Here is a 42,147-nt window from a genome sequence, read left to right as displayed (position 1 = left end):
GCCCCGACGGCACCATCGCCCACGCCGAGAACCCGCCCAAGAAGTACCAGGACATCTACCCCATCGCCTTCGACGCCGACCTGGAGGGCCTGGTCGCCGAGACCGTCCGCGTCCTGCGGCACTGGATGGACCACGGCGTGCGGATCTTCCGCGTCGACAACCCCCACACCAAACCCGTCGTGTTCTGGGAGCGGGTCATCGGCGAGATCAACGCCGCCGACCCCGACGTCATCTTCCTCGCGGAGGCCTTCACCCGCCCCGCGATGATGCACACCCTGGCCCAGATCGGCTTCCAGCAGTCCTACACCTACTTCACCTGGCGCAACACCAAACAGGAACTGACGGAGTACCTCACCGAACTGACGGGGGAGGCCGCCTCCTACATGCGGCCCAACTTCTTCGCCAACACCCCCGACATCCTGCACGCCTACCTCCAGCACGGCGGCCGCCCCGCCTTCGAGGTCCGCGCCGTCCTGGCCGCCACCCTCTCCCCCACCTGGGGCATCTACAGCGGCTACGAACTCTGCGAGAACACCCCCCTGCGCGAAGGCTCCGAGGAATACCTCGACAGCGAGAAGTACCAGCTCACCCCCCGCGACTGGGCCGCCGCCGAACGCGAGGGCCGCACCATCGCCCCCCTCGTCACCAAGCTCAACACCATCCGACGGGCCCATCCCGCGCTGCACCGGCTCAGGAACCTCCGCTTCCACCGGACCGACAACGACGCGCTCATCGCGTACAGCAAGCGCGAGGGGTCCGACGTCGTGCTGGTGGTCGCCAACCTCGACCCCCGCCATCCGCAGGAGGCCACGATCACGCTCGACATGCCGCAGCTCGGCCTCGACTGGCACGAGTCGGTGCCGGTCCACGACGAACTCACCGGCGAGACCTACCACTGGGGCCGGACGAACTACGTGCGCCTGGAGCCCGGCCGGGCCCCCGCTCACGTCTTCCACGTCCGGCGGCCGTCCGCCGCCGTTCCCCCGAAGGGAAGGTCAGCAGCCTCATGAGCGTGAACGAGCCCGTACCGGACAAGTTCGAGGACACACCCGCCAGGGACCGGGACCCGGACTGGTTCAAACGAGCCGTCTTCTACGAGGTCCTCGTCCGCTCCTTCCAGGACAGCAACGGCGACGGCGTCGGCGACCTCAAGGGCCTCACCGCCAAGCTGGACTACCTCCAGTGGCTCGGGGTGGACTGCCTCTGGCTGCCGCCCTTCTTCAAGTCACCGCTCCGCGACGGCGGTTACGACGTCTCCGACTACACCGCCGTCCTGCCCGAGTTCGGCGACCTGGCCGACTTCGTCGAGTTCGTGGACGCCGCCCACCAGCGCGGTATCCGCGTGATCATCGACTTCGTCATGAACCACACCAGCGACCAGCACCCGTGGTTCCAGGAGTCCCGCAAGAACCCCGACGGCCCCTACGGCGACTACTACGTCTGGGCCGACGACGACACCCGCTACTCCGACGCCCGCATCATCTTCGTCGACACCGAGGCGTCCAACTGGACCTTCGACCCGGTCCGCGGCCAGTACTACTGGCACCGCTTCTTCTCCCACCAGCCGGACCTCAACTACGAGAACCCGGCCGTCCAGGAGGAGATCCTGGCCGCCCTGAAGTTCTGGCTGGACCTCGGCATCGACGGCTACCGGCTCGACGCCGTCCCCTACCTGTACGCCGAAGAGGGCACCAACTGCGAGAACCTGCCCGCCAGCCACGCCTTCCTGAAGCGCGTCCGCAGCGAGATCGACGCCCACTACCCCGACACCGTGCTGCTGGCGGAGGCCAACCAGTGGCCGGAGGACGTGGTCGACTACTTCGGCGACTACGCGGCCGGCGGCGACGAGTGCCACATGGCCTTCCACTTCCCGGTCATGCCCCGCATCTTCATGGCCGTGCGCCGCGAGTCGCGCTACCCGGTCTCCGAGATCCTCGCCAAGACCCCGGCCATCCCGTCCAACTGCCAGTGGGGCATCTTCCTGCGCAACCACGACGAGCTGACCCTGGAGATGGTCACCGACGAGGAGCGCGACTACATGTACGCGGAGTACGCCAAGGACCCGCGCATGCGTGCCAACATCGGCATCCGCCGGCGGCTCGCCACCCTGCTGGACAACGACCGCGACCAGATCGAGCTGTTCACCGCGCTGCTGCTCGCCCTCCCGGGATCACCGATCCTCTACTACGGCGACGAGATCGGCATGGGCGACAACATCTGGCTCGGCGACCGCGACGCGGTCCGCACCCCGATGCAGTGGACCCCCGACCGCAACGCCGGCTTCTCGACCTGCGATCCGGGACGCCTGTACCTCCCCACCATCATGGACCCGGTCTACGGCTACCAGGTGACGAACGTCGAGGCCTCCATGGCCTCGCCGTCCTCCCTGCTGCACTGGACCCGCCGCATGATCGAGATCCGCAAGCAGAACCCGGCCTTCGGCCTCGGCACCTACACCGAGCTGCCCTCCTCCAACCCCGCGGTGCTGGCCTTCCTGCGGGAGTACGAGGACGACCTGGTGCTGTGCGTGAACAACTTCGCGCGGTTCGCGCAGCCCACCGAGCTGGACCTGCGGGAGTTCGCCGGACGCCATCCGGTCGAGCTGTTCGGCGGGGTCCGCTTCCCCGCCATCGGCGAGCTGCCGTACCTGCTGACCCTCGGGGGCCACGGCTTCTACTGGTTCCGGCTCACCCGAGTCGCATCCCGCATCGGCCGCCGCGTTTGAGTTCGGGCCGAGGAAAGGACGCGTCACCATGCCGAAGACCGCATCCCTGCGCCGCGGACGCGGGCAGCGCGCCGAGCCCATGGCGTCACTCGGCGAGCTGCTGCGGGAGTGGCTGCCGCGCCAGCGCTGGTTCGCGGGCAAGGACCGTCCCGTGGCCGAGCTGGGTCTGCTGTCGATGACCGAGCTCTTCCCGGGCTGTCTGCACCTGCTGGTGCACACCGGGCACGGCCCGGTGCCCGCTCCGGGCGGCGCCCCCGAGGCCGGGGACTGCTACCAGCTGCTGCTGGGCGTGCGCGAGCAGCCCTCGCCGCGGCTGGGCCGGGCGCTGATCGGGCAGGTGCAGGACGGCCCGCTGGCCGGCCGGACGGTCTACGACGCGCTGCACGACCCCCGGTCGGCCCAGCTGCTCCTGGAGCGGCTCAGGCAGCCCGGCAAGGCGGGCCCGCTGCGCTTCGAGTCCGACCCCTCGCGGCCGGTGCCCGGCGGACTCGTGCCGCGGCTGCTGGACGCCGAGCAGTCCAACTCGTCGCTCATCTACGGCGACGAGTTCATCCTGAAACTGTTCCGGCGCATCCAGCCGGGCGTCAACCCCGACCTCGAGGTGCCCGACGCGCTGGCCCGCCAGGGCTGCGGCCGGGTCCCGGCGCCGGTGGCGTGGATGCGGACGACCCGCCCGTACGAGGCGACGCTCGGTGTGCTCCAGCCCTTCCTGCACGACGCCTCCGACGGCTGGACCCTCGCCCTGGACGCACTGGCCGCGGGGGACGACTTCACCGTGCAGGCCCACGAGCTGGGCCGGGCCATGGCCGACGTGCACCTCGCGCTGGCCTCGGCCTTCCCGGCCGGTCCGGCCGGGGAGAACGACCGGACCGCCGCGGCGATGACCGAGCGGCTCACCGCCGCCGCGCACTGCGTCCCGGCCCTGCAACCCTTCGTCCCCGGGCTGCGGGCGGCCTTCGCGGCGCTGTCCACCTGCGACTCCGGACCGCCCGCCCAGCGCATCCACGGCGACCTGCACCTGGGACAGGTGCTGCGGGCCGGCCGGGACTGGTTCGTCATCGACTTCGAGGGCGAGCCGTCCCGTCCGCTGTCCGAACGGCGCAGCGCCCACTCCCCCGTGCGGGACATCGCGGGCATGCTGCGCTCCTTCGACTACGCCGCCCGGCAGCGCCGCCCGTGGCGCCCCGAGTGGGCGCGCCGGTGCCGGGAGGCCTTCTGCGCGGGCTACGCCGCCCGCGCCGGGTGGGACCCCCGTAAGAAGCACGGCCTGCTGCGCGCCTACGAGACGGACCGCGCCGTGTATGAGGTGCTGTACGAGGCGCGGCACCGCCCCGACTGGCTTCCCGTACCCATGGCGGCGATCGAACGACTCGCCGTGAGAGGAGACTGACCCGTGGCCCTCCGCGACACCTCGCTCCCCGAGCCGTCCGGTCCCGTCCCGTCCGCCCCCGGCGCGTACGGCACCGCACCGCCCCTGGACCCCGTAGACCGGGGCCGCCTCCTGGCGGGCGCCCACCACGACCCGCACGCCCTGCTCGGTGCCCATCCGGTGCCCGGCGGCATCGCCTTCCGGGCGCTGCGCCCGTTCGCCCGCGAGGTCGGCGTGGTGGTCGACGGGCAGCGCCACGCCCTGGTGTCGGAGGAGGACGGCCTGTTCTCCGCGGTGCTGCCGCTGCCGGACATCCCGGCGTACACCCTGGTGGTGACGTACGCGGAGGGCGAGCAGGAGACGCACGACCCGTACCGCTTCCTGCCCGCCCTCGGCGAGCTGGACCTGCACCTGGTCGGCGAGGGGCGGCACGAGCAGCTGTGGCGGGCGCTGGGCGCCGAGCCGATGACCCACGAGGGCGTCACCGGCACCCGGTTCACCGTGTGGGCGCCGAACGCGCAGGGGGTGCGGGTCGCCACGGACTTCACCCACTGGGACGGCACGGCGTTCCCGATGCGCTCGCTCGGTGCCTCCGGGGTGTGGGAGCTGTTCCTGCCGGGCGTCGGTGAGGGAACCAAGTACAAGTTCGAGATCCACTCCCGCCACGGGCACCGGTTCCTGAAGGCCGACCCCATGGCGCGCCGTACCGAGGAGCCCCCGGACACCGCGTCCGTCGTGACCGCCTCGCACTACGCGTGGGACGACGCCGCGTGGATGCGCACCCGCGCCGACCGGCCCGTGCACGAGGCTCCGTTCTCCGTGTACGAGGTGCACCTGCCGTCCTGGCGGCCGGGGCTGACCTACCGCGAGCTGGCCGACGTGCTGCCCGCCTACGTCAGCGACCTGGGCTTCACCCACGTCGAGCTGATGCCGGTCGCCGAGCACCCCTACGGCCCGTCCTGGGGGTACCAGGTCACCGGCTTCTACGCGCCGACCGCGCGGCTCGGCTCGCCCGACGACTTCCGGTACCTGGTCGACGCCCTGCACCGGGCGGGCATCGGCGTGATCATGGACTGGGTGCCGGCGCACTTCCCGAAGGACGACTGGGCACTGGCCCGCTTCGACGGGGAGCCGCTGTACGAGCCCGGGGACGAGCGGCGCGCGACCCACCCGGACTGGGGGACGTACACCTTCGACTTCGCGCGGACCGAGGTGCGCAACTTCCTCGTGGCCAACGCGGTGTACTGGTGCGAGGAGTTCCACATCGACGGGCTCCGCGTCGACGCGGTCGCCTCGATGCTCTACCTGGACTACTCGCGCGACTCGGGCCAGTGGGAACCCAACCGGTACGGCGGCCGGGAGGACCTGGCGGCCATGGCGTTCCTCCAGGAGATGAACGCGACCGTCTACCGGCGCTGCCCGGGCGTGGTGACCATCGCCGAGGAGTCGACCGCGTGGGGCGGGGTGACCCGGCCGACCGACACCGGCGGACTCGGCTTCGGCCTGAAGTGGAACATGGGCTGGATGCACGACTCGCTGGAGTACGTCGCCCACGAGCCGGTGCACCGCAAGTACCACCACCACGAGATGACCTTCTCGATGGTGTACGCCTACAGCGAGAACTACTGCCTGCCGATCTCCCACGACGAGGTCGTGCACGGCAAGCAGGCGCTGGTGTCGAAGATGCCGGGCGACTGGTGGCAGCGGCGGGCCAACGTCCGCGCCTACCTCGGCTTCATGTGGGCCCACCCCGGCAAGCAGTTGCTGTTCATGGGCCAGGAGTTCGCGCAGGGCGCGGAGTGGTCGGAGGAGCAGGGCCCGGAGTGGTGGCTGCTGGACGAGGGCTACCACTCGGCGGCCGACCACCGCGGGGTGCAGGACCTGGTCCGCGCGCTCAACACCCGCTACGCGCAGCTGCCGGCCCTGTGGCAGCGGGACACCGACCCGGCCGGTTTCCGGTGGGTCGCCGTGGACGCGGCGGAGGACAACGTGTTCGCTTTCCTGCGTTTCGACGCGGCCGGCGCTCCCCTGCTGGCGGTGACGAACTTCTCCCCGGTCGTGCGGCACGGCTACGCGCTCGCCGTCGGCGACGAGGCCGTCGCCTGGCAGGAGGTCCTCAACACCGACGCCGTGGAGTACGGCGGCAGCGGGGTGGCCAACGCCGACCCGGTCAAACCCGAGGACGGCAGCATCACGATCACGCTGCCTCCGCTGGCCACGGTGTGGCTGAGGCCGTACACGGTGTGAGACGGGGCGGCGCGTCGAGGTGTCCGGCCGCCCCGCCGGGGCATTCGGTGGTCCTACGAAGGGGACGACCTCGTCGTCGCAGCCGGGCCCACAGAAAGGCGACATCACGTGCGCACCGTCGGAGTGGAGGAGGAACTTCTCCTGGTCGACCCCGATAACGGCGAGCCGCGGGCACTGTCCGCCGCCGTCCTCGCCCGGGCCTCGCTCGACGACGCGGAGCAGGACGTCTTCGAGAAGGAACTGCACGAGCAGATGCTCGAGTTCGCCACGCACCCGCAGGCGGACATGGACGAGCTGCACGCGGAGATCGTGCGCTGCCGCAAGGAGGCCGGGCGGCACGCCGGCGGGATCGGCTGTGCCGTCGCCGCACTCGCCACGTCGCCGCTGCCGGTCACCCCTTCCATCGGCATGAACCGCCGGTACGACTGGATGGCCGACCAGTACGGCGTGGTGGTCCACGAGCAGCTCGTCCTGGGCTGCCACGTGCACGTGTCCGTGGAGTCCGACGAGGAGGGCGTCGCGGTGATCGACCGGGTGCGGCCCTGGCTGTCCGTGCTCACCGCGCTGAGCGCGAACTCCCCGTTCTGGCAGGGCCGGGACTCCTCGTACAGCAGCTACCGCAGCCGGGTCTGGCAGCGCTGGCCGTCGGCCGGTCCGACGGAGCTGTTCGGCTCGGCGGAGACCTACCACCGGCGGGTCGCGGACATGGTCGCCACCGGCACGATCCTCGACGAGGGGATGATCTACTTCGACGTCCGGCTCTCCCGGCGGTACCCGACGGTGGAGTTCCGGGTCATGGACGTCTGCCTGGACGCGAGCACCGCCGCGCTCATCGCCGCGCTGGCCCGCGCCCTGGTCGAGACGGCGGCGCGGGAGTGGCGGGAGGGCAAGGAGCCGGCCGGGCACAGCGTGAGCCTGCTCCGCCTCGCGGCCTGGCGGGCCGCCCGCTCCGGGCTGACGGAGGAACTGCTGCATCCGGAGACGATGCGGCGGATGCCGGCCGAGACGGTCCTGCGGGCGCTGCTGGAGCACGTCGAGGAGGCGCTGGCGGCCGACGGCGACCTGGAGCGGGTGCGGGACGGCGTCGAGAAGCTGCTGCGGGACGGCAACGGCGCCCGGGTGCAGCGGGAACTGCTGGAGCGCACGGGCAGCCTGCGGGACGTCGTCACCGAGTGCGTGCGCCGTACGCAAGCGGCGTGAGGCGTCCCGCGGCCGGGAGGCGGCCGGTCCGCTCTCAGAGCATCAGGACCAGGGCGTAGCCGAGGAAACCCGCGGCGACGAGCGCCACGAGGACGAGGATCATCGCCAGCGGCGCCTTGGCCCAGCCCTTGGGCGGGTTGTTCCCCTCCCACGGCCCGGCCTCGGACATGCTGCTCTCCCCCGGCGGGGTCTCGCCGGGCGGCACTCCCCCGCCGGGCGTCAGGCCGGTGGTGCGATCGGGTTCCGGATCGGGATTCGTGTATCTCATGACGACCGGGTCCCCCGATCCGCCGAGATCACCGGGCGGGAACACTTCTGCCGTCCCGGCCCCCCGTCGTCTGCGGCTCGGCTAGATTCCGAGCACCGCCGACGACGGCGCTCGTCGGTGCCCGTCGGTGCTCGCCCGGTCCACCGTCCGCACACGTCAGGAGCCAGCGCATGCGCGACCTCGCACTCGCTCCCCCGGCCGTCCCGCCCCTGACCGGCGGGCTCGCCGACAGCCTCTTCGAGACGGCCGCCCGTGAGCCGACCCTGCCGATGCTCGCCCGCCGCGCCCACCCGGGCTCCGCCGACTGGCAGGAGGTGACGGCCGTGGAGTTCCGCGACGAGGTCGTCGACCTCGCCAAGGGGCTGATCGCGTGCGGGATCGCGCCGGGCGACCGGGTGGCCATCCTGGCCCGCACCCGGTACGAGTGGACGGTCTTCAGCTACGCGCTGTGGGCGGTGGGCGCCGAGGTCGTGCCGATCTATCCGACGTCCTCGCGCGACCAGGTCGAGTGGATCCTGCGGGACGCGGGCTGTGTGGCCGTGGTCGTCGAGGACGAGCAGAGCGTGATGACCGTCGGTTCGGTGTGCGCGTCGCTGCCGTCGCTGCGCCACGTCTGGCAACTGGACGCCGGCGCGCTCGACACGATCGTGGCGCGGGGCGAGTTCCTGCCGTACACCACGGTCGACTCCATGCGCCGCATCGTGCTGCCGGACTCCACCGCGGTCGTCGCCTACACCTCGGGCACGTCCGGCCACGCCATGGGGTGCGCGCTGAGCCACCGTGGGCTGGCCAGCCCGTGCGACACGCTCCTCGCCGGCTGGGGCCACACGGTGGCGCCGCCGGGTGAGCAGGGCGCGGTCCTCGCCTTCCTGCCCTTCTCGCACGTGTACGGGCTGATGATCCAGAGCCTGTGCGTCCGGGGCGGGCTGCTCATGGCGCACGAGCCCGCGATGACCGACGAGGCGCTCTCCTCGGCGCTGCGCACCTTCCGCCCCACGTACCTCTACGCCGTCCCGTCGGTCCTGGAGAAGCTCTACAAGACCTTCCTGCGCACGGCCCAGCAGGCGGGGCGGGGGGCGCTGTTCGAGCGGGCCGCCGGCACGGCGCGCGACTTCGCCGCCGCGCTGGAGCGCCAGCGGCTCGGCCGGGGGACGGGGCCCGGCCTCGACCTGCGTCTCCAGCACGCCCTGTACGAGCGGACGGTGTACCGCCGGCTGCGGACCGCGCTGGGCGGCCGGGTGCGCCGGGCGACGTCCGGCGGTTCACCGCTCAGCCGCGAGCTGTCCCTCTTCTACGAGGGCATCGGCGTGTACGTCCACGACGGCTACGGGCTGACGGAGACCAGCGGCGGGCTGACGATGCAGCCGCTCGGCCGGGAGAAGTCCGGCACCGTCGGGCAGCCGCTGCCCGGCACGGAGATCCGGGTGGCCGACGACGGGGAGATCCTGGTGCGCGGGCCCTCGATGTTCCAGGGGTACGTGGGCGACGAGGCCGCCACCCGTCGGGTGCTGCGCGACGGCTGGCTGGCCACCGGGGACATCGGACACCTGGACGAGGAGAACTACCTGGCGATCACGGGCCGCAAGAAGGACGTCATCATCACCAGCGGCGGCAAGAGCGTGGCCCCGGCCGCCCTGGAGGAACGGCTGCGCATGCACCCCCTCGTCCACCAGGCCGTGGTCGTGGGCGACAACCGGCCCTGCGTCGGCGCGCTGATCACGCTCGACCCGGCGTTCCTGACGCACTGGCGGGCGGGCCTGGCCCTGCAGGCGGACGCCCCGGCCCGCGAGGCACGGGAGGAGAACGCGCTGCGCGAGGAGGTCGCGCGGGCCGTCGCCGCGGCCAACAGTGCCGTGTCGCGTTCGGAGTCCATCCGGGTCTTCCGTGTCCTGCCCGAGCCGTTCGACGTCGCCAACGGGCTGCTCACACCGTCGATGAAGCTCCGGCGGGACGAGATCGTGCGCACCTACGCCTTCGAGATCGACGCCATGTACGAGGCCCGCTCCCGCCGGCCGCCCCAGGTGCCGCTCGCGGAGCAGGCCGGCTGGGAGGACGCGGACAACGTGTTCCTGCGCTGACGTACGCGGTGGGTGACGCCCCGGTGACCGGCGGCCCCGGGCGCGGGCTCCGGCACGAGGAGGCGCGTAGGGTCGCCCCGCTCGGGAACTAAGAGACGAAAGGAGTACGAAGAAGGGACAACGCCCGGCCGAGGCCGGGCCGGGAAGGCGAGATGGCAGCCGAGCCGCGTTGGGACAGGACACTGGCTTCCGAGGAGATCACGAACCGCACCGCCAGCTTCACCGGGGAACTGCACAATGTGACCGGTGCGCGCCTGGTCGCGGAGGAGTTCCTCTTCGATCTGGCCCGGGCGGCGCCGCCCTCGGCCCCCGAGCACTGGGACGACATCCTTCTCGTCGTCACGGAGCTGGCGGCGAACGCGGTGCAGTACGCCCCCGGGCCCTTCCAGCTGCGGCTGCGCCGCACCTTCGACGGGGTGCACGTGGTCATGCACGACACCAGCACCACGGAGCCCGCGCCGCGCGCCTTCCACCCGAACAGTGGCGGCGGCGGCATCGGCTGGCATCTGATCCACACCCTGTCCGACCAGGTGAGCGTGGTCACGGGCGAGCGGGGCAAGGACATCCACGTCTTCCTGCCCTGGTGACCGGGGCCGTGGCCGGGGCCAGGGCCGTCGCGGTCAGCGGGCGCCGGCGTCCCGCAGCGGCACCAGCGCGCTGATGGTCTTGCCGCCCTCCGGGCGGCGGTCGACCGCGACGTCCCGGGCCAGGCGGGCCACGAGCGGCCAGCCGTAGCCGCTGCCGCGGTGCGTGGTCGGGAAGGCCCGCACGGCCGGGGGCACCACCGCGCTGTTGTCGTGCACGGCGATCCACAGGCCCTCGCCCGTCGGCCGGGCCTCGAAGCCGGCCAGTCCCTCGCCGTGCCGGATGGCGTTGGTGACCAGTTCCGAGACCACCAGCAGCAGGTCGATGACGTCTTCCTCCCGCACCCCGCGGCCCGCCCCCCATTGCGCGCGGGCCACCGACTCCGCGTAGGCGCGAGCGGTGGCCGCGTTGGTCACGGAGCCCGCCCCCGGTGCCTGGGCAGGGGGCGGGCTCACGCCGGCCGAGGCCGTGCTGATCCCGTCGATCGGTTCCATGTCAGTGGTGTCCCTGGGGTTCGCCGTACTGTCGTTCGGCACCGGGTCAGTCCGCGGTGGTCTCCCGCGGCGGCAGCCGATGGTAGTAGTCGCCGACGGACGCCAGATACTCCCGGTCCATCGTCTCGCTGTCGGTCCGGAACCGGGGTGCGGCCTTGACCTCCGCCCGGGTGCAGGCCACCGTGACCGTGCGGGCCTCGGTGTCGATGCCCCTGACCACGCCGACCGGCACGAGTACGCTCCGGCCGAAGACCCAGACGCCGGTGTCGACGACCAGGTGCCGCATGCCGTAGTGCTCGGCCTCACGGTCCACGTGACCGATGGTGCCGTCGCCGGCGACGACGGTGCAGCCCGTCAGGTCCTGCCCCTCCAAGTGACCGCTGCCCACCGCGTACGACCAGATGCTCTCCATCGGCACGCTTTCCCTTTCCTCCCGTTTCGGTGACTGCGGGGCCGGGCGGACGCCACGGGCCGGACCGGCTCCACAGCAGCGGATACCCGGCCCGGGCCTCCGCATTCGGCCGGTCGCGGATCGGTCGCGGCAAAATGCGGCCGGGTACCCAGAAGCCGGTTGCCCATGCGCGTCGTGCCCCGTCCGGGCTCCGTTCTCCACCTCCTGGCGCCCCGCTTTGGTGCACACCCCGCACCTGGGTTAGCCTCTGGCGTATTTTTTCTCCTAGGGCAGATCCGTGAACTGCGGAAATGCGCGCACGACAGGCCGGACCGCACAACGGTCCGGAGGGGGTTCCGAGTCCTCGCTCCGAGGGCTCCTGGGGAGCGGAACGAGGGTGCGAATGACCAGCGACAGCACCGGAACCGTGGAAGCGGTTCCGGGCGATCAGGAGTTGCGCCGTCTGCTGGCGGGCCTGACCGCCGTACGGGACGGCGACTTCGGCACCCGTCTGCCGGACGAGGCGGACGGCCTGATGGGTGACATCGCCAAGGTCTTCAACGGCATGGTGGACCAGTTGTCCGTGTTCACCTCGGAGGTCACCCGGGTGGCCCGCGAGGTCGGCACCGAGGGGACCCTCGGCGGGCAGGCCAGGGTGCCGGGGGTGTCGGGCACCTGGGCCGACCTGACGGACTCGGTCAACGCCATGGCGGGCAACCTGACCACCCAGGTCCGCGACATCGCCCAGGTCGCCACCGCCGTGGCCAAGGGCGACCTGTCGCAGAAGATCGACGTGGACGCCCGCGGCGAGATCCTGGAACTGAAGAACACCATCAACACGATGGTCGACCAACTCTCCGCCTTCGCCGACGAGGTCACCCGCGTCGCCCGCGAGGTCGGCACCGACGGACGGCTCGGCGGCCAGGCCGACGTGCAGGGCGTCAAGGGCACGTGGCGCGACCTCACCGACTCGGTGAACTTCATGGCGGGCAACCTGACCAACCAGGTCCGCAACGTCGCCCAGGTCGCCACCGCCGTGGCCAAGGGCGACCTCTCGCAGAAGATCACCGTGGACGCCCGCGGCGAGATCCTGGAACTGAAGAACACCATCAACACGATGGTCGACCAGCTCTCCGCCTTCGCCGACGAGGTCACCCGCGTCGCCCGCGAGGTCGGCACCGAGGGCAACCTCGGGGGGCGCGCGCAGGTGCGCGGCGTGTCGGGCACCTGGAAGGACCTGACCGACAACGTCAACTCCATGGCCAACAACCTCACCGGCCAGGTGCGCTCGATCACGCAGGTCGCCACCGCCGTGGCGCGCGGCGACCTCTCACAGCGGATCACGGTCGAGGCCAAGGGCGAGGTCGCCGCGCTGGCCGACGTCATCAACACGATGGTCGACACGCTCTCCGCTTTCGCCGACGAGGTCACCCGCGTCGCCCGCGAGGTCGGCACCGAGGGACGGCTCGGCGGCCAGGCGCACGTGCCGAACGTCGCCGGCACCTGGAAGGACCTCACCGACAACGTCAACTCCATGGCCAACAACCTCACCGGCCAGGTGCGCAACATCGCGCTGGTGACGACGGCGGTGGCCCGGGGCGACCTGTCGAAGAAGATCGACGTCGACGCGCGCGGCGAGATCCTCGAACTCAAGACGACCATCAACACGATGGTCGACCAGCTCTCCGCCTTCGCCGACGAGGTCACCCGCGTCGCCCGCGAGGTCGGCACCGAGGGACGGCTCGGCGGCCAGGCGGAGGTCGAGGGCGTCTCCGGCACCTGGAAGCGCCTCACGGAGAACGTCAACGAGCTGGCGGGCAACCTCACCCGGCAGGTCCGCGCGATCGCGGAGGTCACGTCGGCCGTCGCCGAGGGCGACCTGACGCGCTCGATCAACGTGGAGGCCTCCGGGGAGGTGGCCGAGCTCAAGGACAACATCAACGCGATGGTGCAGTCCCTGCGCGAGACCACCCGGGCCAACCAGGAGCAGGACTGGCTGAAGACCAACCTCGCCCGGATCTCCGGCCTGATGCAGGGGCACCGCGACCTGCCCGTGGTCGCCGAGCTGATCATGGACGAGCTGGTGCCGCTGGTCGCCGCCCAGTACGGCGCCTTCTACCTGGCGGAGGAGGGCGAGAAGGGCCCCGAGCTGCGCCTGGTCGGCTCGTACGGCTATCCGGAGGACTCGTCCAAGCCCTCCCGCATCGCCTTCGGCCGCACCCTGGTCGGCCAGGCCGCGCGCAGCCGGCGCACCATCGTGGTGGACGAGCTGCCGCCGGGCTACGTGACCATCTCCTCCGGGCTCGGCGAGGTGGTGCCCACCGCGCTGGTGCTGGTGCCCATCGTGGTCGAGGGGCAGGTCCTCGGCGTCATCGAGCTGGCGTCGGTCGCTCCGTTCACGCAGATCAACCGGGACTTCCTGGAACTGCTGATGGAGACCATCGGCGTGAACGTCAACACGATCGTGGCCAACGCGCGCACCGACGAGCTGCTCGCCGAGTCCCAGCGCCTGACCGCCGAACTGCAGGCGCGCTCGGCCGAACTCCAGGTGCAGCAGGAGGAGTTGCAGCGCTCCAACGCCGAGCTGGAGGACAAGGCGTCCTTGCTGGCGACGCAGAACCGGGACATCGAGGCGAAGAACCTGCAGATCGAGCAGGCGCGCCAGGAGCTGGAGGCCCGTGCCCAGCAGCTGTCGCTGGCCTCGAAGTACAAGTCGGAGTTCCTGGCGAACATGAGCCACGAGCTGCGCACCCCGCTGAACAGTCTGCTGATCCTCGCCCAGCTCCTCGCGCAGAACCCGTCGCGCAACCTCACGCCGAAGCAGGTCGAGTACGCGGGCATCATCCACTCCGCGGGCTCGGACCTGCTCCAGCTGATCAACGACATCCTGGACCTGTCGAAGGTCGAGGCGGGGAAGATGGACGTCTCCCCCGAGCGGGTGACGCTGCGGCAGCTCATCGAGTACGTCGAGGCCACCTTCCGGCCCATGACGACGCAGAAGGGCCTGGAGTTCACGGTGTCGACGGCCACCGGGGCGCCGGCGGACCTGCTGACGGACGACTCCCGGCTGCGTCAGGTGCTGCGCAACCTGCTGTCCAACGCGGTGAAGTTCACCGAGCGGGGCGGGGTGGAGCTGGCCGTCGAGCCGGCCCACGACGACGAGGTGCCGCCGGGCGTGGTGCGGGGCGGTGCCGTCGTGGCCTTCCGGGTGAAGGACACCGGCATCGGCATCCCGGAGCAGAACCTGGAGTCGATCTTCGGCGCCTTCCAGCAGGCGGACGGCACGACCAGCCGCAAGTACGGCGGTACCGGACTCGGCCTCTCCATCACCCGGGAGATCGCCCAGCTGCTCGGTGGCGCCGTCACCGTCGACAGCACGCCCGACCGGGGCAGCACCTTCACCCTGTTCCTGCCCGCGGCCCGGCCCGACTTCGAGGACCTGCTGGCGCGAGGCTCGGACCACGTCCCGGCCGAGTCGCCGGCCGACGTGCTCACCCGCCCGGCGCCGGTGCCCGAGCTGACCAGCGGCCCGCGGCAGCGCCCGAGGCGGCTGCTCGTCGTCGAGGAGCGTCCGCGCGGTCTGCTGACCCTCGTGGCGGAGAGCGTGATCACCGACCTGGCGCACGGACGGGACGACGCGGGCGACCGGCCGCCCCTCGACGTCATCACGGCCGTGGGGGCGCAGGAGGCCGCGGGCGCGCTGGCGGACGAGCCGTGCCACTGCGTCGTCCTGGAGCTGGGCATGCGGGACGGCGAGGCGTCTCGCTTCCTGCGGGCCCTGCGGGGTGACTCGGCGCTGGCGAGCGTGCCGGTGCTGGTGCACAGCGGTCACCGTGCGGACGCGGCCCTGGAGGAGAGCCTGCTCTCGGACGGGCAGGACGGGGCGCTGGAGTTCCTGTCCAGCCTCGACGAGCTGCGGGAGCGCATCGCGCTGCACCTGGCCGCCGAGGAGCCCGGGGACGTGCTCTCCCTGGTCCGGCCGGAGGAACCGCAGCACCTGGCCCCGCAGAGCGTGGACGACCCGTCGGCCGGGCGCACCGTCCTCGTCGTCGACGACGACGCGCGCAACCTGTTCGCGCTCAGCGGCATCCTGGAGCTGCACGGTTTCCGGGTGCTGCACGCGGAGAACGGGCGGCGGGGCATCGAGACGCTGGTGGACCACCCGGAGATCGCGCTCGTCCTCATGGACGTGATGATGCCGGAGATGGACGGCTACACGGCGACCGCCGAGATCCGAAGGATCCCCCGGTACGCCGAGCTGCCGATCATCGCCGTCACCGCGAAGGCGATGCCGGGCGACCGGGAGAAGAGCCTCGCCTCGGGCGCCAGTGACTACGTCACCAAGCCGGTCGACACCCAGGACCTCATCGCCTGCGTCCGACGGTGGCTGCCCGCATGAGCGCACCGGCCCCCGTCCCGTACACCGGTGGGCCGGGCGGTGCGCGGCGTGTCGCGTCCTGCACCGTGGCGGTCTCCAGTCGAGGAGCGTCCCCATCGTGAGCAAGTCCGAGCAGCCCAGCGAACCGGTCGGCGAGACGCCGCCGGAACCCTCCGACGCGCCGCCCGCGGTCTCCGGGCCGCCGTCGTCCGGTGCGGTCGAGGGACCGGCCGCCGACCTGCGCGGCATGACCCCGGTGTCCCCCGTGGGCCGGCTGGCGGCCACGGTGGACCGGCTCAGCCGCGAGGTCCGCGCCGCCCAGGCGGAGGCGGAGGGGCGGGCTCTGATAGAGCTGGCCAAGGGCATCCTGGTGGCCCGGCTGGGGTGCGGTCCGGCCGAGGCCGCCCGCCAGCTCGCCGAGCTGGCCGAGCAGTCGCAGGTGACCCCGCTGGAGTTCGCGGTCGACGTCATCAACCAGGCCGCCCGGGACCGTATGTCGGAGGTGACGGACGCCTTCCTCGCCGCCACCGCCGCCGTGCAGAGCGAGGACGCCGCCGCCGACGGGGACGCGGCGGCGGAGTCGGCCGCGGTGCGCCTGCGTGCGGCAGAGAGCGGCGCGCTCGCCGCGGACGACACCCAGGCCGTCGCCGACGCCCTGCTGGAGCAGGCGCTGCGCCCGCTCGGCGCGGCCGCCGTGGCCATCTGGGCGGCCGGGTCGGACGGGTCGCTCACGCTGGCCGGCAGCGCGGGCTTCTCCGCGGCCGAGGCCGCCCGCTGGCGCTACGTGCCACCGGACGTGGCGACGGTGGCCCGGTCGGGACTGACCGAGCGCGCGGGTCAGTGGTTCACCTCCCTGGCCGGGACGAGCCTGCCCAGCATGGGCCGGCACCAGTACCCGGACGGCGGCAGGGTCGCGGTGCCCGCCGGTACCGGCGGGCGCATCCACGGCGTCCTGGAGATCGCCTGGCCGGCGCCGCTGGAACCGCAGCCGCCCCAGGTGGTCCGGCAGGTGGAGGCGCTGGCGGAGCTGTGCGCGCACACCCTGGAGTCGTACACGCCGGCGCCCGGCGCCGGGCAGGAGCCGCGGGTCATGCCGGACGCGGTGGAGCTGATGGACCTGGCCGACGGCCTGTACGACCCGGCGCTGGTCCTGGTGCCGCACCTGGACGCGGACGGGCACCTGGCGGACTTCCGCATCCAGCACGTGAACAAGCGGTTCCTGGATCCCGCCGGGCGGCCCCGGGCCGTCGTGGGCGGCGCGCTGCTGCTGGAGGCCTACCCGATGGCCGCCGGGGACAGCGAGCTGTTCCGCAGCGTGGAGCGGGTGTACGCCACCGGCGAGCCGTTCCGGGCCCGGCGCATGAACCTGACCGCCCTGGTGGACCAGGTGCCGTTGTCGGCGGTCGCGGACATCAGCGTGAGCCGGCACGGCAACGCCGTGCTGCTCATCTGGCGCATCGAGGACGAGACGGCCCGGCTGGCGAGCCTCCTCCAGCACGCCCAGCGCCTCGGGCGCATCGGCGGCTTCGAGGAGAACCTGCTGACCGGTGAGATCACCTGGAACGGCCAGCTCTTCGACCTGTACGGCCGCCCGCAGACGAGCGTGCCGGTTCCGATGGAGGAGCTTGCCGCGCACGCCCACCCGGACGACGCCGTCACCATCGGCCGGTTCCTGCGGACGCTGCTGCACCACCGGCGGCCGGCGTCGGCGGCGTTCCGGCTCCAGCGGCCCGACGGCGTCACCCGGCACGTGCGGGTGGTGGCCGAACCGGTCCTGGACACCGACGACCGCCTGCTGGTCGTGCGCGGGGCCTACCAGGACATCTCGGCCCAGCACTGGACCGAGGTGGCGCTCGCCGCGACCCGCGACCAGCTGGCCCACACCGAGCAGCAGGCCATCGAGCGCAACCGGCTGACGCTCCAGCTCCAGCACGCCATCATGCCGCCGACCCAGAGTCCGCTGAAGGTGCCGGACCTCCAGGTGGCCGTCCGGTACCGGCCCGCGGAGACGGAGCAGCTGGTGGGCGGTGACTGGTACGACGCCGTGATGCTGCCGAACGGGCTGGTGCTGCTGTGCGTGGGGGACGTGGCCGGGCACGGCATAGAGGCCGCGACCAGCATGGTGGTGCTGCGCAACGCGCTGCGCGGCCTCGCGGTGACCGGTGCCGGGCCGGGGCAGCTGCTGTCCTGGCTGAACATCGTGGCGCACCACCTGACGGGCGGGGTGACCGCCACGGCGGTGTGCGGCCTGTACGACCCGTCCCTGCGGACGCTGCGCTGGGCCCGGGCGGGGCATCTGCCGCCGGTCCTGGTCCGGGGCGCTGCGGCCCAGCCGCTGCCGCTGGTGCGGGGCATGCTGCTGGGCGCGGTGGCGGAGGCGGCGTACGAGGAGGACGAGGTGCAGCTGGCCGGCGAGGACACGCTGCTGATGTACACCGACGGCCTGATCGAACGCCGTGACCGCCCGGTGGAGGAGTCGTTGGCCCAGTTGCTGAGCACGGCCCGTCGGGCGCCGATCACCCTGGACCAGCACCTCGACCGGCTGCTCACCTACAGCCGGTCCGACACGGACGACGACACGTGTCTCGTGGGCATCCGGGTCGGGTGACGCACGGCACGCGGTCCCGCTTCCGAGCGGGCAGGTGTGGAGATCCGATTCGGGGGTAAACGCGGGGCGCGGTGGGACATGACGTCCCGCCGCGCCGGCCGCTTTGTTGGAGGTACACGTGCCCATAGCCCAGAACCCGCTGTCCGTAGAGGTGTCGCTGCCGCGGGAGGATGTCGCGCTGCTCAAGGTGGAGGGCTACCTGGACGTCGACACGGCGACCGAGTTCCAGCACCATCTGGCCAACCAGCTGCACCACGGGCGACGGCACTTCCTGCTGGACCTGTCGGAGGTCCCGTTCATGGACTCATCCGGCATGAACATCATCCTGCGGGTCTACCAGGAGGCGCGCGAGCTGCCGGGCAGCGTGCACATCATCTCGCCCACCCCGGCGGTGCGGCGGGTCCTGGACCTGACGGGGGTCAGCATCACCGTGCCGGTCTCCGACAGCGTCGACGAGGCACTCTCGCGCGTCGACGCGCTGCCGGGCGGACCCCAGGTGCCCGAGGCCTGAGACCGGTCCGTCGCCGCTCACCCGGGAGCAGGTGTCGTACGAGGTCGGCGGGTGGTTACAGTGGTCGCCCGGCAGGATCACATCGCCGTCACGTTGCCTGCGGGTCTGTGCGGCGCAACGCGGATGAGGAGTGGAAGAGGTGCCGGAACAGGCCGAGGGAGCAGCGGGATCGCCGACCCAAGAGGTCGGGGACTTCCTGCGGCGCCGCCGTGAACAGATCGCCCAGCGGTGGGCGGACGAGGCCCTGTTCCGGGCCGTGTTCACCGTCTCCCGTGACGAGGCGGTCGAGGCGGGCAAGGCAGTGGTGGACGGGCTGGCCCAAGTCGCGGACGCGCAGCGGGTGGAGGACCCGGACGCCGCGGGGTTCACCACCGTGCGCGAGCAGTTGGCGAGGATGGGCGCGGCCCGTTCCCGCGCCGGCCTGTCCACCGCTCAGGTGTCCAGCGAACTGGCCGCCCTGCGCCCGCCGGTCGAGAACCTGCTGCTGGCCGACCTGCCGGACGCCTCGCCCGAGGAGGCCCGGGCCTGCGTCACCACGCTGAGCGTGCTGATGGGCACCCTGCGGGTCGTGGTCATGCAGACGGCGCTCAGCGAGGGTCAGGCCCTCATCGACCGCCAGCGGCTTCAGTTGCTGGAGGTGGCCACCCCCGTCATCAAGCTGTGGGACGGCATCGTGGCCGTGCCGCTGATCGGGACGCTGGACAGTGCCCGCAGCCAGGTCGTCATGGAGACCCTGCTGGAGTCCATCGTGGAGCAGCAGGCGCGCTACGCGATCCTGGACATCACCGGCGTGCCCACCGTCGACTCGCTGGTCGCCCAGCACCTGATGAAGACGGTGGCGGCGGCCAGGCTCATGGGTGCCGAATGCATCGTCTCCGGCATCCGCCCCGCCATCGCCCAGACCATGGTCCACCTGGGTCTGGACCTGGGCACCGTGGTCACCCGGGCGAGCCTCGCCGACGCCCTCGGACACGTCCTGCACCAGCTCGGGGTCGGCATCGTGGGTCCGGGCCCGAACGGCGTGGTCGCCCGGTGAGCGAGGCGTTCCCGGGTCCGTACGGGGCTCCCGCGACGGGTCATGTCCCGGTTCTCCGGCTCGGAGAGGTACTGCTGGTCACCCTCCAGGGCGACCTGCACGACAGCACGGCGCAGCAGCTCCAGCGGGACCTCGCCGAGGCCATCTCCCACAGCGGCGCCGCGGGCGTGATCATCGACATCTCCGGTGTGGAGATCGTCGACTCCTTCCTCGGCCGGGTGCTGGCCGAGATCGCCGGGCAGACCGAGTTGCTGGCCGCCCGCACCGTCGTGGTCGGCATGCGCCCGGCGGTCGCCATCACGCTGGTGGAGCTGGGTCTGACCCTGCCGGGGATGCACACCGCGCTCAGCACCGAGGTGGCCATGGAGCTGCTCACGCAGCACGCCCCGTCGTCCCGCTACGGCGGGCTCCGCCAGGAGAGTCCGTGATGCACACTGCCGCGGGCGCCCAGGCCCGCCTGCCGATCCGGTCGGACATGGATCTGGTGTGGGTCCGCCAGCACGTGCGGCAGACGGCCGCCCAGATCGGCTTCGGTCTGGTGGACCAGACGAAACTGGTCACGGCGGCCAGCGAACTGGCCCGCAACACGCTGGTGTACGGGGGCGGCGGGACGATGGAGACGGAGCCCCTCACCGAGGGGGGTGGGCGAGGGCTGCGGCTGACGTTCCGCGACGAGGGACCGGGCATCGAGGACCTGGAGCAGGCGCTCAGCGACGGTTTCACCTCGGGCGGCGGGATGGGCATGGGCCTGGGCGGCGCCCGGCGCCTCGTGCACGACTTCACGATCGAGAGCGGCCCCGGAGCGGGGACCACCGTGCGGGTGGCCTCCTGGGTGGGCCGGCCTCCTCGCCCCCGTGAGGAGAGCTGATGCCACGCGTGTGGGACGTACCCGTGCACGACTCGACCCGGGTGCGCGACGCCCGGGTGGCCGCCGAGCACGCGGCGGCCCTGGCCGGGCTGGACGAGTCGCGGGCCGCCACCGCCGCGCTGGTGGCGACCGAACTGGCCACCAACCTGCTGAAGCACGCCGGGGGCGGCCGGGTCCTCGTCGACGTCGTCGCCCCGCCGGTCCTGGTGGCCGGCGGAGAGCACACGAGGCTGGTGCAGGTGGCCACCGTCGACCACGGGCCGGGGATGGCCGACGTGTCCGCCGCGCTGAGCGACGGCTTCACCACGACGGGGTCGCTCGGCGCCGGTCTCGGCACCTGCGCACGCCTCGCCGACGACTTCGACCTGCACAGCGCCCTGGGCCGGGGCACGGTGGTCGTCGCCCGGATCGGTGCCGTGCCCGGCCGTCCCGCCACCGGGCCGGACCCGGCGTCCCGGGTGCGGGCCGGTGCCGTGAACGTGCCGTTCGGCGGCGCGGAGTACTCCGGCGACGCCTGGGGCTGGGTCCGGGACACGGACCGGGTCACGCTGATGCTGGCCGACGGCCTGGGGCACGGCCCGGAGGCGGCCCGCGCCTCGACCGCGGCCGTGGAGGCGCTGCGCGGCGCGGCCCACCTCGGGCCCGCCGAGGCGCTGCGGCGGCTCGACCAGGCGCTGAGGGGCACCCGCGGCGCGGCCGTGGCGGTGGCCCAGGTCGACACCCGGGCCGCGGTGCTCAGGTTCGCCGGGGTCGGCAACATCGGGGCGCGGCTGTGCGAGGGCGGCGCCTGGCGGCACCTGGTGTCGCGGCCCGGCATCGTCGGCACCCACCGGCCCACGACCCTCCGCGAGGAGGAGACGGCCTGGGCGGACGACCACGTCCTGGTCCTGCACAGCGACGGTCTGCCGAGCCGCTGGGCACCCACCTACGACACCTGCCGCACGGCGACCGACCCGGCGGTGACGGCTGCCGTGATCGTCCGGGACGCCGGCAGCCCGGCCCGCCCGGTGCGGGACGACACCGCCGTCGCCGTACTGGCCCCGACCCCGCCGGACCACACATGACCCGTACCTGGCACATCACCGACGTCACCGAGGCCGCGCGGGCGCGGATCGCCGCCGCGCGCCTGGCCACGGCCCACGGCGTTCCTCCCCTGGAGCGCGCCCGTCTGGTGTCCTCCCTCAGCGCGCAGCTGCGGCTGTGCCTGACCAAGGGCGGCGCCTGGCGGCTCACGCTGGAGACGGGGGCGGCCTCCCGCGTCACGCCGGAGGCCGCGGGGCGGGTCCTGCACGCGGTGGTGGCGCCGGCCGGTGACACCGCTGCCGCCGGCCAGCCCCCGTGGCGGGTCACGGTGCCCTGCCCCGAAGGCGTTCCCGCCGCCGAGGCCGAGGCCGCGGTGGACGACCCGGCCGTGCTCGCGGAGGCGCTGCTGGGCGCGGACGAGGACACGGCGCTGGTGCTGGAGAGGCTGAGCGAGCAGGAGCACCTGGTGGACTTCCACCGGGAGGAGCTCCAGCAGACCAACCAGGGCGTCGTGGCTCTGCACGCCGAGCTGGACGCCGCCGGGCGGGCCCAGCGGGAGGCGTTCGCCGCCGAACGCAAGGCCCGCACGGAGGCGGAGAACGCCCGCCGCAGACTGACCTTCCTGGCGAACGCGAGCGCGGTGCTCACGGCCTCGCTGGACCACCAGGAGATCGCGCGCCGGCTGCCGGAGCTGCTGGTGCCGGAGTACGCCGCGAGCGTCGACGTCTGGCTGTTCGAGCAGGACGGCGAACGGCCGGGCCCGGCGCATCCGGCGGTCGCCGTGGTCGCGGCCCGCACGGGCCGCCCGCAGTACGCCGCCATGGAACCGGGCGGGCTGCCCGGGGTCCAGCACCAGCCGCCTTCCGCGCTGGAGCCGGAGCGGCCCCTGCTGTCCATCCCGCTGCCGACGCGGCAGGCTCCCCTGGGCGTGGTGACCCTGTCCCCGCCCGGAGAGCGCTGGGACCCCGACGACGCCGTGATGCTGATCGAGCTGACCCGGCGGGCGAGCATCGCCATCGACCACGCCCAGCGCTACCAGCACAACCGGGACATCGCCGAGACGCTTCAGCGGGCGCTGCTCACGGAGCTGCCCTCCCCGCCGGGGCTGGCCCTGGCCGCGCGCTACCTGCCCGCCACGCACGGGCTGAACATCGGGGGCGACTGGTACGACGCCTTCCGCCAGCCCGACGGGGGCACCATCGCCGTGGTCGGCGACGTGACCGGGCACGGGCTGCGGGCCGCCGTGATGATGAGCCAGCTGCGCACCGCTCTGCGTGCCTACGCCGTCGACGGCGGCAGCCCCGGCCGGCTGCTGACCCGGCTGCACACGTTCCTGCACCACCTCCAGCCCGACCTGTTCGCCACGGCCGTCATCGCGCGTTTCCACCCCGACGACCCCACGATGACGTGGGCGGCCGCCGGACATCCGCCGCCGGTGCTGCGTACCCCCGACGGGCGGGTGCGGACCCTGGACGCCAAACCGGGCGCGATGCTCGGCATCCCGCTGCAACAGGAGATCGCCGACCACACCGTCCCGCTGCCTCCGGGCTCGACGCTCGCGCTGTACACGGACGGTCTGGTGGAGCGGCGCGCCCTGGGCATAGACCCGGGTATCGCGCGGCTCTCCGAGGCGCTCGGCGGGTTCGGCTCGGCCCAGTTGGAGGCGGACCTCGACGGTTCGGCGGACGGCCTGCTGCGCCCCCTGCTCAGCGACTCGGAACGCGACGACGACGTGTGCCTGTTGCTCTGCCACCTCCGCGGCTCCGGCTGAGCCGGACGCGTCCCTCCCCCGCGGGTGGGTCCGGGCTGCGCCGCTCCCGCGCGGTGCGCTCCGGGGCCGGGCGCGGCATCGTGGTGACCGAGGCGTGTCGCCTGCCTGCCGCGTCCGGCTGGCCGGATCGGCGTGGGCGCGATGGGATCGACGAGGTGCGAAGCAGCGATCCAGGGGCAGGCGAATGGCGTTCGCGGCAGACCGCCTGGAGCCGCAGAAAGGGATGAACACCGTGACACGACCCAGGATCCTGGTGGTCGGCGCAGGTTTCGCCGGCGTCGAGTGCGTCCGCCGTCTGGAACGCAGGCTCGCCCCGAACGAGGCCGACGTCACCCTGGTGGCGCCGTTCTCCTACCAGCTCTATCTGCCCTTGCTGCCCCAGGTCGCCTCCGGGGTGCTCACCCCCCAGTCGATCGCGCTCTCCCTGCGCCGCAGCAGCAGGTACCGGACCCGGATCATCCCGGGCGGTGCCATCGGGGTGGATCTGAAGGCGAAGGTCTGCGTGGTGCGCACCATCACCGACCAGATCGTCAACGAGCCGTACGACTACATCGTGCTGGCCCCCGGCAGCATCACCCGCACGTTCGACATCCCGGGGCTCACCGACCACGCCTTCGGCATGAAGACCCTGGCGGAGGCCGCGTACGTCCGCGACCACGTCATCTCGCAGCTCGACCTCGCCGACGCCAGCCAGGACCCGGTGGAGCGCGCCTCCCGGCTTCAGTTCGTGGTCGTCGGCGGCGGTTACGCCGGCACCGAGACCGCCGCCTGCCTGCAACGGCTGACGCACGCGGCGGTCAAGCGCTACCACCGGCTCGACCCGAGCCTGATCAAGTGGCACCTGATCGACATCGCGCCGAAGCTGATGCCCGAACTGGGCGACAAGCTCGGGCGGGACGCGCAGCGGATCCTCACGCGGCGCGGCATCGAGATCTCCCTCGGTGTGTCCATCGAGAAGGCCGGGCCCGAGGAGGTCACCTTCACGGACGGCCGGGTGGTGCCCACCCGCACGCTGATCTGGACCGCCGGGGTGGTGGCGAGCCCGCTCATCGCCACGCTGGGCGCGGAGACGGTGAAGGGGCGGCTCGCGGTCACGGCGGAGATGTGCCTGCCGAACCACGACGGGGTGTTCGCGCTGGGCGACTCGGCGGCGGTGCCCGACCTCGCCAAGGGCCAGGAGGGCTCGGTCTGCCCGCCCACCGCCCAGCACGCCATGCGGCAGGGCCGGCACGTGGCCGAGAACCTCATCTCCATGCTGCGCAACCAGCCGATGCGGCCCTACGTCCACAAGGACCTGGGTCTCGTCGTCGACCTCGGTGGCACGGACGCGGTCTCCAAGCCGCTCGGCGTCGAGTTGAAGGGGCTGCCCGCCCAGGCCGTGGCCCGCGGCTACCACTGGTCGGCGCTGCGCACCGGCGTGGCCAAGGCCCGGGTGGCGACGAACTGGGCGCTCAACGCGCTGGCCGGCGACGATTTCGTCCGCACCGGCTTCCAGGCCCGCAAGCCGGCCAAGCTGAAGGACTTCGAATACACCGACGCGTATCTGACGCCGGAACAGGTGCGGGAGCGCGTCGCCGGGGCGGTCCGGGCGGAGTGACCCCGCGGCCCGGGTCGGCTCGCGGCATGGCATGCTGAGAAGTGGATCTAGGCGCGAACCGGCCGGGTTCGGTCGTGGAACGGGTAGGTGTACGGCGGCGTGAAGGCAGCGGGGCGCTCGGTGCGGACACGGCTGCGGGACCGCCTCGCCGCGTCCGACCCCGGGCTGTTGCGGCTGACGGCGGGGCTGCGGACGGTGGGCGCCATCGCGCTCACCCTCGCCGTGCTCGCCGTGTTCGGCGCGGACGTCACCCATCTGGTGGCGGGGGCCATGGCGGCGATGGTCGCCACCTTCGCCATCCGGGAGAAGGAGCCCGGCCCGCAGGCCGTGACGCTGGCGCTGGGGCTGCCCGTGGCCCTGGCCTCGGTGTCGATCAGTTCACTGCTCACCTCGCGGGTCGTCATCGGCGACGCCTTCTTCGTCGTGCTGATCTTCTGCGCCGTCTTCGTGCGCAGGTTCGGCGACCGGGGCACGGCCCTCGGGCTGATCGGTTTCCAGGTCTACTTCCTCTCGCTGTTCGTCGGCGCTCAGGTGTCGGTGCTGCCGGAGCTGCTGGGGGCCATCGTGGTGGCGTTCGCGTGCAGCGCGGTGGTGCGGTTCGCGGTGGTGCCGGCGACGCCCGCGGGCATCCTGCAACGCTTGCGGCAGGCGTTCCGGGCCCGGCTGGCCCAGCTGATCGCCACGCAGGCCGAGTTGCTGGACGCGGGGCCGGAAGAGATCGAGAAGACGCTGGAGCACCTGCGGGACGGCACCGCGCGCCTGCACGAGACGGCCTTGATGATCCAGTCCCGGCTGGCGGAGGGCACCCCCGACGAGTCCACGGCGCGGCTGGTGCAGCGGCGCGTCGCGGACGCCGAGATCGCCTCCGAGCGCCTCGGCCTGCTGCTGCTGACCGCGCGCAGCGCCGAGCGGGCGGACACCCTGACCCTGCACCTGCCGGGCGCGCCGGCGCCCGCGGTGGGCCGCTCGCCGGCCCCCGGCGAGGCCACGGAGATCCTGCGCCGCGATCTCGGGGCGCTGCGCACGCTGGTGCTGCGGCCGCCCGCCGAGGCACGCGGCACCGCGCTGTCCCATCTGCGCAACCGCCTCCTCGGCTACCGCGACGAGGAGAACCTGCCCGAGGCGACCCCTGCGGTGCAGGACGTGTTCCGCGGGATCGGTGAGACCGCGCGTGCGGTCATGGGCCTGCGGATCGCTCTGGACGGGCCGCAGGACGAGTCGGACGACACCCCGGCGACGACCCGCTCCCGGGAGGAGCTGGACGCCGAGGACGCGGCCATCGAGGCCGGTGAGGAGGCCGCTCCCAAGGAGGAGCCCACCGGGCTGCGACGGCCCACCACCCGCGCCGCGGTACAGGTCGCGGTGGGGTCCTCGCTCGCCATCGCCGGCGGGGAGCTGCTGTCCTCGCAGCGCTGGTACTGGGCGGTCCTGACCTGCTGGATCGTCTTCATCAACACCGCGTCCACGGGCGAGATCCTGGTCAAGGGCTACCGGCGCCTGCTGGGCACCGTCCTGGGGGTCGTGGCGGGCATCGTGCTGGCCGGCCTGGTCGGCAACCACACCTGGACCGCGTTCGGCCTGGTACTGCTGCTGATCTTCGCGATGTTCTACACGGCGCCGCTGTCCTACACGCTGATGTCGTTCTTCGTCACCGCGATGCTGGGGCTACTCTACACCCTGCTGCACACCTACAGCCTGTCGGTGCTGCTGCTGCGCATCGAGGAGACGGCCCTCGGGGCGGCCTGCGGGATCGTCGCGGCGGCGCTGGTGCTGCCGATACGCACCGACCGCCGGACGAACGAGCTGCTGGAGACGGTCCTGGAGCGGCTCACGGACGTCACCGAGGGTGCCGTGGACCAGCTCAGTGGCGGACCGGCGGCGGATCTGCTGGACACGGCGCGGGAGCTGGACCAGGCCCTGGGCGACCTGCGGGCCGCCACCCAGCCGCTCACGCACCCGATCACGCCGTTGCGGGCCCGTCGGGACACGGCCCAGTACGTGGTGGCCCTGCTGGAGACCTGCGCGTACCACGCCCGGTCGCTGGCGGCGACGGCCGAGCTGCTGCCGACACATCCCTCGATCGCGGCCGACCCGCGGCTGCGGGGGGCGGTGCGGCGCACGGTGCGCAACATCGAGGCGATCGCCGCGCGGGTCGCCGACGAGGGCGTGCGGACCGAGGTGGAGACCGGGCCGAGCATCGCCTCGCTGCTGGAACCGGACGCCGCCGGGGTGCCGCGGTACGGCCGGATCACCGGCCGGGTACTGCGGCACCTGGAGCGCCTGGACGAAGCGGTGGTGGGTCTCGCCCGGCCACTGGGTGTCCCCGTGCGGACACCGCAGGGTTGAGGGTCAGAAGTCGCTGGGCAGACCGCTGGCCTCGGCGATGCCGCGCAGTTCCTCGTTCTGCACGTGGCGTTCCTTGAGGTAGTCGGCTATCTCCTCCAGACGTGCGGGGTCGGAGGCGGTGGCGGCGTCGGTGACGACCCGCACCGGGCCGGTCTCGTCGGTGCTGATCTCGACGACCTCGTTGTCCAGCCGGCCGGTGACCGCGGTGGCGATGACCAGCGCGGCCTCGTCCCGGATCTCCTGGGGCAGCGCCTCGGCGTTGTCCCCGTCCAGGGAGAAGTCGATGGTGGGCATCTGTTGCTCGTCGATCGCCTGGAGGACGGGTTCCACCACGCTGAGCAGCAGCTGGTAGTCGTCGGTCTCCATGCGCACGCGCAGGAGGTCGAGGTAGACGTCCACGGGACGTCCGTCCGGCGGAGGAATCTCGTGTTCGTTCATTCGACCCGTGTTCCCCGTGCCGCGCGGCTCAGACCCTGCGCCAGCGCGCGAGGGCGAAGGAGAACACGCCGAACAGCACCAGACCCGCGGCGACGCACACCAGCAGCCAGGGTCCGAGCGGGGTGTCGGCGAAGGAGCGGAGGGTGTCGTCCAGGCCCTTGGCCTGGTCGGGTTCGTAGTCGACGGCGGCTCGCACGGCGAAGGCGCCGGCGGCCGCGAAGACTGCGCCGCGGGCCGTGCCTCCCCCGACGCCGGTGACGTCGACCAGCCGCCGGGCCCGGGGGCTCAGCTCACCCAGCTTCAGCTTCTTGTGGTACGTGCGGCGCAGCGCCTGCACGGCGATCACGACACCGGCGACGACGATCCCGGCGCCGACCAGGCCCACGATCCACTGCCCGGCGGGCATCTCCATCACCCTGGAGGTGACGTCCCGGGACTGCTGGTCGCTGGAGCCGCCGCCGCCGGAGCCGGCCGCGAAGGCGAGGACCGAGTAGGCGACGAACGAGTAGAAGACGCAGCGGGCCGCGGCCGGGAGCCGCTTCTTCCAGGTGTGGCCGTCCTTGCCCGTGACGCCGAAGAGCGCCTCCGACAGCCGCCAGAGCGCCATGCCGACCAGTCCGGCTCCGAGCGCCCACAGCAGGACCGCGCCGAAGGGCTTGTCCGACAGCTCGGCCAGGGCGCCGCCCCGGTCCGCCTCGTGGTCCCCGGTGCCGAAGGCGATCTGCAGGGCCAGGATGCCGACCAGCAGGTAGATGACGCCGCGTGCGGTGAGTCCCGCCCGCGCGGCCGTCTCGGCGGTCGATCCGTTGGCTGCCCTACGGGCCCGGCCGCGGCCGGAACGTGCCAGAACATTCGCGTTCATGTGAAGCATCCCCTCCCGAGATTCCGCATGCCCCCTCGTCCCGGGCACACACCCCGGCTGCCCGCACACCGACGAGCGGTGTGCGGGCAGCCGGGTCACCACACCTTCCCCGACCCGCCCGGCGGGTCAGTCCGCCGCCAGGGCGGGTCCGGCGGACACGGGCGCCGGGACCGGGGCGGCCCCGAGCTGGCGCCGCGCGGCCGCCAGGGCGTGCCGCACGTCCCGCGTGCCGGTCGACACGCACAGTGTGTACGCCAGGTCCCGGGTGCGGGGGCCCGGGCCGCCCGCGTCGTCGGCGGGCTCGCACGCCGCCGAGGCCTCGTACGCCTCGACGAGTCTGCGCAGCACGGCGGGGTGGGGCATCAGCATCCGTCTCGTTCCTCCTGCGGTCATCGGGGCCTCGGCGGGTCAGCCGCGGGTCGTGCGGCCGGTGCTCCGGTGGCGCGGGCGCTGTCCCAGTGCCTCGTCGCGCACTCGGGCGCAGCTGCGGCTGATGAGCCGCGAGACGTGCATCTGCGAGATGCCGAGACGATCGGCTATACGGCTCTGTGTCATGTCCTCGAAGAAGCGCATGTAGAGGATGGCCCGCTCGCGCTCGGGCAGCCTGCGCAGCCCTTCCTTGGCGGACTCGCGGTCGATCACGGTGTCGTACGAGCCGTCCGCGGCCCCGAGGGTGTCCGCGAGGCTGTAGCCGTCGTCGCCGGCCGAGAGTTCCGCGTCCAGCGACAGGGTGCTGAAGCTCTCCAGCGCCTCCATCCCCGCGCTGACCTCGTCCTCGGTCAGCCCGGTGTGGGTGGCGAGGGCGGCCACCGAGGGTTCGGGGCTGCCCGGGTTCTGGGTCAGCTCGCGCCGGGCCACCCGCACCTTGTTGCGCAGTTCCTGGACCCGGCGGGGCACCCGCAGGGCCCACATGCGGTCGCGGAAGTGACGCTTGACCTCGCCGGTGATGGTGGGCACGGCGTAGCTCTCGAAGGCTCCGCGCTCCGGGTCGAAGCGGTCGATGGCCTTCACCAGGCCGAGCGCCGCGACCTGGCGCAGGTCCTCGATGGATTCGCCGCGGTCCCTGAAGCGGCCCGCGATCCGGTGGGCCATGGGCAGCCAGGCGGTGACGAGCTCGTCGCGGACCGCGTCGCGTTCCGGCCCGTCCTCCAGACCCGCAAGCCGTCCGAAGAGGGCCATGGTGTCGGGGGCGTCGTCGTGCCGGCGACGGGCGGTGGTGGCGGGCTCGGCGGGGGTTCCGGGGACGGTGGGTGTTTCGATGAGCATGCGGATCGCTCCTGAACGGTGGTCTCAGGGGAACATTCCGCGGGAACGGTGCTGTCCGGGTGACCTCACCCGGAGGGCCCGCGCAGCCATACCGCTCCCGCTGCTGCGCCTCCGGTCCGAAGCACGAACTTGCGACTGCCCCCACCCCGGGGGAACAAACTCCGCTTTTCGAAAAGTACTCAGGACAGCGGAACGACCACGGTGATGCACTTGCCTCCCGCGGGAAGGTCTGCCACGCGTACGTCGGAGGCGAGCCGGCAGACGATCGGCCAGCCCCGGCCACCGACGCGGCGCCGGCCCTGGGGGTCGGTGCGTGGCACCGCCACCGGCAGGTCGTGGCTGCGGTCGCTCACCGACAGGCGCACGCCGGGGCCGACGACGTCGACCTGGAAGTCGGTGATGCCGCCACCGTGCAGGATCGCGTTGGTGGTCAGTTCCGAGGCGACGAGCACGGCGTCCGAGAGGGCGGCGGCGTCGCACACGGCCCGGCCGTCGGCGGCGCCGCGGGCGGTGACGACGCGTTCGACGGTCCTGCGCGCCTCGGCGGGTTTGCACGGCCGGAACCGCCGGTGCCGGTCAGCGTCGTACGGGTCGACGACGGTTTCGGTGGTGTGGCTGTCACACATCCGTCAGCTCCCTTGGGGGTGAGACGTACCGGGTCGGGCCGGCTCCGCGCGCTGGGCGCGCCGTGCGGTCCCGCTACTTTCGGCTCACCTCTGCCGGTGGCGCCAAACCTACCTGCCTCCGTACGGCGCACCAGCCATCCCGGCGCCGCGCGGGGGTAAACGGAAGGCATGACGGATGTTGTGGACGCGGATGAACTGCTGCGCCGGATGCACCGGGCGCGGGCCTGCGCGCTGGAGCAGGAGCAGACCTGGCGGGAGCGGAGGGACGAGCTGCGGACGACCGATCCGGAGGGCTCCCGGGAGGCCGCGGTGCGGTCGCTGACCTACGAGGCCGTTCTGCGGGTGCTGGACGAGGTGCTGACGCCGGGCAGGAACACTGCGTGACGGACCACGGGGCTGATTGACCGGGTGGGCACCGGGAAACCGGACCGGCATGACAGCCGACCACACCCGAGCACCCGTTCTCGAAGCCCTCGTCGACTACCGCCGCGAGGGACGGCTGTCGTTCACACCGCCGGGGCACAAGCAGGCGCGGGGGGCCGACCCCGCGGTGCGCGAGGTACTGGGCGACGCCGTCTTCCACGGTGACGTCCTGGCCATCGGCGGACTGGACGACCGGCTCACCCGGGGGCGGGTGCTTCAGCGCGCCCAGGATCTGATGGCCGACGCCGTGCACGCGGACCACACGTTCTTCACGACGTGCGGGAGTTCCCTCTCGGTGAAGGCGGCGATGCTGGCGGTCGCGGGGCCCCACGAGAAGCTGCTCATCGGCCGGGACGCCCACAAGGCCGTCGTCTCGGGGCTGATCCTGTCCGGCATCGAGCCGGTGTGGGTGGAGCCGCGCTGGGACGCCGAGCGGCACCTGGCCCATCCGCCGTCCGCCGAGGAGTTCGAGAAGGCATTCGCCGCCCACCCCGACGCGAAGGGCGCCCTGATCACCAGCCCGACCCCCTACGGCGCCGGCGCCGACCTGAGGGCCGTCGCCGAGGTCTGCCACCGGCGTTCGGTACCGCTGATCGTCGACGAGGCCTGGGGTGCGCATCTGCCCTTCCACCCCGACCTGCCCTCCTGGGCGATGGACGCGGGGGCCGACATCTGCGTGACCAGCATCCACAAGATGGGCAGCGGCCTGGAGCAGGGTTCCGTGTTCCATCTCCGCGGCGGCCTGGTCACGCCGGAGGTGCTGGGCATGCGGGCGGATCTGCTGAACACCACCAGCCCCTCGACGCTGATCTTCGCCGGGCTGGACGGCTGGCGCCGGCAGATGGTGCTGCACGGGGAGGAGCTGATGGGCGAGGCGCTGAAGCTGGCGGCGGAGGTGCGTGCGGCGGTCGAGGAGATCGACGGCATGCACGTCAACGACCGGGACGACTTCTGCGCGCCCGGGATGGCCCACGACTTCGATCCGCTGCCCGTCGTCATCGACCTCGACGGGCTGGGCGTCTCGGGCTACCAGGCGGCGGACTGGCTGCGCGAGCACCGGGGTGTCGTCGCGCACCTGACGGACCACCGCCGCATCGGCGCGCAGATCACCCACGGGGACGACCGCCGGACCGCGGGGGAACTGCTGACCGCGCTCAAGGACCTCGCGAACGCCGCCCCGGATCTCGCTCCCGCCCCGCGCGTGGAGGTGCCGTCGCCGTCCGAGCTGCGGATGCCGCAGGAGATGCTGCCCCGGGACGCGTTCTTCGGGCCCACCGAGGACGTGCCGCTCGACCGGGCCGCGGGTCGTCTCGCGGCGGAGATGATCACGCCGTACCCGCCGGGCATCCCGGCCGTCCTGCCCGGCGAGCGGCTGGCCGAGCCGGTCCTGCGGTATCTGCGCAGCGGCCTGGAGGCGGGGATGTTCCTCCCGGACCCGAGCGATCCCGCGTTGGAGACGGTACGGGTGGTCGCGGAGAACGGCGGCTGACACCTGGCACGCCCCCGGACGAGCGGTACGGCCCCTGGCCGGCACGCGGGCCGGGCGGCACGTGAAACAGGTCACGTGGCCGGGTTCCGGTTTCCCGGAAGCGCCGAAGATGGTTTAGCGTTCATCCATACGTGGCGACGGAGTCGACCGAGTGTCCTTCGTACGTCACCGCTTACGGCCCTGGCTGGCTTCCCCCGTCCAGCCAGGGCTTTTTCATGCCCTCGCGCCCCCACCCCCGGTACCGGCACGGAATACGTCCGGGATCCGCCGTCCGCCGAGGTGCTCACGGCGCCGACAGCGACTGAAATGGGCATAGGGAAAGCCCCGGAACCGAATCGCCGGCGAGGAGCCCCGTGCCATGACCAAAGCGATCAAACTGCTGACCGCCCTCCCCCAGCCCCAGCGCGGACGGCTTACGGCACTCGCCCGGGAGGTCTCCTTCCCCGAGGACACCCGGATCTTCGAGGCGGGCGGCCGGGCCGACCGGTTCTGGGTCGTCCGCTCCGGCGCGGTCTCCCTGACCCAGCAGGTCACGTCCCTCCAGCAGGTCACGGTCGCCAGCCTCGGCGCGGGTGACCTGCTCGGCTGGTCCTGGCTCTTCCCGCCCTACGAGTGGGACTTCGGCGCCGAGGCCTTCAGCCCGGTGCGCGCCTACGAGTTCGACGCGGCCTCGGTACTCGCCCTGTGCGAGGAGGACCCGCAGCTCGGCATCGTGCTGGTGCGCTCCGTAGCCGAGATCCTCGCGCACCGGCTGGAGACCACCAGGGGCCGGCTGATGGAGCACTACGCCCTGCACGGACGCGGGTCCCTGTGAGACGCCCCCGCCGCGGTGGCGGCGGGACCCGGGGACGCTTCCGCCCCGGTGGCGGCTAGACCCGGTAGCGCCGCAGCGCCGGGATCGCGGCCGCCAGGGCCAGCATCACCACCACGACGAGCAGCCCGCCGCCGGCCACCGCCTCCCGCGCGCCGAAGGCGGAGCCCGCCCCGCCGTGCAGGACGTCGGCCAGGCGGGGGCCGCCCGCCACGACGACGGTGAAGACACCCTGCATCCGCCCGCGCATCTCGTCGGTCGCGGCGGACAGCAGGATCGCGCCGCGGAACACCATGGACACCATGTCCGCGACGCCCGCCACGACGAGGAAGGCCACCGCGAGCCACAGGCTGGAACTCAGCCCGAAGCCGGCGATCGCGGCGCCCCAGACCACCACCGCGCCGATCACCATCCACCCGTGGCGGCGCGCCCGGGAGAAGGTGCCGGAGAACACCCCGCCGGCCACGGCGCCGACGGGTATCGCCGCGAACAGCAGGCCGAGGGCCGGCCCCTCGCCATGGCCCGCGTAGCCTTCGGCGGCGAGCTGCGGGAACAGGGCGCGGGGCATGCCGAGGACCATGGCGACGATGTCGGCCAGGAAGGACAGCAGCAGCACCTTGTGGCGCGCGATGTAGCGGAAGCCGGCCACGACCTCGCGCACGCCCGCGCGCCGGGCCCCGGCTCCCGACAGCGGCGGCAGCGCCGGGAGCCGGTGGACCGCCCAGACGGTGACGCACAGCGCCAGCGCGTCGATCAGGTACAGCTCGGCCAGTCCGACGACCGGGATCAGGGCGCCGGCCAGCAGCGGGCCGACCACCTGTCCGGTCTGCATGACGGTCGAGCCGAGGGCGTTCGCGGCGGCGAGTTCGTCCTCGGGGACGAGCCGGGCGATGGAGGCGTTGCGCGCCGGGGCGTTCAGTCCCCAGAAAGCCTGCTGGAGCGCGAGCAGCAGCATGAGGGCGGCGACCGACTCCGTGCCGGTGACGGCCTGCACCCAGAAGAGCAGCGAGGTCACGGCGATGCCGACGTTGGTGATCAGCAGCAGCTTGCGGCGGTCCACGGTGTCGGCGACCGCCCCGCCCCAGAGCGCGAACACGATCAGCGGCAGCAGGCCGGCGAGGCTCGCTGCGCCGACCCAGGCCGAGGAGCCGGTGATGTCGTAGATCTGCTTGGGCACGGCCACGGCGGTGAGCTGGCTGCCGACCGCCGTCACGATGGTGGAGGACCACAGCCTGCGGTAGGCCGGGCGGCGCAGCGGGCGGGTGTCCATGGCCCAGCGGCGCCATCCGCGCCGTCGGTCCCCCTGCCGCGGATCGGGACCCTTCGCCCCTGCTTCGGTACCGCTCTCACTGCTCTCGCTCGTGTCCACGCGCTTCCTACATGCTCATTACATCTTTCGGTTGCGGGCCCACTATCCCAGTCCCGACCGGACGCTCTGCGGGCGCGTGGCCGGTTGGCGTCCCCGCTCAGGCCCCGGTGATGAGCGTGATCCCGAGGACGATCATGGTCGCGGCCACCAGTCCGTCCAGGACCCGCCAGGCCGCCGGCCGGGCCAGGAAGCGGCCGAGGTAGCGCGCGCCGAAGCCGAGCGCGGCGAACCAGCACAGGCTGGCGACCGCGGCCCCCACGCCGAAGGTCCAGCGCAGCGGCCCCTGGTCGGCGGCGACCGAGCCCAGCAGGAAGACCGTGTCGAGGTAGACGTGGGGGTTGAGCCAGGTGAGCGCCAGGCAGGTGAGGACGGCCCGGCGGCGCGAGCCCGCGGCCTCGCCGTCCGCCCGCAGCGCGCCGGACGGCCGGAACACGCGCCGGGCGGCCAGGGCTCCGTAGCCGAGCAGGAACGCGCCCCCGACCCAGCCGATCGCGGTCAGCGCGCCGGGCCAGGCCACCACCACCGCACCGACCCCGCCGACCCCGAGGGTGATCAGCAGGGCGTCGGACAGCGCGCAGATGCCGACCACGGCGAGGACCGCGTCACGGCGGATGCCCTGGCGCAGGACGAAGGCGTTCTGGGCTCCGATGGCGACGATGAGCGAGAGGCCGGTGCCGAAGCCGGCGGCCGCGGCGGTGAGGGCGTTGGTCATGCTCCCGACGCTAAGCGAGCGATCACAGGAGGTACAGCTAAAGATTCTTACGTAACATTAGGAGATGTGATGACACCTGAGGCAGGGGCGACGACGGGTCCGGCGGCGTTCGCGGACCTTCCCATCGATCAGGTACGCACCCTGCTGGCCGTGGTGGACGAGGGCACCTTCGACGCGGCGGCCGCCGCCCTGCACGTGACACCGTCGGCGGTCAGCCAGCGGGTGAAGGCGCTGGAGCAGCGCACCGGCCGGGTGCTGCTGCTGCGCACCAAGCCCGTGCGTCCGACGGACTCCGGCACCGTGCTGGTACGGCTGGCCCGTCAGGTGGCCAGGCTGGAGCGGGACGCGTACGCCGAGCTGGGGCTCAGCGGAGACGGGGAGCCGACGCGGGTCTCGGTGGCGGTCAACGCCGACTCGCTCGCCACCTGGTTCCTGGGCGCGCTCACGCGGATGCCCCGGGACCCGCGGCTCTGCTTCGAGCTGCGCCGCGAGGACGAGGACCACACGGCGGCCCTGCTGCGGGAGGGCGTGGTGATGGCCGCGGTGACCTCCTCGCCCGACCCCGTCCCGGGCTGCACCGTGCGGCACCTGGGCCGGATGCGGTACCTCCCCTGCGCCGAACCTGCCTTTGCGGCGCGGCACTTGGGCGGACCGCTGCGCCCGTCGATCGTGGCGGCGCCGGTGGTGGTCTTCGACCGGCGGGACGACTTCCAGGACGGCTTCGCGCGCCGGCTCGGTCACGACGGCGCGGGCCCCGCGCGGCACTACGTACCGACGTCGGAGGGGTTCGTCGAGGCGGTCGCCGCCGGCCTGGGCTGGGGCATGGTGCCCGAGCCACAGGCGGAACCGCTGCTGCGCGCGGGCCGGCTCGTCGACTTCGCCCCGGATCTGGCGGTGGAGGTCCCGCTGTACTGGCAGCAGTGGAAGCTCGATTCCCCGGCGCTGGCCACCGTGGCCGACGCGGTGGTCTCGGCGGCGGCGCGGGCCCTGCGGACGTAGGCGCGCCCCGGGCGAAAATCACACAGCCGGTTTCACACCGGTGGCGAGCGGTCACCCGCAACGGAGCACACCATTCCTGAAAGCGCGAACGATACCGATCGCAGGTGACTTTGATGGACAACTGGCGAGAGCACGCCGCGTGCCGCGCGGAGGACCCGGACCTGTTCTTCCCGATCGGCACCACCGGACCGGCCGCGTTGCAGACCGAACAGGCCAAGACGGTCTGCCGGGGCTGCCCCGTGCAGGAGCAGTGTCTGCGCTGGGCCCTCGACACGGGCCAGACCATCGGCGTCTGGGGCGGGACCAGTGAACTGGAACGCCGTGCGCTCAAGCGGCGCGAGGCCGTGCGCAGGCGGTCCGCCTGACCACGGCGCGGCACGGTCGCCCCCGGCGGCCGGACGCCGCACCACGGCAGAACCACCCCTGGAAGGACCGGCCATGACCGTGCGTGTGCACCGCGTCTACGACCCGCCCGCGCCCGACGACGGCGTACGGGTGCTGGTGGACCGGCTGTGGCCGCGGGGGGTGGCGAAGGACGCGTCCCAGGTGGACGCGTGGCCCAAGGGCCTGACCCCCTCGACCGAACTGCGCCGCTGGTACCACGCGGGCGAGGGCCCCTACGAGGAGTTCGCCGCGCGCTACGAGGCGGAGTTGGCCGCCCCGGAGGCGGCCGAGCTCCTCGACCAGCTGCGGGAGCTGGCCCGCCGGGGGGACGTGACGCTGCTGACCGCGTCCAGGTCCCCCGGGCGGAGCCACGCTGCCGTGCTGCGCCGCCTCCTCGACGAGGCGCAACGGACGTGAGCGGTGTGAGCTGTGTGCGGGGCGTGAGCGGCCTGCGGGGCGTGCGCCGCCGGCCGGACGCGTCCGCCGCTCAGGCGGTCTGCCGTGCCGCGGCCCGGCCCGCCGCCCGCCCGGAGAAGAGGCAGCCGCCGAGGAAGGTGCCCTCGAGCGCGTTGTAGCCGTGCACCCCGCCACCGCCGAACCCGGCCACCTCACCGGCCGCGTACAGGCCCCCCACCGGGGTGCCGTCGGCGCCCAGGGCGCGCGAGTCCAGGTCGGTCTGGATGCCGCCGAGGGTCTTGCGGGTGAGGATGTGCAGCTTGACCCCGATCAGCGGGCCCGCCGCCGGGTCGAGGATGCGGTGCGGGGCGGCCACCCGGCCGAGGCGGTCGCCGATGTAGCGGCGGGCATTGCGGATGCCCTGGATCTGGGCGTCCTTGGCGTACGGGTTGGCCATCTGGAGGTCCCGGGCCTCTATCTGGCGCCGGATCGAGGCGGCGTCCAGGAGCGGCTTGTCGGTCAACCCGTTCATCGCGTCGACCAGTTGCTCCAGGTTCGGCGCGGTCACGAAGTCGGCTCCCTCGCGCAGGAAGGCGTCCACGGGGCCAGGGGCACCCTTGCCCAGGACGCGCTCGCGCAGGAACCCGGCCCGGTCCTTGGCGGTGATGTCGGGGTTCTGCTCGGAGCCGGAGAGCGCGAACTCCTTCTCGATGATCTTCCGGGTGAGGATGAACCACGAGTGGTCGTGCCCCGCGAGGCCGTCGGCCGTGCGCAGGTGCCGCAGGGTGCCGAGGGTGTCGTAGCCGGGCAGGCAGGGCTCGGGCAGGCGGCGGCCGAGGGCGTCGAACCACAGGGAGGACGGCCCGGGCAGGATGCGGATGCCGTGGCCGGGCCAGATGTGGTCCCAGTTGCGCACGCCCTCGGTGTAGTGCCACATCCGGTCGCGGTTGACCAGGCGGGCGCCCGCCTCCGCGCTGATGTCGAGCATCCGGCCGTCGACGTAGGCGGGGACCCCGGTGACCATCTCGGCGGGCGGGGTGCCGAGACGCTCGGGCCAGTGGCGGCGGACGATGTCGTGGTCGGCGCCGATGCCTCCGGAGGTGACGATCACGGCCTGGGCGGTGAGTGCGAACTCGCCCGCCGCCTCGCGACTGGAGGCGACGCCCCGGGGCGAGGTGTCCTCGGCGAGGACCGTGCCGCGCACGCCGCGCGCGGTGCCGCCCTCGACGATCAGCTCGTCGACGCGGTGGCGGTGATGGAAGGTGAGCAGCCCGTCGCGGGCGGCTTGGCGGGCGTACTTGACGAACGGCTCGACGACGCCCGTGCCGGTGCCCCAGGCGATGTGGAAGCGGGGCACGGAGTTGCCGTGGCCGCCGGCCCTCAGGTCACCGCGCTCGGCCCAGCCGACGGTGGGCAGGAAGGTGATGCCGTGCCCGGCGAGCCAGGACCGCTTCTCCCCCGCCGCCCACTCGACGTACGCCCGCGCCCAGCGCACCGCCCAGGAGTCCTCGTCCTCGGTCCGGTCGAAGCCCGCGCTGCCCTGCCAGTCGCTCCAGGCCAGGTCGAAGGAGTCCTTCACGCCGAGACGGCGCTGCTCCGGGGAGTCCACGAGGAACAGGCCGCCGAAGGACCAGAAGGCCTGCCCGCCCAGGTTGGCGGCGTTCTCCTGGTCGACGAGGGCGACCCTCCGGCCCCGGCTGGTCAGTTCGTGGGCCGCTACCAGGCCCGCCAGACCCGCTCCGACCACGATGACGTCGGCATCCATGGCGACCGTCCCTTCCTGTGTGTCAGTGACTCGTGCTGCCCTCGACGAGCAGCGCGGTGAGCAGCCGCCCCAGCCAGGCCCGGGCGTGCTCGACGTCCTGGTCCAGGAGCAGTTGGGTGGTGACTCCGTCGTACGCGGCGACCACGGCGTGCGCGGCCCCCTCGGCGTCGCCGAGCACGGCGGGCAGGGCGGTGTGTCCGCGGGCCCGGGCCAGCCGGTCGGCGATCGCCCGCCTGAGGCGGGCCCGGTGCTCCAGCAGGGTCCGGGCGACCTCCGGGTCGCGGGCGGCGTGCACCAGGAAGTCCGTCTTCACCAGGAGCCAGTCCCGGTCGAGGAGCAGCACCTCGGTGACGCGCTCCACGGCGCCCGGCACGTCCAGATCGGGACCGTCGGAGGCGAGGGCGGCGGACACCTGCTCGGCGATCAGGCCGGCCCGCTGCCGGTAGAGGGCGAAGAACAGCTCGTCGAGGCTGTCGAAGTTGGAGTAGAAGGCGCCCCGGCTGTACCCGGCCGCCTCGCAGACCTCCTCGATCGACACCCGTCCGAAGCCCTTGGTGGCGAACACCGCGAACGCGGCGTCCAGGAGGTTCGCGCGGGTGCGCGCGCGCCGCCCGGTCACCCGCCCGGTGGTCGCCTTCGCCCTCATGCCCCGCCCCCCGTCCCGGCTCGGATGCGCGAATGTATCGGATACACCGGTGTATCGAAAGGGGGGCGGTCGGCTTCGCGAGCACGGCTCGATCGGCTATAGAACACATTTTCGAACACGCGGTACGCTGGTCGCATGACCACGCACCTCCAAGGCTCGCTCTTCGACCAGACCGACGAGGTCCGGCTCGGCCCGCTCACCGGAGTGCGCCGCACCCCGCTCGGCTCCGGGGCCTGGATCGACCTGCTCCCCGGCTGGCTGAGCGGCGCCGACGCGCTCTTCGAGCGGCTGGCCGCCGAGGTCCCGTGGCGTGCGGAGCGGCGCGCCATGTACGACCAGGTGGTGGACGTGCCCCGGCTGCTCGCGTTCTACGGCGCGGGCGACGCGCTGCCGCATCCGCTGCTCACCGAGGCGCGGGACGCGCTGTCCGCGCACTACGCCGCCGAGCTGGGCGAACCGTTCACCACCGCGGGGCTGTGCCACTACCGCGACGGCCGGGACAGCGTCGCCTGGCACGGTGACCGGATCGGGCGGGGAGCGCGGCAGGACACGATGGTCGCCATCCTCTCGGTCGGCGCGCCCCGTGACCTGCTCCTGCGCCCGGCGGGCGGGGGCGGCCCCACGGTGCGCCGCCCGCTCGGCCACGGCGACCTGATCGTGATGGGCGGCTCCTGCCAGCGCACCTGGGAGCACTGCGTCCCCAAGAGCACCCGGGCCGCCGGGCCCCGCATCAGCGTCCAGTTCCGCCCGCACGGCGTGCGCTGAGTCGCCGGTGGGGCCCGCGCGCGCCCCCGCTCCCCCGGCCTGCTTCCCTGGTACCGGCGAACCGGAACGAGCGGACGGCGGGACGATCATGCGGGCACGGGTGCGGCACGTCGGGGAGGGCATCCACCTGGTGCACGGCTCCCACACCAACTGGGTGATCCTTACGGACGGGGACGCCGTCACCCTGGTCGACACCGGGTATCCCGGGGACCGCGCACAGCTCCTCGCCTCGCTCGCGGAGGTCGGGAGTGCGCCGGAGGCGGTCGTGGCGGTGCTGATCACCCACGCCCACAACGACCACCTGGGCTCGGCCGAGTACCTGCGCGCCGCCCACGGCACCCCGGTCCTCCTGCACGAGGCGGAAGTCCCGCACGCCCGCCGGGACTTCCTCCAGCAGGTGCCGGTCGGCACGGTGCTGCGCAACGCCTGGCGTCCGGGCGTGCTGCCCTGGGCGGTGCACGTGCTGCGCTCCGGCGGTACCGAGCAGCACCCGGTGGCCTCGCCGGAGCCCTTCCCCGCCGACGGGCCGCTCGACCTTCCCGGCCGGCCCGTCCCCGTCCACACCCCCGGGCACACCGACGGGCACTGCGCCTACCACCTTCCGGACGCCGGAGTGGTGATCTCCGGCGACGCGCTGGTGAGCGGGCACGCCACGTCCCGGACCACGGGACCGCAGCTGCTGCCCGGCATGTTCCACCACGACCGGGCACGCGCCGCGGCCTCCCTCGACGTCCTGGCCGGTCTGGACGGCGACGTCCTGCTCCCCGGGCACGGTCCCGTCCACCGCGGACCGGTGGGGGAAGCCGCCCGACGGGCCCGGGAACGGGCGTTCTAGAGTCGGGGCATGGCCTTGCAGATCAGCGCCACCAATCCGGAGCACCCCGCGCTCCTGCTCGAACTGCCGTGGCAGACGCCGCTGGAGCAGTGGCCCGAGGAGTACCTCGTCCCGCTGCCGCGCGGCATCTCACGGCACGTCGTCCGCTACGCACGCGCCGGGGACGAGGTGATCGCCGTCAAGGAGCTGGCCGAACGCCCGGCGCTCCGCGAGTACCAGCTGCTGCGCGACCTGGACCGGCTCGCCATCCCCGCGGTGGACGCGCTCGCCGTGGTCACCGGCCGCGCGAATGCCGCCGGCGAGCCGCTAGAGCCGGTGCTGATCACCCGCCACCTCGGCGGCTCCATGCCGTACCGGTCGATGTTCGAGACGACGCTCCGTCCGGCGACCATGCACCGCCTGATGGACGCCCTGGCGGTGCTCCTGGTCCGGCTGCACCTGGCCGGCTTCGCGTGGGGCGACTGCTCGCTGTCCAACACCCTCTTCCGGCGCGACGCGGGCGCCTACGCCGCCTACCTGGTGGACGCCGAGACCGGTGACCTGCACCCCCGGCTGAGCGACGGACAGCGCGACTACGACCTCGACCTCGCGCGGGTGAACATCAGCGGTGAGCTGCTCGACCTGGAGGCCTCCGGCGCCCTGCACCCCTCCGTCGACCCGATCGACTTCGGCACCGAGATCTGCGCCCGCTACCGGCGCCTGTGGGAGGAGCTGACCCGCACCTCCGTCTACCCGGCGGGCAAGTACCACTACATCGAGCGCCGCATCCGGCGCCTCAACGACCTCGGCTTCGACGTGGCCGAGATGCAGATCGAGCACGCCTCCAACGGCGACACGGTCACCTTCGTGCCCAAGGTCGTCGACGC

Annotated in this window: 38 protein-coding genes (1 of these 38 cut by a window edge); 26 read left to right on the top strand and 12 right to left on the bottom strand. The window is 72.9% G+C overall.

What is annotated here, in order from left to right; translation table 11 throughout:
- The 5 genes from AC07FV_RS14700 to AC07FV_RS14680 form a co-directional block, all read left to right on the top strand.
- Window positions 1-1,010 (top strand): alpha-amylase family glycosyl hydrolase (locus AC07FV_RS14700; RefSeq protein WP_479087352.1); only part of this gene is annotated, 1,010 nt, incomplete at its 5' end.
- Window positions 1,007-2,725, top strand: a complete 1,719-nt coding sequence (gene treS, locus AC07FV_RS14695) for a maltose alpha-D-glucosyltransferase (RefSeq protein ID WP_479087351.1) — start codon at window positions 1,007-1,009, stop codon at window positions 2,723-2,725. The genes AC07FV_RS14700 and treS, both read left to right, overlap by 4 nt.
- A gap of 28 nt (window positions 2,726-2,753) precedes the next feature.
- Window positions 2,754-4,115: a maltokinase N-terminal cap-like domain-containing protein gene (locus tag AC07FV_RS14690; RefSeq protein ID WP_479087349.1), complete on the top strand. Its 1,362-nt coding sequence runs from the start codon at window positions 2,754-2,756 to the stop codon at window positions 4,113-4,115.
- 3 nt (window positions 4,116-4,118) lie between these two features.
- The gene (gene glgB, locus AC07FV_RS14685) at window positions 4,119-6,341 is read left to right on the top strand and encodes a 1,4-alpha-glucan branching protein GlgB (protein ID WP_479087347.1); all 2,223 of its coding nucleotides are present in this window, start codon (window positions 4,119-4,121) and stop codon (window positions 6,339-6,341) included.
- A 108-nt stretch (window positions 6,342-6,449) separates the two neighbouring features.
- Window positions 6,450-7,541, top strand: coding sequence for a glutamate--cysteine ligase 2 (locus AC07FV_RS14680; protein ID WP_479087345.1), 1,092 nt, complete (start codon window positions 6,450-6,452; stop codon window positions 7,539-7,541).
- A gap of 34 nt (window positions 7,542-7,575) precedes the next feature.
- On the opposite strand, the gene AC07FV_RS14675 is transcribed toward AC07FV_RS14680, so the two are convergent.
- Window positions 7,576-7,809, bottom strand: coding sequence for a DUF6480 family protein (locus AC07FV_RS14675; RefSeq protein ID WP_383649508.1), 234 nt, complete (start codon window positions 7,807-7,809; stop codon window positions 7,576-7,578).
- Between the two features lie 170 nt (window positions 7,810-7,979).
- Here AC07FV_RS14675 and AC07FV_RS14670 point away from each other — a divergent pair, with 170 nt between their 5' ends.
- Both AC07FV_RS14670 and AC07FV_RS14665 read left to right on the top strand, forming a co-directional pair.
- Window positions 7,980-9,887, top strand: coding sequence for an AMP-dependent synthetase/ligase (locus AC07FV_RS14670; RefSeq protein WP_479087344.1), 1,908 nt, complete (start codon window positions 7,980-7,982; stop codon window positions 9,885-9,887).
- A 152-nt stretch (window positions 9,888-10,039) separates the two neighbouring features.
- Entirely contained in the window at window positions 10,040-10,474 is a 435-nt protein-coding gene (locus AC07FV_RS14665) for an ATP-binding protein (protein WP_384700741.1), read from the top strand.
- Between the two features lie 33 nt (window positions 10,475-10,507).
- Here the strand turns inward: AC07FV_RS14665 and AC07FV_RS14660 are convergent, their stop codons facing one another.
- Window positions 10,508-10,966, bottom strand: a complete 459-nt coding sequence (locus tag AC07FV_RS14660) for an ATP-binding protein (RefSeq protein ID WP_479087343.1) — start codon at window positions 10,964-10,966, stop codon at window positions 10,508-10,510.
- A gap of 46 nt (window positions 10,967-11,012) precedes the next feature.
- Window positions 11,013-11,378, bottom strand: a complete 366-nt coding sequence (locus AC07FV_RS14655) for a PRC-barrel domain-containing protein (RefSeq protein WP_356610808.1) — start codon at window positions 11,376-11,378, stop codon at window positions 11,013-11,015.
- A 382-nt stretch (window positions 11,379-11,760) separates the two neighbouring features.
- Here AC07FV_RS14655 and AC07FV_RS14650 point away from each other — a divergent pair, with 382 nt between their 5' ends.
- From AC07FV_RS14650 to AC07FV_RS14605, 10 genes are all read left to right on the top strand, one after another.
- On the top strand, window positions 11,761-15,756 hold the full coding sequence (locus tag AC07FV_RS14650) for a HAMP domain-containing protein (RefSeq protein WP_479087341.1): 3,996 nt from the start codon (window positions 11,761-11,763) through the stop codon (window positions 15,754-15,756).
- 97 nt (window positions 15,757-15,853) lie between these two features.
- Window positions 15,854-18,343 (top strand): SpoIIE family protein phosphatase, encoded by a 2,490-nt coding sequence (locus AC07FV_RS14645; protein ID WP_479087340.1) that lies wholly within the window; start codon window positions 15,854-15,856, stop codon window positions 18,341-18,343.
- 118 nt (window positions 18,344-18,461) lie between these two features.
- The gene (locus tag AC07FV_RS14640; protein ID WP_479087338.1) at window positions 18,462-18,854 is read left to right on the top strand and encodes an STAS domain-containing protein; all 393 of its coding nucleotides are present in this window, start codon (window positions 18,462-18,464) and stop codon (window positions 18,852-18,854) included.
- A 139-nt stretch (window positions 18,855-18,993) separates the two neighbouring features.
- Window positions 18,994-19,890 (top strand): STAS domain-containing protein, encoded by an 897-nt coding sequence (locus tag AC07FV_RS14635; protein ID WP_479087336.1) that lies wholly within the window; start codon window positions 18,994-18,996, stop codon window positions 19,888-19,890.
- The gene (locus AC07FV_RS14630) at window positions 19,887-20,318 is read left to right on the top strand and encodes an STAS domain-containing protein (protein WP_479087335.1); all 432 of its coding nucleotides are present in this window, start codon (window positions 19,887-19,889) and stop codon (window positions 20,316-20,318) included. The genes AC07FV_RS14635 and AC07FV_RS14630 overlap by 4 nt, the downstream gene beginning before the upstream one ends.
- Window positions 20,318-20,758, top strand: coding sequence for an anti-sigma regulatory factor (locus AC07FV_RS14625; RefSeq protein WP_479087334.1), 441 nt, complete (start codon window positions 20,318-20,320; stop codon window positions 20,756-20,758). Before AC07FV_RS14630 ends, AC07FV_RS14625 begins: the two co-directional genes overlap by 1 nt.
- Window positions 20,758-21,822, top strand: coding sequence for an ATP-binding SpoIIE family protein phosphatase (locus AC07FV_RS14620; RefSeq protein ID WP_479087332.1), 1,065 nt, complete (start codon window positions 20,758-20,760; stop codon window positions 21,820-21,822). The genes AC07FV_RS14625 and AC07FV_RS14620 overlap by 1 nt, the downstream gene beginning before the upstream one ends.
- Window positions 21,819-23,552, top strand: coding sequence for a PP2C family protein-serine/threonine phosphatase (locus tag AC07FV_RS14615; protein WP_479087330.1), 1,734 nt, complete (start codon window positions 21,819-21,821; stop codon window positions 23,550-23,552). The genes AC07FV_RS14620 and AC07FV_RS14615 overlap by 4 nt, the downstream gene beginning before the upstream one ends.
- Before the next feature lie 223 nt (window positions 23,553-23,775).
- On the top strand, window positions 23,776-25,149 hold the full coding sequence (locus tag AC07FV_RS14610; protein WP_479087379.1) for an NAD(P)/FAD-dependent oxidoreductase: 1,374 nt from the start codon (window positions 23,776-23,778) through the stop codon (window positions 25,147-25,149).
- Window positions 25,150-25,248: 99 nt separating this feature from the next.
- Window positions 25,249-27,495: an FUSC family protein gene (locus tag AC07FV_RS14605; RefSeq protein ID WP_479087329.1), complete on the top strand. Its 2,247-nt coding sequence runs from the start codon at window positions 25,249-25,251 to the stop codon at window positions 27,493-27,495.
- A gap of 3 nt (window positions 27,496-27,498) precedes the next feature.
- Here the strand turns inward: AC07FV_RS14605 and AC07FV_RS14600 are convergent, their stop codons facing one another.
- The 5 genes from AC07FV_RS14600 to AC07FV_RS14580 form a co-directional block, all read right to left on the bottom strand.
- A complete protein-coding gene (locus AC07FV_RS14600; RefSeq protein ID WP_356610784.1) occupies window positions 27,499-27,933 on the bottom strand; it encodes a hypothetical protein in 435 nt (144 codons plus the stop codon).
- A gap of 28 nt (window positions 27,934-27,961) precedes the next feature.
- Window positions 27,962-28,795 carry a DUF1206 domain-containing protein gene (locus tag AC07FV_RS14595; protein ID WP_479087328.1) on the bottom strand — a complete coding sequence of 278 codons (834 nt, stop codon included), beginning with the start codon at window positions 28,793-28,795 and terminating at the stop codon, window positions 27,962-27,964.
- 126 nt (window positions 28,796-28,921) lie between these two features.
- A complete protein-coding gene (locus AC07FV_RS14590) occupies window positions 28,922-29,164 on the bottom strand; it encodes a DUF5133 domain-containing protein (RefSeq protein WP_479087326.1) in 243 nt (80 codons plus the stop codon).
- A gap of 39 nt (window positions 29,165-29,203) precedes the next feature.
- Window positions 29,204-30,061 carry a SigB/SigF/SigG family RNA polymerase sigma factor gene (locus AC07FV_RS14585; RefSeq protein WP_479087325.1) on the bottom strand — a complete coding sequence of 286 codons (858 nt, stop codon included), beginning with the start codon at window positions 30,059-30,061 and terminating at the stop codon, window positions 29,204-29,206.
- Between the two features lie 179 nt (window positions 30,062-30,240).
- The gene (locus tag AC07FV_RS14580; protein WP_356610780.1) at window positions 30,241-30,687 is read right to left on the bottom strand and encodes an ATP-binding protein; all 447 of its coding nucleotides are present in this window, start codon (window positions 30,685-30,687) and stop codon (window positions 30,241-30,243) included.
- 168 nt (window positions 30,688-30,855) lie between these two features.
- Between AC07FV_RS14580 and AC07FV_RS14575 the strand changes: the two genes are divergently transcribed.
- The 3 genes from AC07FV_RS14575 to AC07FV_RS14565 all read left to right on the top strand — a co-directional run bounded on the left by AC07FV_RS14575 (window position 30,856) and on the right by AC07FV_RS14565 (window position 33,413).
- Entirely contained in the window at window positions 30,856-31,071 is a 216-nt protein-coding gene (locus AC07FV_RS14575) for a hypothetical protein (RefSeq protein ID WP_479087324.1), read from the top strand.
- 49 nt (window positions 31,072-31,120) lie between these two features.
- A complete protein-coding gene (locus tag AC07FV_RS14570) occupies window positions 31,121-32,599 on the top strand; it encodes an aminotransferase class I/II-fold pyridoxal phosphate-dependent enzyme (protein ID WP_479087322.1) in 1,479 nt (492 codons plus the stop codon).
- 358 nt (window positions 32,600-32,957) lie between these two features.
- The gene (locus AC07FV_RS14565) at window positions 32,958-33,413 is read left to right on the top strand and encodes a cyclic nucleotide-binding domain-containing protein (RefSeq protein ID WP_356610777.1); all 456 of its coding nucleotides are present in this window, start codon (window positions 32,958-32,960) and stop codon (window positions 33,411-33,413) included.
- Between the two features lie 55 nt (window positions 33,414-33,468).
- On the opposite strand, the gene AC07FV_RS14560 is transcribed toward AC07FV_RS14565, so the two are convergent.
- Both AC07FV_RS14560 and AC07FV_RS14555 read right to left on the bottom strand, forming a co-directional pair.
- Window positions 33,469-34,779: an MFS transporter gene (locus AC07FV_RS14560; RefSeq protein WP_479087320.1), complete on the bottom strand. Its 1,311-nt coding sequence runs from the start codon at window positions 34,777-34,779 to the stop codon at window positions 33,469-33,471.
- Window positions 34,780-34,876: 97 nt separating this feature from the next.
- Window positions 34,877-35,491 carry a LysE/ArgO family amino acid transporter gene (locus AC07FV_RS14555; protein WP_479087318.1) on the bottom strand — a complete coding sequence of 205 codons (615 nt, stop codon included), beginning with the start codon at window positions 35,489-35,491 and terminating at the stop codon, window positions 34,877-34,879.
- A gap of 69 nt (window positions 35,492-35,560) precedes the next feature.
- Here AC07FV_RS14555 and AC07FV_RS14550 point away from each other — a divergent pair, with 69 nt between their 5' ends.
- The 3 genes from AC07FV_RS14550 to AC07FV_RS14540 all read left to right on the top strand — a co-directional run bounded on the left by AC07FV_RS14550 (window position 35,561) and on the right by AC07FV_RS14540 (window position 37,291).
- Entirely contained in the window at window positions 35,561-36,490 is a 930-nt protein-coding gene (locus AC07FV_RS14550) for a LysR family transcriptional regulator ArgP (protein ID WP_479087317.1), read from the top strand.
- Window positions 36,491-36,603: 113 nt separating this feature from the next.
- Window positions 36,604-36,855 (top strand): WhiB family transcriptional regulator, encoded by a 252-nt coding sequence (locus tag AC07FV_RS14545; RefSeq protein WP_053126994.1) that lies wholly within the window; start codon window positions 36,604-36,606, stop codon window positions 36,853-36,855.
- A 73-nt stretch (window positions 36,856-36,928) separates the two neighbouring features.
- Entirely contained in the window at window positions 36,929-37,291 is a 363-nt protein-coding gene (locus AC07FV_RS14540) for a DUF488 domain-containing protein (protein ID WP_479087315.1), read from the top strand.
- Between the two features lie 70 nt (window positions 37,292-37,361).
- On the opposite strand, the gene AC07FV_RS14535 is transcribed toward AC07FV_RS14540, so the two are convergent.
- Window positions 37,362-39,035: an FAD-binding dehydrogenase gene (locus AC07FV_RS14535; RefSeq protein ID WP_479087314.1), complete on the bottom strand. Its 1,674-nt coding sequence runs from the start codon at window positions 39,033-39,035 to the stop codon at window positions 37,362-37,364.
- A gap of 22 nt (window positions 39,036-39,057) precedes the next feature.
- Window positions 39,058-39,681, bottom strand: a complete 624-nt coding sequence (locus tag AC07FV_RS14530; protein ID WP_479087312.1) for a TetR/AcrR family transcriptional regulator — start codon at window positions 39,679-39,681, stop codon at window positions 39,058-39,060.
- Window positions 39,682-39,816: 135 nt separating this feature from the next.
- On the opposite strand from AC07FV_RS14530, the gene AC07FV_RS14525 reads away from it, so the two are divergent.
- The 3 genes from AC07FV_RS14525 to AC07FV_RS14515 all read left to right on the top strand — a co-directional run.
- Window positions 39,817-40,446 carry an alpha-ketoglutarate-dependent dioxygenase AlkB gene (locus tag AC07FV_RS14525; RefSeq protein ID WP_479087310.1) on the top strand — a complete coding sequence of 210 codons (630 nt, stop codon included), beginning with the start codon at window positions 39,817-39,819 and terminating at the stop codon, window positions 40,444-40,446.
- An 88-nt stretch (window positions 40,447-40,534) separates the two neighbouring features.
- Window positions 40,535-41,281 carry an MBL fold metallo-hydrolase gene (locus tag AC07FV_RS14520; protein ID WP_479087309.1) on the top strand — a complete coding sequence of 249 codons (747 nt, stop codon included), beginning with the start codon at window positions 40,535-40,537 and terminating at the stop codon, window positions 41,279-41,281.
- A gap of 9 nt (window positions 41,282-41,290) precedes the next feature.
- Window positions 41,291-42,147, top strand: partial view of a DUF4032 domain-containing protein gene (locus AC07FV_RS14515; protein ID WP_479087308.1) — the 5' portion only. It continues 376 nt past the right edge of the window; the window shows 857 of its 1,233 coding nt (coding positions 1-857); it begins with the start codon at window positions 41,291-41,293; its stop codon lies beyond the right edge, outside the window.

The sequence above is a fragment of the Streptomyces sp. NPDC045956 genome (genome assembly GCF_056430705.1).
The sequence above is the reverse complement of the archived record's forward strand: the minus strand, read 5'-3'. Positions and strand labels throughout refer to the sequence as shown.

What these genes read in the sequence shown, in the direction of transcription:
- treS (WP_479087351.1), top strand. Translation starts at nt 1,007, where the DNA reads ATGAGCGTGAACGAGCCCGTACCGGACAAGTTCGAGGACACACCCGCC.
- AC07FV_RS14690 (WP_479087349.1), top strand. Translation starts at nt 2,754, where the DNA reads ATGCCGAAGACCGCATCCCTGCGCCGCGGACGCGGGCAGCGCGCCGAG.
- AC07FV_RS14675 (WP_383649508.1), bottom strand. Translation starts at nt 7,809, where the DNA reads ATGAGATACACGAATCCCGATCCGGAACCCGATCGCACCACCGGCCTG.
- AC07FV_RS14670 (WP_479087344.1), top strand. Translation starts at nt 7,980, where the DNA reads ATGCGCGACCTCGCACTCGCTCCCCCGGCCGTCCCGCCCCTGACCGGC.
- AC07FV_RS14665 (WP_384700741.1), top strand. Translation starts at nt 10,040, where the DNA reads ATGGCAGCCGAGCCGCGTTGGGACAGGACACTGGCTTCCGAGGAGATC.
- AC07FV_RS14660 (WP_479087343.1), bottom strand. Translation starts at nt 10,966, where the DNA reads ATGGAACCGATCGACGGGATCAGCACGGCCTCGGCCGGCGTGAGCCCG.
- AC07FV_RS14655 (WP_356610808.1), bottom strand. Translation starts at nt 11,378, where the DNA reads ATGGAGAGCATCTGGTCGTACGCGGTGGGCAGCGGTCACTTGGAGGGG.
- AC07FV_RS14650 (WP_479087341.1), top strand. Translation starts at nt 11,761, where the DNA reads ATGACCAGCGACAGCACCGGAACCGTGGAAGCGGTTCCGGGCGATCAG.
- AC07FV_RS14625 (WP_479087334.1), top strand. Translation starts at nt 20,318, where the DNA reads ATGCACACTGCCGCGGGCGCCCAGGCCCGCCTGCCGATCCGGTCGGAC.
- AC07FV_RS14620 (WP_479087332.1), top strand. Translation starts at nt 20,758, where the DNA reads ATGCCACGCGTGTGGGACGTACCCGTGCACGACTCGACCCGGGTGCGC.
- AC07FV_RS14615 (WP_479087330.1), top strand. Translation starts at nt 21,819, where the DNA reads ATGACCCGTACCTGGCACATCACCGACGTCACCGAGGCCGCGCGGGCG.
- AC07FV_RS14610 (WP_479087379.1), top strand. Translation starts at nt 23,776, where the DNA reads ATGAACACCGTGACACGACCCAGGATCCTGGTGGTCGGCGCAGGTTTC.
- AC07FV_RS14600 (WP_356610784.1), bottom strand. Translation starts at nt 27,933, where the DNA reads ATGAACGAACACGAGATTCCTCCGCCGGACGGACGTCCCGTGGACGTC.
- AC07FV_RS14595 (WP_479087328.1), bottom strand. Translation starts at nt 28,795, where the DNA reads ATGAACGCGAATGTTCTGGCACGTTCCGGCCGCGGCCGGGCCCGTAGG.
- AC07FV_RS14590 (WP_479087326.1), bottom strand. Translation starts at nt 29,164, where the DNA reads ATGCTGATGCCCCACCCCGCCGTGCTGCGCAGACTCGTCGAGGCGTAC.
- AC07FV_RS14585 (WP_479087325.1), bottom strand. Translation starts at nt 30,061, where the DNA reads ATGCTCATCGAAACACCCACCGTCCCCGGAACCCCCGCCGAGCCCGCC.
- AC07FV_RS14580 (WP_356610780.1), bottom strand. Translation starts at nt 30,687, where the DNA reads ATGTGTGACAGCCACACCACCGAAACCGTCGTCGACCCGTACGACGCT.
- AC07FV_RS14575 (WP_479087324.1), top strand. Translation starts at nt 30,856, where the DNA reads ATGACGGATGTTGTGGACGCGGATGAACTGCTGCGCCGGATGCACCGG.
- AC07FV_RS14570 (WP_479087322.1), top strand. Translation starts at nt 31,121, where the DNA reads ATGACAGCCGACCACACCCGAGCACCCGTTCTCGAAGCCCTCGTCGAC.
- AC07FV_RS14565 (WP_356610777.1), top strand. Translation starts at nt 32,958, where the DNA reads ATGACCAAAGCGATCAAACTGCTGACCGCCCTCCCCCAGCCCCAGCGC.
- AC07FV_RS14555 (WP_479087318.1), bottom strand. Translation starts at nt 35,491, where the DNA reads ATGACCAACGCCCTCACCGCCGCGGCCGCCGGCTTCGGCACCGGCCTC.
- AC07FV_RS14550 (WP_479087317.1), top strand. Translation starts at nt 35,561, where the DNA reads ATGACACCTGAGGCAGGGGCGACGACGGGTCCGGCGGCGTTCGCGGAC.
- AC07FV_RS14545 (WP_053126994.1), top strand. Translation starts at nt 36,604, where the DNA reads ATGGACAACTGGCGAGAGCACGCCGCGTGCCGCGCGGAGGACCCGGAC.
- AC07FV_RS14540 (WP_479087315.1), top strand. Translation starts at nt 36,929, where the DNA reads ATGACCGTGCGTGTGCACCGCGTCTACGACCCGCCCGCGCCCGACGAC.
- AC07FV_RS14535 (WP_479087314.1), bottom strand. Translation starts at nt 39,035, where the DNA reads ATGGATGCCGACGTCATCGTGGTCGGAGCGGGTCTGGCGGGCCTGGTA.
- AC07FV_RS14530 (WP_479087312.1), bottom strand. Translation starts at nt 39,681, where the DNA reads ATGAGGGCGAAGGCGACCACCGGGCGGGTGACCGGGCGGCGCGCGCGC.
- AC07FV_RS14525 (WP_479087310.1), top strand. Translation starts at nt 39,817, where the DNA reads ATGACCACGCACCTCCAAGGCTCGCTCTTCGACCAGACCGACGAGGTC.
- AC07FV_RS14520 (WP_479087309.1), top strand. Translation starts at nt 40,535, where the DNA reads ATGCGGGCACGGGTGCGGCACGTCGGGGAGGGCATCCACCTGGTGCAC.